49 protein-coding genes and 2 pseudogenes (1 of these 51 running past the window's edge) are annotated in these 57,671 nt (G+C 66.5%); 16 read left to right on the forward strand and 35 right to left on the reverse strand.

What is annotated here, in order from left to right; translation table 11 throughout:
• The coding region (locus N536_RS37855) for an AAA family ATPase (protein ID WP_036435914.1) at positions 1-3,033 on the forward strand (3,033 nt) is incomplete at its 5' end.
• Positions 3,030-6,206 (forward strand): adenylate/guanylate cyclase domain-containing protein, encoded by a 3,177-nt coding sequence (locus tag N536_RS0109290; protein ID WP_029113366.1) that lies wholly within the window; start codon positions 3,030-3,032, stop codon positions 6,204-6,206. The genes N536_RS37855 and N536_RS0109290, both read left to right, overlap by 4 nt.
• 94 nt (positions 6,207-6,300) lie before the next feature.
• Here N536_RS0109290 and N536_RS0109295 read toward each other — a convergent pair whose 3' ends face one another.
• The 3 genes from N536_RS0109295 to N536_RS0109305 form a co-directional block, all read right to left on the reverse strand.
• Positions 6,301-7,437, reverse strand: coding sequence for a hypothetical protein (locus N536_RS0109295; protein ID WP_029113367.1), 1,137 nt, complete (start codon positions 7,435-7,437; stop codon positions 6,301-6,303).
• A 336-nt stretch (positions 7,438-7,773) separates the two neighbouring features.
• Positions 7,774-9,015, reverse strand: coding sequence for an acyltransferase domain-containing protein (locus tag N536_RS0109300; RefSeq protein ID WP_197040098.1), 1,242 nt, complete (start codon positions 9,013-9,015; stop codon positions 7,774-7,776).
• 52 nt (positions 9,016-9,067) lie between these two features.
• Complete coding sequence (locus N536_RS0109305) at positions 9,068-9,316, reverse strand: hypothetical protein (protein ID WP_155948522.1); 249 nt, start codon at positions 9,314-9,316, stop codon at positions 9,068-9,070.
• Positions 9,317-9,889: 573 nt separating this feature from the next.
• Here N536_RS0109305 and N536_RS40675 point away from each other — a divergent pair.
• From N536_RS40675 to N536_RS0109330, 5 genes are all read left to right on the forward strand, one after another.
• On the forward strand, positions 9,890-10,657 hold the full coding sequence (locus tag N536_RS40675) for a hypothetical protein (RefSeq protein WP_029113370.1): 768 nt from the start codon (positions 9,890-9,892) through the stop codon (positions 10,655-10,657).
• Positions 10,658-10,682: 25 nt separating this feature from the next.
• Positions 10,683-11,306, forward strand: a complete 624-nt coding sequence (locus N536_RS37865; RefSeq protein WP_051574363.1) for an isoprenylcysteine carboxylmethyltransferase family protein — start codon at positions 10,683-10,685, stop codon at positions 11,304-11,306.
• Entirely contained in the window at positions 11,306-13,966 is a 2,661-nt protein-coding gene (locus N536_RS0109320) for a PEP/pyruvate-binding domain-containing protein (protein ID WP_197040099.1), read from the forward strand. The genes N536_RS37865 and N536_RS0109320 overlap by 1 nt, the downstream gene beginning before the upstream one ends.
• Positions 13,967-13,970: 4 nt before the next feature.
• Positions 13,971-15,164 (forward strand): cytochrome P450, encoded by a 1,194-nt coding sequence (locus N536_RS37870; protein ID WP_081809128.1) that lies wholly within the window; start codon positions 13,971-13,973, stop codon positions 15,162-15,164.
• A gap of 161 nt (positions 15,165-15,325) precedes the next feature.
• A complete protein-coding gene (locus N536_RS0109330) occupies positions 15,326-16,048 on the forward strand; it encodes a hypothetical protein (RefSeq protein ID WP_197040100.1) in 723 nt (240 codons plus the stop codon).
• On the opposite strand, the gene N536_RS37875 is transcribed toward N536_RS0109330, so the two are convergent.
• From N536_RS37875 to N536_RS37885, 3 genes are read right to left on the reverse strand one after another with little or no spacing between them, the layout of a single operon-like run.
• Positions 16,045-16,500: a nuclear transport factor 2 family protein gene (locus tag N536_RS37875; protein WP_051574365.1), complete on the reverse strand. Its 456-nt coding sequence runs from the start codon at positions 16,498-16,500 to the stop codon at positions 16,045-16,047. The two genes, N536_RS0109330 and N536_RS37875, sit on opposite strands and share 4 nt — an antisense overlap.
• The gene (locus tag N536_RS37880) at positions 16,497-17,492 is read right to left on the reverse strand and encodes a polyprenyl synthetase family protein (RefSeq protein ID WP_197040101.1); all 996 of its coding nucleotides are present in this window, start codon (positions 17,490-17,492) and stop codon (positions 16,497-16,499) included. The genes N536_RS37875 and N536_RS37880 overlap by 4 nt, the downstream gene beginning before the upstream one ends.
• A gap of 31 nt (positions 17,493-17,523) precedes the next feature.
• A complete protein-coding gene (locus N536_RS37885; protein WP_051574367.1) occupies positions 17,524-19,767 on the reverse strand; it encodes an MMPL family transporter in 2,244 nt (747 codons plus the stop codon).
• 364 nt (positions 19,768-20,131) lie between these two features.
• Between N536_RS37885 and N536_RS0109350 the strand changes: the two genes are divergently transcribed.
• Positions 20,132-21,154, forward strand: a complete 1,023-nt coding sequence (locus N536_RS0109350; RefSeq protein WP_029113373.1) for a polyprenyl synthetase family protein — start codon at positions 20,132-20,134, stop codon at positions 21,152-21,154.
• 44 nt (positions 21,155-21,198) lie between these two features.
• Here N536_RS0109350 and N536_RS41380 read toward each other — a convergent pair whose 3' ends face one another.
• The 5 genes and pseudogenes from N536_RS41380 to N536_RS0109370 all read right to left on the reverse strand — a co-directional run bounded on the left by N536_RS41380 (position 21,199) and on the right by N536_RS0109370 (position 27,857).
• Positions 21,199-21,441, reverse strand: a complete 243-nt coding sequence (locus N536_RS41380; RefSeq protein ID WP_155948524.1) for a hypothetical protein — start codon at positions 21,439-21,441, stop codon at positions 21,199-21,201.
• 825 nt (positions 21,442-22,266) lie between these two features.
• A pseudogene (gene dxs / locus N536_RS41385) lies at positions 22,267-24,144 on the reverse strand (1-deoxy-D-xylulose-5-phosphate synthase); the annotation flags it as partial.
• A 157-nt stretch (positions 24,145-24,301) separates the two neighbouring features.
• Positions 24,302-24,598: a hypothetical protein gene (locus tag N536_RS42105; protein ID WP_155948526.1), complete on the reverse strand. Its 297-nt coding sequence runs from the start codon at positions 24,596-24,598 to the stop codon at positions 24,302-24,304.
• 166 nt (positions 24,599-24,764) lie between these two features.
• On the reverse strand, positions 24,765-27,347 hold the full coding sequence (locus N536_RS0109365) for a helix-turn-helix transcriptional regulator (RefSeq protein ID WP_197040109.1): 2,583 nt from the start codon (positions 27,345-27,347) through the stop codon (positions 24,765-24,767).
• A 177-nt stretch (positions 27,348-27,524) separates the two neighbouring features.
• A complete protein-coding gene (locus N536_RS0109370; protein ID WP_029113375.1) occupies positions 27,525-27,857 on the reverse strand; it encodes a helix-turn-helix transcriptional regulator in 333 nt (110 codons plus the stop codon).
• A 134-nt stretch (positions 27,858-27,991) separates the two neighbouring features.
• On the opposite strand from N536_RS0109370, the gene N536_RS0109375 reads away from it, so the two are divergent.
• On the forward strand, positions 27,992-29,203 hold the full coding sequence (locus tag N536_RS0109375; protein ID WP_029113376.1) for an MFS transporter: 1,212 nt from the start codon (positions 27,992-27,994) through the stop codon (positions 29,201-29,203).
• Positions 29,204-29,207: 4 nt separating this feature from the next.
• On the opposite strand, the gene N536_RS0109380 is transcribed toward N536_RS0109375, so the two are convergent.
• From N536_RS0109380 to yajC, 6 genes are all read right to left on the reverse strand, one after another.
• Positions 29,208-31,514, reverse strand: coding sequence for a bifunctional (p)ppGpp synthetase/guanosine-3',5'-bis(diphosphate) 3'-pyrophosphohydrolase (locus N536_RS0109380; protein ID WP_369798413.1), 2,307 nt, complete (start codon positions 31,512-31,514; stop codon positions 29,208-29,210).
• 76 nt (positions 31,515-31,590) lie between these two features.
• Positions 31,591-32,172, reverse strand: coding sequence for an adenine phosphoribosyltransferase (locus N536_RS0109385; protein ID WP_051574369.1), 582 nt, complete (start codon positions 32,170-32,172; stop codon positions 31,591-31,593).
• Positions 32,157-33,800, reverse strand: coding sequence for an ABC transporter substrate-binding protein (locus N536_RS0109390; protein WP_029113379.1), 1,644 nt, complete (start codon positions 33,798-33,800; stop codon positions 32,157-32,159). Before N536_RS0109390 ends, N536_RS0109385 begins: the two co-directional genes overlap by 16 nt.
• 5 nt (positions 33,801-33,805) lie before the next feature.
• Positions 33,806-35,050 (reverse strand): protein translocase subunit SecF, encoded by a 1,245-nt coding sequence (secF, locus tag N536_RS0109395; protein ID WP_029113380.1) that lies wholly within the window; start codon positions 35,048-35,050, stop codon positions 33,806-33,808.
• 4 nt (positions 35,051-35,054) lie between these two features.
• Positions 35,055-36,887 (reverse strand): protein translocase subunit SecD, encoded by a 1,833-nt coding sequence (gene secD / locus N536_RS0109400; RefSeq protein ID WP_036435918.1) that lies wholly within the window; start codon positions 36,885-36,887, stop codon positions 35,055-35,057.
• A gap of 83 nt (positions 36,888-36,970) precedes the next feature.
• Positions 36,971-37,339: a preprotein translocase subunit YajC gene (gene yajC / locus N536_RS0109405; protein ID WP_029113382.1), complete on the reverse strand. Its 369-nt coding sequence runs from the start codon at positions 37,337-37,339 to the stop codon at positions 36,971-36,973.
• A gap of 146 nt (positions 37,340-37,485) precedes the next feature.
• On the opposite strand from yajC, the gene N536_RS0109410 reads away from it, so the two are divergent.
• From N536_RS0109410 to N536_RS0109420, 3 genes are all read left to right on the forward strand, one after another.
• The gene (locus N536_RS0109410; RefSeq protein ID WP_029113383.1) at positions 37,486-37,896 is read left to right on the forward strand and encodes a VOC family protein; all 411 of its coding nucleotides are present in this window, start codon (positions 37,486-37,488) and stop codon (positions 37,894-37,896) included.
• Positions 37,897-38,069: 173 nt separating this feature from the next.
• The gene (gene gabT / locus N536_RS0109415; RefSeq protein ID WP_029113384.1) at positions 38,070-39,410 is read left to right on the forward strand and encodes a 4-aminobutyrate--2-oxoglutarate transaminase; all 1,341 of its coding nucleotides are present in this window, start codon (positions 38,070-38,072) and stop codon (positions 39,408-39,410) included.
• Between the two features lie 19 nt (positions 39,411-39,429).
• A complete protein-coding gene (locus N536_RS0109420) occupies positions 39,430-40,863 on the forward strand; it encodes a gamma-aminobutyraldehyde dehydrogenase (RefSeq protein ID WP_029113385.1) in 1,434 nt (477 codons plus the stop codon).
• 1 nt (position 40,864) lies between these two features.
• On the opposite strand, the gene N536_RS0109425 is transcribed toward N536_RS0109420, so the two are convergent.
• From N536_RS0109425 to N536_RS0109435, 3 genes are all read right to left on the reverse strand, one after another.
• Positions 40,865-41,302 (reverse strand): type II toxin-antitoxin system VapC family toxin, encoded by a 438-nt coding sequence (locus tag N536_RS0109425; protein WP_029113386.1) that lies wholly within the window; start codon positions 41,300-41,302, stop codon positions 40,865-40,867.
• Entirely contained in the window at positions 41,299-41,553 is a 255-nt protein-coding gene (locus N536_RS0109430; protein ID WP_029113387.1) for a hypothetical protein, read from the reverse strand. Before N536_RS0109430 ends, N536_RS0109425 begins: the two co-directional genes overlap by 4 nt.
• A gap of 80 nt (positions 41,554-41,633) precedes the next feature.
• Positions 41,634-42,293: a hypothetical protein gene (locus N536_RS0109435; protein WP_029113388.1), complete on the reverse strand. Its 660-nt coding sequence runs from the start codon at positions 42,291-42,293 to the stop codon at positions 41,634-41,636.
• 672 nt (positions 42,294-42,965) lie between these two features.
• On the opposite strand from N536_RS0109435, the pseudogene N536_RS42910 reads away from it, so the two are divergent.
• Positions 42,966-43,589 (forward strand): annotated as a pseudogene (locus tag N536_RS42910) (GGDEF domain-containing protein); the annotation flags it as partial.
• A 32-nt stretch (positions 43,590-43,621) separates the two neighbouring features.
• Here the strand turns inward: N536_RS42910 and N536_RS41390 are convergent.
• From N536_RS41390 to N536_RS0109475, 7 genes are all read right to left on the reverse strand, one after another.
• Positions 43,622-44,008, reverse strand: a complete 387-nt coding sequence (locus N536_RS41390; protein WP_081809131.1) for a DUF1304 domain-containing protein — start codon at positions 44,006-44,008, stop codon at positions 43,622-43,624.
• A gap of 92 nt (positions 44,009-44,100) precedes the next feature.
• On the reverse strand, positions 44,101-44,253 hold the full coding sequence (locus N536_RS42110; RefSeq protein WP_155948528.1) for a hypothetical protein: 153 nt from the start codon (positions 44,251-44,253) through the stop codon (positions 44,101-44,103).
• Positions 44,254-44,340: 87 nt separating this feature from the next.
• On the reverse strand, positions 44,341-45,411 hold the full coding sequence (gene ruvB, locus N536_RS0109455; protein ID WP_029113389.1) for a Holliday junction branch migration DNA helicase RuvB: 1,071 nt from the start codon (positions 45,409-45,411) through the stop codon (positions 44,341-44,343).
• Positions 45,408-45,998, reverse strand: a complete 591-nt coding sequence (ruvA, locus tag N536_RS0109460; RefSeq protein ID WP_029113390.1) for a Holliday junction branch migration protein RuvA — start codon at positions 45,996-45,998, stop codon at positions 45,408-45,410. Before ruvA ends, ruvB begins: the two co-directional genes overlap by 4 nt.
• Entirely contained in the window at positions 45,995-46,549 is a 555-nt protein-coding gene (gene ruvC / locus N536_RS0109465) for a crossover junction endodeoxyribonuclease RuvC (RefSeq protein ID WP_029113391.1), read from the reverse strand. Before ruvC ends, ruvA begins: the two co-directional genes overlap by 4 nt.
• Before the next feature lie 79 nt (positions 46,550-46,628).
• Positions 46,629-46,946 carry a hypothetical protein gene (locus tag N536_RS37900; RefSeq protein WP_064751529.1) on the reverse strand — a complete coding sequence of 106 codons (318 nt, stop codon included), beginning with the start codon at positions 46,944-46,946 and terminating at the stop codon, positions 46,629-46,631.
• Entirely contained in the window at positions 46,937-47,545 is a 609-nt protein-coding gene (locus N536_RS0109475) for a TetR/AcrR family transcriptional regulator (RefSeq protein WP_029113392.1), read from the reverse strand. The genes N536_RS37900 and N536_RS0109475 overlap by 10 nt, the downstream gene beginning before the upstream one ends.
• Positions 47,546-47,611: 66 nt before the next feature.
• Here N536_RS0109475 and N536_RS0109480 point away from each other — a divergent pair, with 66 nt between their 5' ends.
• Together N536_RS0109480 and N536_RS41395 are read left to right on the forward strand one after the other, a co-directional pair.
• Positions 47,612-48,442, forward strand: a complete 831-nt coding sequence (locus N536_RS0109480; RefSeq protein WP_051574414.1) for an alpha/beta fold hydrolase — start codon at positions 47,612-47,614, stop codon at positions 48,440-48,442.
• A 120-nt stretch (positions 48,443-48,562) separates the two neighbouring features.
• Positions 48,563-48,841: a hypothetical protein gene (locus N536_RS41395; protein ID WP_081809154.1), complete on the forward strand. Its 279-nt coding sequence runs from the start codon at positions 48,563-48,565 to the stop codon at positions 48,839-48,841.
• Between the two features lie 10 nt (positions 48,842-48,851).
• On the opposite strand, the gene N536_RS0109490 is transcribed toward N536_RS41395, so the two are convergent.
• Complete coding sequence (locus N536_RS0109490; RefSeq protein ID WP_029113394.1) at positions 48,852-49,607, reverse strand: YebC/PmpR family DNA-binding transcriptional regulator; 756 nt, start codon at positions 49,605-49,607, stop codon at positions 48,852-48,854.
• Between the two features lie 161 nt (positions 49,608-49,768).
• Here N536_RS0109490 and N536_RS37905 point away from each other — a divergent pair, with 161 nt between their 5' ends.
• Entirely contained in the window at positions 49,769-51,325 is a 1,557-nt protein-coding gene (locus N536_RS37905; RefSeq protein ID WP_051574372.1) for an FAD-dependent monooxygenase, read from the forward strand.
• Positions 51,326-51,373: 48 nt separating this feature from the next.
• Here N536_RS37905 and pdxT read toward each other — a convergent pair whose 3' ends face one another.
• The 7 genes from pdxT to pgsA all read right to left on the reverse strand — a co-directional run.
• Positions 51,374-51,958, reverse strand: a complete 585-nt coding sequence (gene pdxT, locus N536_RS0109500) for a pyridoxal 5'-phosphate synthase glutaminase subunit PdxT (RefSeq protein WP_029113395.1) — start codon at positions 51,956-51,958, stop codon at positions 51,374-51,376.
• Complete coding sequence (gene tesB / locus N536_RS0109505; RefSeq protein WP_029113396.1) at positions 51,955-52,800, reverse strand: acyl-CoA thioesterase II; 846 nt, start codon at positions 52,798-52,800, stop codon at positions 51,955-51,957. The genes pdxT and tesB overlap by 4 nt, the downstream gene beginning before the upstream one ends.
• A 42-nt stretch (positions 52,801-52,842) precedes the next feature.
• Positions 52,843-53,778 (reverse strand): pyridoxal 5'-phosphate synthase lyase subunit PdxS, encoded by a 936-nt coding sequence (gene pdxS / locus N536_RS0109510; protein WP_155948542.1) that lies wholly within the window; start codon positions 53,776-53,778, stop codon positions 52,843-52,845.
• Between the two features lie 72 nt (positions 53,779-53,850).
• Positions 53,851-54,873 (reverse strand): NUDIX hydrolase, encoded by a 1,023-nt coding sequence (locus tag N536_RS0109515; RefSeq protein ID WP_029113398.1) that lies wholly within the window; start codon positions 54,871-54,873, stop codon positions 53,851-53,853.
• Positions 54,870-56,090, reverse strand: coding sequence for a glycosyltransferase family 4 protein (locus tag N536_RS37910; protein ID WP_051574374.1), 1,221 nt, complete (start codon positions 56,088-56,090; stop codon positions 54,870-54,872). Before N536_RS37910 ends, N536_RS0109515 begins: the two co-directional genes overlap by 4 nt.
• A complete protein-coding gene (locus N536_RS0109525) occupies positions 56,090-57,037 on the reverse strand; it encodes a phosphatidylinositol mannoside acyltransferase (RefSeq protein ID WP_231514487.1) in 948 nt (315 codons plus the stop codon). Before N536_RS0109525 ends, N536_RS37910 begins: the two co-directional genes overlap by 1 nt.
• 26 nt (positions 57,038-57,063) lie before the next feature.
• Positions 57,064-57,671 carry the 3' portion of a phosphatidylinositol phosphate synthase gene (gene pgsA, locus N536_RS0109530; protein ID WP_029113400.1) on the reverse strand. 79 nt of this gene lie beyond the right edge of the window, so the window shows 608 of its 687 coding nt (coding positions 80-687); its start codon lies beyond the right edge, outside the window; the stop codon is at positions 57,064-57,066.

The raw sequence follows: 57,671 nt of genomic DNA on the forward strand, positions 1-57,671 counted from the left end.
TCGATGGACGTCGCGGCTGCCTTGGACATCGAGCGGTTGCGCGAGGTCATGACCGAAGTCGTGGAGCGTTCGGCCGCGGTGATAACCCGCTACGGCGGGACCGTGGAGTACACCGGCGATGGGGTGATGGCTCTGTTCGGCGCCCCAACGGCGTTGGAGGATCACGCCTTTCGGGGATGTCTGGCCGCCCTGGCGATCCAGCAGGAGGCGAACCGGTTGGCGGCCGAGGTGGCGCGCCGCGATGGCATCGACCTCCAAGTGCGGGTGGGCCTGAATTCGGGCCGGGTGATCGCCGGTGACATGGGCTCTGGGTCGCTGGGGTACGCCGCGACCGGCGAGCCGGTCGGGTTCGCCCAGCGGATGGAATCCGTGGCGCCCCCTGGCGGGGTGATGCTGTCCGAGTCGACCGCACGGCTGGTCGAACACCTCGCCGTGCTGGCTGAACCGGAGTGGGTCCGCATCAAGGGGGCCGACGAACCGGTGCGCGCCCGCCGGCTGGTGGGGATCGATCCGCGGGATGGCGTAGTCGGGCGCGCGGAAGCGAGCCTGGTGGGTAGGCACTGGGAGATGGCCGTGCTCGACGCCATCGTCGATCGGGCGATCGGGGGCCGCGGTGGCGTCGTGAACGTAGTGGGACCCGCCGGCATCGGCAAGAGCCGGGCGGCCCGCGAGGCCGCCGCGCTGGCGGTCAGCCGGGGGGTCGAGGTGTTTTGGACCTTCTGCGAATCGCATGCGAGCGACGTCCCCTTCTATGCCGTGAGGCAGCTGTTGCGCGCGGTCACGGGCATAGCCGACCACGACGCCGACGCCGCCCGCGCCGAGGTACGCCAGCTGATTCCCGGTGCCGAGACAGAGGATCTGTTGCTACTCGATGATCTCTTCGGCATCTCCGACCCCGACGTCGCGCTGCCCGCCATCGACCCCGATGCGCGACGGCGGCGGTTGACCGCATTGATCAACACCGTGTGGCTGGCACGCACCGAACCGGCGTTGTTCGTCGTCGAGGACGCCCACTGGGTCGATTCGGTCAGCGAGTCGATGCTTGCCGAGTTCCTCACGGTGATTCCGCGCACGCCGTCGATGGTGTTGATCACGTCGCGCCCCGAGTACGACGGAGAGTTGACGCGGGTGAACGGCGCGCAAACGATTGCGCTTGCGCCACTGGTTGATTCGGACACCAGCGCGATGCTGGACGAGCTGCTCGGGTCGGACCCCTCGGTGTCCGAACTGGCAGCGATCATCGCCCAGCGTGCGGCCGGGAACCCGTTCTTCGCCGAGGAGATGGTGCGGGAGTTGGCGCATCGTGGGGTGCTGGTAGGTGAGCACGGCGACTACCTGTCTGCGGCCGATCCCACCGACGTCGACGTGCCAGCCACGGTGCAGGCAGCCATCGAGGCGCGCATCGACCTCCTGTCCGCCCCAGCCAGGCGGACGTTGAACGCGGCGTCGGTAATCGGCGTCCGCTTCGGCGCGGACCTCCTCGCGGCCTTGGGATTTGATGGCGTGTTCGACGAACTGCTACATGCAGAGCTGATCGATCACGTGCGGTTCACGCCAAGCGCCGAGTACGCCTTCCGGCATCCGCTGATTCGCGCGGTGACCTACGAAGCGCAGCTGAAAGCCGACCGCGCCGAATTGCACCGTCGGCTGGCCGCCGCCATTCAAGAGCGGGACCCGGGGTCAGTGGAGGAGAACGCGGCGCTCATCGCCGAACACCTCGAATCAGCGGGCGAGCTGCGCGCGGCATTTGGCTGGCACATGCGCGCCGGCGCGAGGTCAACGAACCGCGACACCGGCGCGGCGCGGGTCAGCTGGGAGCGGGCGAGCCGGATCGCCGACCGGCTACCCGACGACGATCCCGACCAATTGTCGTTGCGCATAGCCCCCCGCACCATGCTGTGTACCACCGACTGGCAAGCCCGAACGGTCCAGGACAGCCAGCGCCGCTTCGCCGAGCTGCGCGAGTTGTGCAGCGCCGCCGGCGACAAGGTCTCGCTGGCCGTCGGCATGACCGGGGTGATAGCCGAGCTCATGTTCGCCGGGCGTTCGCGTGAGGGGTCGCGGCTGGCGTCCGAACAGATGGCGTTGCTCGAGTCGATCGGTGATCCCAGCTTGACCGTGGGATTGGCGATGATGGCGTTCATCACTTGGGGGGATGCCGGCGAATTCGGCGAGCTCCTGCGATGGTCGCAGACCGTCATCGACCTTGCCGAGGGCGATCCGGCCATGGGCGCGGGCTTCGGTGTGGGATCACCGCTCGCGATTGCGTTGGCATTTCGAGGCGTTGCCCGGTGGTGGCAGGGCCGTCCCGGGTGGCGCCTTGATCTCGACGACGCCGTCGCGATGGCACGGAACAGCACCCCGGCAACCCTCGGCGCCGTCGTCTGCTGGACCTACGGTTTCGCGACGCAGTTCGGGGTTCTTCGAGCAGATGACTCCGCGACGCGCATGGTCGAGGAGGCGTTGCAGCTGGCTGAGGCAACCAGTAACGACGTCGCACTGTCTGTGGCCGAATACGGGTTGGGGGGAACACTTCTGAGTCGGGAATCCGACGCCGACCGCCACCGCGGGCTGGAGATCATGGTGGAGCGCCGCCAGTTTCGACGCGAGCGCATGCCCAACCTGGTCTCGGTCACCGAGGTGTGGACTGCCCGAGAGAAGGCCAGGCGCGGCGAACGCGCCGCGTCCATCGAAGTGATGCGCCGGGGCGTCGACGAGCTGCACCAGGAAGGCCGGCTCTTCTTCGGGGTATGGGGCACCGGCGTCCTGGTGGAGACGCTGTTGGAACGTGGCGCCGAAGGGGACCTCGCAGAAGCCGAAGGGCTGATCGGCCGGTTGGCCGATGTGCCAAGCGATCCCGGTTCGGCGATGCTCGAGATCACGTTGCTTAGGCTGCGCTGCCTGTTGGCGCGGGCCAGCGGCGACGACCGCGGCTACGGGGACTTGGTGAATCGATATCGCACGATGGCCGAGTCGCTTGGCTTCGAAGGACACCTGGCCTGGGCCGAAGAGATGAGGGAGCTAGGCCGATGACGACGGCCGTGGTGTGCGCTTCCTGCGGGACGGGGCTACGAGAGAACGCCAACTTCTGCGACGAATGTGGTGCCGCTACTGGGCTTTCCGGTGAGGCGCCCGAGTACAAGCAGGTGACGTTGCTGTTCGCCGATGTGGTGCAGTCGATGAACATGGCGGCAGCCCTCGACGTGGAGCGGTTGCGCGAGATCATGACCGAGCTGGTGAAGCGTTCGGCAGCAGTGGTGCAGCGCTACGGCGGAAGGGCCGAGTACAACGGCGACGGAGTGATGGCCATCTTCGGAGCGCCAGCCGCGTTGGAGGACCACGCTTTTCGAGCCTGCCTGGCCGCGCTGGCCATCCAACAGGAGACGGACCGGCTGGCGGCCCAAGTAGCAAACCGAGACGGTGTCGATCTTCGAGTGCGGGTGGGCCTGAATTCGGGCCGGGTGATCGCAGGCGACATCGGCTCGGGGTCCCTGGGGTACGCCGCGACCGGCGAGCACGTCGGTTTTGCCCAGCGGATGGAATCGGCGGCGCCGCCGGGCGGGGTGATGCTGTCCGAGTCGACCGCGCGGCTGGTCGAACACCGCGCAGTGCTGGCGGAGCCGGAGTGGGTGCACGTCAAGGGATCCGAGAAACCGGTACGTGCCCAGCGGCTGATCGACATCAGGCCGCGAGATGGTCAGGTTGTGCGCGCCGAGGCGGGCCTGATCGGTCGGCGGTGGGAGATGGCCGCCCTCGACGCACTGGTGGACCGCACCACGCATGGCCGCGGCGGCGTCGTGAACGTGGTTGGACCGCCTGGCATTGGCAAGAGCCGGGCGGCCCGAGAGACGGCGACACTGGCGGCAGATCGCGGAGTCGAGGTGTTCTGGACGTTCTGCGAGTCGCACACACGTGAAATCGCCTTCCTCGTCGTGGCCCAGCTGCTCCGCGCGGAAACCGGCGTCGCGGACCTCGACGACCAAGCTGCTCGCGCGCACGTGCGGGTTCGAGTGCCCGACGCCGACCCACAGGACGTGCTGCTGCTGGACGATCTGCTCGGCATCGCCGACCCCGACGTGCCGCTCCCCCAGATCGACCCGGATGCCCGCCGCCGCCGGTTGACCGCGCTGATCAACACCACCTCGTTGATGCGTACCAAACCGGCGCTGTTCATTGTCGAGGATGCGCACTGGATCGATGCGGTCAGCGAGTCGCTGCTGGCCGACTTGCTCACCGTCATTCCGCGCAGCCCGACGATGGTGCTGATTAGCTCCCGCCCGGAATACGAAGGACCGCTGACGCGAGCGCCCGGCGCGCAGACGATAGCGCTTGCCCCGCTGGGAGATTCGGACACCACGGCATTGCTGGGCGAGCTGCTGGGGTGGGATCCCTCGGTCGGCGAGCTGGCGGCGATCATCGCAGAACGCGCCGCGGGGAATCCGTTCTTCGCCGAGGAGATGGTGCGCGAGCTGGCCCAGCGCGGCGTGCTAATCGGTGAACACGGCGACTACGTCTGTCGCACGGAGATTGCCGACGTCGCCGTGCCGGCCACGGCGGAGGCGGCCATCGCGGCGCGCATCGACCGGCTGACCACCCCAGCCAGGCAGACGTTCAACGCGGCGTCGGTGATCGGCGCCCGCTTCGAGGCGGAGCTGCTCTCAGCGCTTGGCATCGATCCGGTGGTCGACGAGCTGCTCACCGCGGACCTCATCGATCAGGTGCGATTCACCCCGGCTGCCGAATACGCCTTCCGACACCCCTTGATCCGCGCGGTGGCATACGGATCACAGCTGAAAGCCGATCGGGCCCAATGGCATCGGCGTCTGGCCACCGCGATCCAAGAGTGCAAGGCCAGCGCGCTGGAGGAGAACGCAGCACTGATCGCGGAACATCTCGAGTCTGCCGGCGAGCTGCATGCCGCCTATGGCTGGCACATGCGTGCCGCTGCATGGTCGAGCAACCGCGATCTCGGCGCCGCCCGACTCAGCTGGGAACGGGCACAACGTATCGCCGACCAACTTCCCGACGACAGCCCCGACCAGCTGTCGATGCGCATCGCCCCCCGAACCATGCTGTGCGCCACCGACTTCTACTCCCGAGCAGTTCAGGAAAGCGGTCGCCGCTTCGCCGAGTTGCGGGAGCTGACCAGCGCTGCCGGGGACAAGATCTCGCTGGCCATCGGCATGACCGGACTGGTCACCGAGCTCGTGTACACAGGCCGTTCGCCTGAGGGTTCACGGCTGGCATCTGAACAGATGGCGCTGCTCGAGTCGATCGACGATCCCACCCCGACCATGGCGTTGTCGGTGATGGCGTTCGTCAATTGGGCGGATACCGGTGAGTTCGGCGAGATGTTGCGGTGGTCGCAGACCGTCGTCGACCTCGCGGACGGTGATCCCGTCAAAGGGGCTGGCTTCGGTGTGGGGTCTCCCCTGGCGTTCGCGTTGACATGTCGCGGCACTGCGCGGTGGTCACTGGGGCGTCCCGGATGGCGCGAAGACCTCCACGGCGCCGTCGCGATGGCCCAAAACGGTGACCCGACAACCGTCGCCTTCGTCGTCGCCTGGGCCTACGGTGCGGCGATACAGAATGGCGTGCTCCGAGCCGATGAGTCGGCGGTGCGCGCGAGCGAGGAGGCCGTGCTGATCGCCCAACGGGCCGGCAATGATCACGCCCTGTCATTGGCGGAGCAGGCGTTGGCGGCCGCGCTGTTGTGTCGGGACGACGCTTCTGACCGTCACCGCGGCCTCGAGGTCATGGTGCATGTCCGCGACACCTTGCGCGAGCACGGTCCCTTCTTGGTCCCGGTCGCCGACTTGTGGGTCGCCCGGGAGCAAGCGTGGCGAGGTGACAGAGACGCTGCGATTGCGGTGATGCGGGAGGCCGTCGACTTGCTGTGCGACGCAGGGCGGCTCGGTTTCGCCGGTTGGGGCACGGGCGTTCTCGTGGAGACGCTGCTGGGACGTGGCGCCGAGGGCGACGTGGCCGAAGCCCAACGGGCGGTGGACTGGTTGGCGAATGTACCAGCCGATGGTTCGGCGATCCGCGAGGTAACACTGCTCCGACTGCGTGCACTACTTGCGCGGAGCCGCGGCGACGACATCGCCTACCGGGACTTGGTGAGTCGCTATCGTGCGCGGGCCGAATCGCTCGGCTTCGAGGGCCACATTGCCTTGTCCGAGGCGATGATCGAGGCTGTTGAATAGTCTCCTCGCCCTGCGAAGGCGAATCATCGCGCGGCGGAAACGATTCAACGCCAGCCTCCCCCTCCAAGGCTGACGTTGAATCGGGCTCGGTTATTCAGGAATCGTCGGAGTCTCCGCGGGGTGATTGAGTGCCCGAGGTCTTGCCGGCTGGCGCGGCGTCTCCGGCCGTCGCCGCTCCGGCATCGGCTGTTCCGCTGGTCGGATGGCCACCCTTGGCATGGTGCGGAAGGTCACGAGGATGCTCCCCCACTTCGAGCGAATCGTGCACCACCGCGCGAGGAGTCAGCCGCCGTGGGGTCGGCTTCGTCGGCTCCGGTGCGGAGTCGTTGGCCGAAGACTCGGGTGCACTCCCAGCTGTCGGTCCCGTCGACTGTTCGTCAGGCTTGGCGGTTTCGGTGAGGTCCTTCGTCGGCGTCACCGTATCCGTCGACGACTCGTCGTTTTCGGATGCGGGTTCCGCTGACATCGTCGGCGCGGGAGCATCTGCCTTCCCGATCTTGCGGGTCCGTGACGCGGGCCCTGCTGCGGGATCGCTGCCTGGTTCGGAATTGCTCAGATCTGGGTCGCTGGGCAACGTAGCGGCGGTGGCGTCTGCTTCGACGGACGCGGCAGATACCTCAGCAACCGCGGACAGCGGTGCGAACGGAATGAAGAGACTCGGGATCGTGAAGCTGAGGAAATTGAAGAGCGCACATGGCGGGCACGCGAGGATGACGAGCACGATTATCGGACCGAACAAGAGGGCAATCCCGACGATGGCCAATATCGGCTGTGGTATCAGAGCCAGCAGCGGCGCTGGTATCGCGAGGGCAGCGGTGGTCGGGGCCACAGCGGCGGCATCCACTCTTCGAGGATTTGGCGCCGGGTCCGTCGCCGCGTCGAATGTGGACGCAGTCGTCACGTCCGCGGTTGGGGTCTTCACGACCGGCGCAGGGATGTCCGCGCCGCCGGCGACCGCTTGGGCAGCTGGTACGACGGCGTGGACACGACTGTCAATGAATCTCTCGAGCGCACCCAAGAGTGCCGGCGGCGATAGCGTCAACGCGCTGAGTTGTACCTGACGAACTTCGGTTCGCGCGCCACGAACGTCGGGCGGTGCCACCACGAGGCCAAGCGCGAGAATGGCGGCACTGGCGACGGCGCCACCCGCGGCCAGTTGACGGCGAACAGTCGGCCACGACGCCGCCCTTGCGCAGCGCTCCGATGCGACCGAATAGTTTGCGATATCCATTGTGTCGTTCCCTCCCCGATGTCCTGGCGAAACGATCGTCACCGATTGAGGTGTCACGTTCCGCAGGGGCAATCGTCACTCCTCTGCGTCGCGACGAGCGCAGTAGCGCGCCACTGCAATCTGGCTCGCTACTCTGTTCGAGAACCGCGGAGTCAAGAACTAGCTTGGCCCAAGTATCTGATGGTCAAGACACGAAACCCTTGATGCGCGTCAACAAGCAATTCCCGGACGCTGCCCGGGACAGGCTGGCGCTAGATCATGTGCGTTCGGAACCGCTGACGTCGCGGTCAGACGAGTCGCCGACAGCCGAAGGGATCGGCGCTGCCGTCGGTACGGTCAATTCTTCGTTTGCCTCGGCGGCCGACAGCAGGAATCGGTGCCAGCCACCTTCGTTGCGTTCAACGTGCCAATCACGCTGTGATCGTCCCCGTAGTACTCCAACGATTCCTGGATGCCGACGGTCAGCACCGGATGTGGACTGGATTCGACGAACGTCCGATAACCATGATCGTAGGACCATCGGACACTGTGCTCGAATAACACCGGTTGCCGCACGTTGGCGAACCAGTAGTCGCCGTCGAGGACCGACGTGTCCAGACCGGCGCCGGTGACCGCCGAGATGAATGCGATGTCGCCGGTTCGCGGCCGCAGCCCAGACAACGACTCGCGCAACGTCTCCCGCAATTCCTCGACGTCCGCAGAATGTGAGGCGTAGTCGACGGGAATCCGCGTGGCAGGAACGTCACCCCGCTCACACGCCGCCATCAGATCGTCCAATGCCGCTGCGTTCCCGGTGACGACGGTCGACGACGGACCGTTGTGCGCGGCAACGGAAATCGATCTACCCCATGGTTCGATGAGAGCGTGAACCCGTTCAACGGGCCACGCGATCGAAGCCATGCCACCCGTTCCTGCGATCGCGCTGATCGCCTTGCTGCGCAGCGTGACGACCTTCGCGGCATCTCGCAACGAGAGGGCGCCTGCGAAGTACGCTGCGGCGATCTCGCCGTACGAATGGCCGAGGACGGCATCCGGCTCGATCCCCAGAGCCCGCCACTGGATGGCCAGCGACACCATCACCGCGAACAGCACGGGCTGCACCACGTCGGCCCCGTCGAGGCCGGGAGAACCCGCGCCACCACGCACGACCTCGAGCAGTGACCACTCGACGAACTCGGCCAACGCGGCGTCGCAGAGTCGCATCTGAGAGGCGAACGCCGGCGCGGTGTCCAACAGTTCTGCCGCCATGCCCGTCAACTGCGTTCCCTCGCCAGGGAACACGAAGACAGTTCGGCCTGTGGCAGCGGCCCTTCCAGTCACGACATTGGGTGCGGACGTGCCGGAGGCGATCGCTGCCAACCCGCTCAACAGCTCGTCACGGTCGGTCCCGACCGCCGCGGCGTGGTGTTCGAAAGACGCCCGGGTGGCGAGCAACGAGTAGCCGACATCCGTCGGATCCACCTCGGTGCGCTGCTCGACGAACCGCTGCAACCGGGCCGCCTGCTCAGCGAATGCAGACGCCGACTTCGCGGACAACACCCACGGCATGGCCGAGTGACGCTTGGGAGCCGGGTTCACGGTCGCAAACTCCGGGTGACTCCGCACCACACGTGAAACGTCACGGCTCTCCTTAGCGCAATTCCCACCGCGCCGCCGCGCGGTGCACTTCGTCATCGGAACCTCTGACCTGCTGAATGACGCGCAAATCCAGGTCGTAGTGTCTGGCGACCCAGCCGATGCCGCGCTCGCAGTCGACGCGGAGCAGGGTGCCGTCCTTGGCCCGGGCGTGGCCGGTCGTATGTGGAGCGATCATCGTCATCACCCTGCCCCGAGTCCGTCGAATCTTGCGGTACTCATCGTCGTTCCCTTTCTCTGTCATGGCGGAAGGATGGCCACGGTGTCGGCTTCAGTTCCCGCGGGACTCCGTGGCGCCGGCAGCACACAGGTTCACGGTCGGCGACGCCATCGAAACCCGCACTGCCGCAACAAGGCAATCACCACGAGCGTTGTGTCGCGAATCGCTAGACCCATCTGCGTGGCGGCATACCGAAACTCCCCGAGCGCGGCAGCCGATGCCCCAACGCCATCGATGGGCTTTGCGTTGACCATCGTCGTACCTCCATGTCATCGCGAATCAGATGGCAGCCCTCGGTCGAGGTTCCACGACTGGAATCGTCACTCGCCTCCGGTGTGGCGAGCGCAGTAGCGCGCCACTGCAATCCGCCGGGCCTCAACGGAGCAGGCAGTCCATGAGTAGCGCCTCGCGAAACCCTCGCAATTGCAGTAGGGCACTACTGCGCTCGTCCAACCGAGTGCGCGTGAAGATTCTCATCGTTAGAGACAACACCGGCAACGAGCGAAGGAGCCAACGATGCATCTAGTCCCCCCGATTGCGCCTCGGGTGGTTCCTGGACGCACGATTGACATCGCGGACGGTGAGCCGGACCTAGGTATGTCGCGCGGATTTGCGCGTGTTGACCTCGGCGACCCCATCTTCTTCGATCATCCGCTCGACCACGTGCCCGGCATGCTGCTCGTGGCAGCCATCCTTGAACTGGCAGAGCATGATTCGATGCTCGAGCCCGAAAACGTAACCTTCCGCCTCACCTTCGCCAAGTTCTGTGAGCTCGGGGCCCCGGTCGAGGTGACTGCCACCCGGGAGGTCGGCGGAACCAGCCGGATCGAAGTCATCCAGACCGGCCGCAGTATCGCGACGGGACTGCTGGGCCGACGCGAGACCGCGTTGCCAGCGGAGCTTGCCCAGGTGCCAGCATTTGGGAACGGCTCGATCCCGAGTGAACTGGTGCACCGGGCCGACCCCGGAAATATCGCAGTCGGCCCGCTCACAGTCGACGCCGGACGCGTATGGGTCCGCGTACACGAGCAGGCCGCCATCGCCGGAATACCGCCGCGGGCTAGCGCGGTCGCCTCGATCATCGAAGCCGCCCGCCAGTTCGTCATCGCGATTCTTCACTTATGGGGTCAGCAACCGATGGGGGCGAAGATGATATTCGTCGGGCTCACCGCAGACGTGCCCACTGCGGTGCCGCAGGGCCACATGACGCGGGCGTTGTCGTGGCAGCCGACTCCGCCAGAACAGACGCGCAAACTCCACATCGACGTGCACGCAGTAGGCGATCGAGCGATCAAAGTCGGCTCGATCGTCATCGCGAGTCGGTGCGTCGACGAAGTCGAGTATGCGCAATTGCGCGCGGGCTAGACCCTCGACTCGATGGAGGCTGGTAATGACCGATCGAGTCGCCATGTACGTTCTTCGTACTCTGTTGGCACTGACCGCTATCGGCCTGACCTTTGCGGTCGCGGTACACCTTGGCGGCGGGCGCCCCGCTGCGGCGGCTTTCGTCGCCGCATATCTGGTGTGGGTGCTTTCCGAAGCGCGAATCACTGTCGGGACACCAACACAGTCGGCCGCGGAGACTCGCACCCTCGTTCCATACGCGGTAGCGCGAGTCACGACGGCTCTTACGGCCGCGTACTCCGCGCCCGTGATGCCCGACAAGTTCGGTATCGTGCTGGCGGGGATCTTCGTTGCTGGTGTGACGTTACGTGCCTGGGCGATTCGCGAATTCGGCGTCCAATATTCGCACCGAGTGGTGCGGATCGCCGAGGGTGGCGTCATTTCATCCGGGCCGTATAGGGTGCTGCGCCACCCGGCGTACGCCGGGATGTTGCTCGCCAACATCGGTTTTGTCGGCTATTTTCCGAGTCCTGCGAGTATCGCGGCACTGACTTTCCTTGTCGCCGCGGTTCTCTGGCGCATCAAAGTCGAAGAAGACATCCTCACTGAGTCACCCCACTATCGCGCCTTCGCCAACACACGATGCCGGATTGTGCCGGGGGTGTGGTGATGATCAAGATCATCGACGCGTCTGCAGAACTGGCTGACGCCAGCGTGGTTGGGCACAAGTTCGCCCGTCAACAACAGTTACGTGCTGCCGGAGTTCCCGTTCCGCCATTCTTCTGCGTCGTCAGAGAAACTCCGTGGACAGCCATCGCCGATGTGGTTGGCATCTTTCCTGGTGTGGGGGCCAGTGTCGAGAAATTGACGGCCTGGGCTGAGGCGGCTCACAGCGCTACCGAACGCATGCGCCTAATGCCGGAGACGGAAATCGAGATCCGGAACAGATACGCCGCCCTTGGCTCACCCGACGTCGCAGTCCGAGCATGTGTGGTCGGCCGGCACGCACAGCCGGGCGAAGATGACGCCGCCGACCCGTTCGCGGGCCTCACAGATAGTTACCTGTACGTTGGTGCGGACGCGCTCATCGATGCCGTTTCGTCCTGCACCGCATCGCTTTTCAACGTCAGATCGGTACTCTACCGCGCGCGGCGAGGAATCGACCCACGAGCCCTCAGCATCTGCGTCGGAATTCAGCAGATGATGGATGGCGAGCGGTCGTTTGTCGCGTTCACCCACGATCCTGTCACCGGCGCCAGAGAAACCGTGGTCGCTGCGGTCTACGGCATCGGAGAAGGTGCGGTAGCCGAACGTGCGGACATCGACCACTTTTTCGTACGCGCGGGCGGGATCGGGCGGCTCATCTCTCACAAGAAGAGAATGCTCCGCCGAGCACCGGGCGGTGGCGTTGCCGAATATCACGTACCGGATGAACTCGCCGACCTACCGGTGCTCTCCGATGGGCAGATCAGTCAGATCGCAGCGCTGGCGGAGACCACCGAGCGGCTGTTGTCCGGACCCCAGGACGTAGAGGGCGTCGTCACCGCCGACTCAGCGATTCACCTGGTGCAGGCACGGCCCGCCACGTCGCCCCAAACGGCGGCGACCACGATCGAATGGACCAATCACAATCTGACCGAGAGTTTTCCGGGCGTGACGACCGCGATGACGTACTCGCACGCACGAGTCTTCTACCGCGCGAGTTTCCGCGACTTCTATCGCATCGTCGGAGTCCCAGAGAGCCAGCTGCGGAGCGGGGAGCACCAACTTCGTCGCATGATCGGATACCTCGACGGCCGGGCCTACTACCGCCTTGACGCGTGGTACGCACTGCACAGCCAGCTCCCCGGATGGGACTTGCTTCGTCCGATGTGGGAGCGGTCGTTGGGGCTCGCGGAACGAAATACCAACCCGCGCCATGCGCTCGACCGCCATTCCGTCACACGTATCATCGGGCGTTCACCGCGACTGATATCGGCGGCCATAGGTTTTCCCCGCAAATTGCGGAAATTCTTGTCCTGGTGGGATGCCCAGCACATCCTCGGGACAGAACTGGCCCAAAAGCCGGTTGAAGAAGTAATCGAGACGTACCGACGAGTGTGGTCAGAAGTCGAATCACGCTGGGGCATACCGATTCTAGCTGGCTATCTCGCCCTGGTCGGCTATGTCGCAGCGAGCGTCCTGGTGCAGCGGTGGGCCGACTCCCCCGAGGTGGACCTCACTGTCCTGTTGCCTGGAGGGCCGCCGAACCGAACGTTGCAGTCGGTGCACTCAACGGTGGCGCTCGCCGAGCAGATAAATGCGAACCCCGCGTTGTCGGCGCGAGTGCTGACTGCCGACGCACGCGATACCTGGGACCGTATCGCAAGAGGGGCCTACGGCGGCAAACTGGAGTCGGATGCCCTCACGCACATCACGAAATTCGGCGATCGCGCCATGCACGACCTCAAGATCGAGGAGCCGACGCCACGGCAGAGACCTGAGATGGTCATCGACGCCGTGCGGCCGTTCGTTGCGGCGGGAGCGACAATGCAGCAGACGCGGCTCCAGGAATCGGCCGCGGCCGCAGCCGCACTCGACGAATTACACCGCATCTGCCCGTCACGATGGAGATGCGCTGTTCTTCGCGCCGCGCTGCGGGTGGGTAGGTTCCTGGTCAAAGCTCGCGAGGACACCCGGTTCTGCCGCACCCAGCTATACGGATTCTCGCGGGAGGTCATGCGTCGACTTGGGTCTGACCTGGCCGCTGCCGGGTGCCTGGACTCGCCAGAGGACTACGTTCATCTTGAGGCTGAGGAATTATTGGGGGCCTTCGACGGCACCTCCACACATTCCGATCTTCGCGTCCTGGCACGGACCCGAAGGGATGCCTACCTACGATCGTGTGATCGGCCCGACCTCGCAGCCAATCTCACAACTGGCCCGCCGCCGATTGCTGCCGCCGACCTTCGTCGCAGTGCTGCCACATCGGCGACCGCAGACTCCAACACCGAGCTGACCGGCCTTCCATCCAGCGCCGGTATCGCCCGTGGTCGCGCGAAATTGGTGCTGCGACCGGATGTTCCGCCGACTGACTGCGCTGGGCGGATCCTGATCGCCCGCGAAACCGATCCTGGATGGCTACCACTGATGCTCAACGCAAGGGGAATCGTCGTCGAGCGCGGCAGCATGGTCTCCCACACCGCAATAACAGGACGGATGCTCGGTATCCCGACCGTAGTAGCGGTTGCTGGCGCGACCTCTAAGATATCCGACGGCGACGAGGTCGAGATCGACGGTAGGTCGGGAACCGTCCGCATCCTCCGCCCGCACTCGCAGAGACCGCGGTGACATCATGCAATTGCCGCTGGAGAGCTGTCCGCGTACTTCGCTCCCGCAACATCATGTCGATCTGTTTCGCACTGAACCGACCCTCGACATCACGTTGGCTGACGGCACGGCGGCGATTGCGGTAACTCGGCAGTGCGACGTACGAACAGTGTTGAGTGACGACCGGTTCAGTAGGGCACACTTTCACGTGCCTTCCGTTGGCGCGGGCGCCGATCTGCCTCTGGCACTGGTCACTTCGGATCCGCCAATCCACACACGTCGACGCCAGGCCGTTCAAGGATGGTTTACGAAGCGACGGGCGCAGATGGCTCGGCCGCTCATCGGCCGCGTCGCCGACCAACTTCTCGACGACCTGCTCGCGGCGGGGCCACCGGCCGACATCTTCACGCATTTCTGCCAGCCTCTTCCGAACCTCGTGCACATGAGCCTCCTTGGTCTGGACACCGCCGATCTGCCATTTCTGGTGCCGCGAATGACGGTCGCTTGGTCAGCTGGCCACTACCAACGCGACGAGGTCACCAAGGCAAACCGCGACTTGCACGACTACTTCGAAAGTCGAGTCAGTCGATCGCGTAGCCAGACGGCAACGGGTGGGCTGATCGATGCCCTCGTACAGGACGAATCCTCAAACAGATTGACCCACGCAGAGATCGTCACGCTCGCCATGGGGCTGCTCATGTCGGGCGCAGAGACGACCGCCAGTCACCTCGCATTGAGTCTCATTGAGGTACTTCAGCGGCCCGGACTGGCGGATTCGCTGCGCCAATGTCCCGAGCAGATTCCTTGCGTGGTCGAAGAGCTGCTGCGGTGGGTTTGGTTCGGCGGCACGATCGGTGGTACGGCGGGGCGTCCGCACATCGCAACCGCTGACGTGAAGCTGCGCGACCGTCTGATTTCGAAGGGCGAAATCGTCGTGCCCATACTCGATGTCGCCAACCGCGATCGCGATGTGTTCCCCGACGCTGATGAGTTCTGCCCTCACCGCAGTCCGAACCCGCATCTCGCATTCGGCCACGGTCGACACCAGTGCATCGGAATGGCTTTCGCTCGTCTTGAACTGCAAGTTGGGCTGGAAACCGTGCTGTCCCGACTGAGCGGGCTAACTCTTGGGATTGCGTCCGAGATCGACTGGCGCACGGGGATGTTCACCCGGGGAGTATCGAGCCTGCCGGTGATGTGGCAAGGAGGCGGACCATGACTGCTGCGGTTGGCATCGCGAACTTTGTACTCAACCGGTACCCACCCGTTCTATCGAGCGTGTACGTCTTGACGTTCGGCGTCGGAGGCATCGGTCTATTCGCCGCGCTCGCTGGGGAACGGATTCCTGCTCGCGCGATACCGATGTTGGGGATAGTCGCCGTGACCTTGTTCGCCGATTTGCTGATCATGCGTGTCGTCGACGACATCCGTGACAGCGACTACGACCGGATTGCCAACCCACAGCGCCCGCTGGCGTCCGGCGCAGTTGCGCAACGTGATCTGTCCACTTTGTGCGCCCTATGCGTGACGGTCATCGTCGTTGCGAATCTGTCCTTCCCCAGCGGACTCTTCATCATCGTCGTGCAGCTTCTCTACACCGGGGCGCTGACGGCTGTCGGGCAGCGATTCCCGGCCACCCGCGGCGACAACCTCGTTCTGAATTTGCTTGTCAGCTTTCCGGTTCAACTTCTGCTGTATGTGTACCTGCTCGCAACGTTCGCCAACATCCGCGCCGATGCGCCGACCGCAGTCGTTGGCGGGCTGGGAATTCTGATCCTCACACTGTGCGCCGGCCAGGTCGAGTTCGGAAAGAAGCTTGTCCGCCGGCCCGCACCAGGCGAACGAAGCTACGTCAATTCGATTGGCTACCATGCGACTTTGCTGCTGACGATCGGCACCGGGCCGCTCGCCGTCGCGCTGTTCGCGATCGCTGCGCCTGTTTCGCCGCTCGCCAAGGCATTCGTTGCGTTGCCTGCGATCGGTGTCACCGGAATCGGCATCAAGTACCTCAGCCATAAGGACAACCGATGGCCGGCAGCGGTATCAACTCTCGGCCTACTCGGCACGCTGGTCGCCTTCGCCGTCGTCGGAGCGTTCGGTTAGCTTCGGTATCCCGCGCGAACAGTGCCCCGCCCCTCGGCGCGCGGCGAGAACCAATCCTCTGCCGGATCGATTCCCACGTTCAACTCAGCGTGCCAATACTCGTGCAGGACCGAGCAGCGTCCGTCCGGTCCGAACCGGAGCGTGAGGCAGCCGGATGCGGTCCGCGGTTCGCGCGTCGCGGGATCATGAAGAACGCACCAGAATTCCACCGCGGCGCAGTCCGCGGACTCGATCGCACCGCCGAACCAGATTCGCGGCTCGACTTGTCTGGACAAGGTCTCGACCCAATGTGCGCGAATCGCGTCCCGTCCGCGGTGCGGTTCACCGAACGGGCCGCGATGGTAGTACGCATCGTCGGTAAAGAGGCCGGCGATCGCATTTGGATCCCTATCTCGCCACCCCGCCTCGAGAGCGCTGATCCATTCGTCGGTACTCGTGGGTCCTCGTGTCACCGGAGTTCAAACTGCGGAAAGTAGGAAATCGTCTCGTCGATGATCCCGGCCAGCTCAGTGACACACTGCGGGTCACCGCCGAGCGATGCGAGCGTGTCGCGAGCGGCACGGACGATGGGCTGGATCGTCTCCGCGTAGCTGGAAACGATGTCCGCCGCCAACATCGCTCGCTTCAGTTCGGCCCGCGCCTCCTCCGAAGTGCGCGCTTGCCGGTGAAGGCCGATCAATTCCGCACGCCGGGCAGTTGACACAGTGCCTAGAAGATGAACGAGCAGATAGGTCGCAGTGCCGTTTCGCAGGTCCTCGTCGCGCTCGGTAACCAGGTCGCGCTGGTCGTTGACCAGTTGACGAAGCACTCCGAGCGCCCTGCCGAACGAGCGCCAGGCATCGACCCGGTCGGTATCGCACTCCGCGAGCTGCGCGGCGAGCGCGGTGGACATCCCGTAGGGCGCGCCCGTCTTGTTCTCGTAGTTGCGCAGCACGTCGTCGAGAGTTGCGGTCTCCGCGTGGAGAACCAGGTCGGTCAGCTGTCCGCTTAGTGCGTCGATACATCCGTTGCCGTACTCGGTGACCATCCGAAAGCGAGCGGCATCGGATACAGAGAGGTCGCCAAAGATTCTGAGCGGCAGATAATTTCCCACCGCAATTGCGGTCATCACCCCGCGGTTGAATTCCGCTGGATCGGACTGCGCGAGTCGCGGAGAGTCGATCATGTCGTCCAGGTACCGCGCCGCCGCCCACCACAGTGTGTGAATCAGCGCTATGGGTGTGGCGCGCATCGGTGCAGCGGTCTCGGCGCCGAACACGAGCACGGGCAGCATGACGATGCCGTTGATGCTGGGCGCGGAGCCGTCCAACGGAATCATGGCGAAGAATGTGTCGACAAAGGTCCCCATTGCGTGATCGCCGGTTGAATCGCTGGCCAACAGCCGTTCGGTTATCGCCGACGCTTGCGTTGCCACCTCCGCCAGCGCGCGCTGCTGCGCGGTCATTTCGAACGCATCCCGTCGTAGCGCGCGCATGTCAATTCGCTGCCAATTGCGCAGTCAATTGGCGCACGGTCAATTGATCCCGATGACGAGCCCCATTCACGAGCAGATGCGCGGGACGCCGTCGCCAGTGAGGCGCCCACCAGTTCGCCCGACCCATCAGTCTCATCGCGGCGGGCATGAGGATCGCGCGAATGAGTGTGGCGTCGAACAGGATTGCTAGCGTCAACCCGACGCCAAGCAACTTGACGAACGACACCGCAGATGTGGCCATGGCGATGAACACGACTGACATGATCAGTGCCGCCGCAGTGACGACGGGGCCAACGCGTTGCAGCCCGCACATCACCGCCAGGTTCGTGTCGCCGTGCGCGCGATACTCCTCAGCGATGCGCGACAACAGGAACACTTCGTAGTCCATGGACAGCCCGAACGCGAGGCAAATGATGAGGATCGGGACCGGTGCCGGCAGTGTCCCGGTGACAGCGAAATCTCCGACCAGCCACTTGAGGTGACCCTCCTGAAAGATGAACACCATCGCGCCGAGAGTCGCAGACAGGCTGACTACGTTGAGCAGCAACGCCTTAATCGGCAGTACCACGCTTCGGGTGAACACGAACAGCACGCTGAACATCGCCAGCACCATCAGCGCCACGGCCAACGGAACTCGGTCGAACAACGCATCTTTGGTATCGGCGTTCTCTGCAGTGAGTCCGCCGACATGCGCGGTACCTGGAGCTGGTGTTCCGCGTACCTGATCAAGCAGCAGGTTGGCCGCATCGCTGTAGGGATCGACGTCTGGGATCAGCCGTAGATAGGCGCCATTCACGTCGGGCACCGGCCCTTCGCCTATCCGTTGTCCGTCGACATAGCTTGTCATTCCGAGCTTTACGGCCACGACATGCGGCAACCGTGATAGCGCCCCGGCGTACCCGTCCAGCTGATCCGCACTCGCGGAACTGTCGAGGAGCACATCCATCGCAGCGGTCGCTTGTGCCGGGAATTCGGAGCGGATCACGTCGCCGACACTTCGGCTTTCAATCGTCGCCGGCAGCGACCGGTCATCCGGAAAGTTCAAGCGGATGGCACCGAAAGGTGCCGCAAGCACCAGAGCCAAAACCAGAACCGCGCCCCCCATCACGACCGGCCTCCGCATGACCAGCCGTGAACTGCGGAACCAGAACCCGTCTTCCTTAGCCCGCGCTTCAGCCGGCGCGTGACGCCCAAACAGCTGCGGAATCACCCGGCGCACGTTGAGCGAATCGATTCGGGAACCCAGAAGGCGCAACAGGGCGGGCATGACGACAAGCGCGCACACCGTCGCGAGAAGTATCACACCGACACACGCATAGGCGATCGACCGCAGGAACATCATCGGGAAGGCAAGCAGAGCCAGCACCGACAGCGTCACCGTGGTGGCAGAGAATACGACCGTGCGGCCGGCGGTTCGAACCGACTCGATGATCGCATCATCGAGGGACTGGGCTCGAGTCCGTTCTTCACGGAACCTGGTCAGCACGAGAAGGCTGTAGTCGATGGCCAGAGCCAGACCGACGATCGTCGTCACGTTGAGCGCATAGTTGGACACCGGGGTGACATCCGATAACAACGCGAGAAGGCCGAGTGAACCCACGATCGAAAGCACACCGATTAGGAGCGGCAAGCCGGCTGCCACGAGACTGCCGAACACCAGTGTCATCAGCACCAGGATTATCGGCATCGCGATTGCTTCGCTGATCCCCAAGTCGTGGTTGAGCTGATCCGTCACATCGTTGTAGCTGACCGCCTCACCGCCGAGTTCCAGCTTCAGCGGACCGCGTTCGGTGTCACGGTAAGTAGCGATGAGATGTTTGGCCGCCGCCGCAAACTCGCGCTCATCGCCTTCGACGTGCGCCACGATCAGAGCCTTCGTCCCGTCATCGCTACGCAGCAATTCGGACCGGTCTGGACCCCAGAACGAGCTGACCGTCGTGATACCAGGAGTGGCGGCAAGCTCTTGAGTAAGACCCTCGCCGGCCGCAACCGCGCCAGGATCGTCGACAGACCCGCCGCCGGTGTCGGTCGCGAGAATCACCAGGTTCGGTTTGCCGACGTGAAACCGCTGTTCGAGCATGGCAGCGGCCCGCTGCGATTCGGAAGAAACGCTATAGAAGCCGCCGCCTGACAGCCGCTCGCCGATGCCCGACCCATACCCAAGTGCGGCGACCACGAGCACCAAAGTGGCGGCGAGAACCGTCTTCGGTCTTGCCACGGCAAGTCGTGCCAGCCGGTCTAGCATCGTGGTCTCTCCTGCGTCAGCGGTCGGAGTGGTTGACGGCGACCGCACGTCGGGAAGTCTTCCCCGTAACACCGTCGCTCTCCGTGGGCGTGACGGCAGCAGTAGTGCACCACTGCAATTCAGCCGGTTCCGGCGCGGCGCCGACCATCTGTTCCGCGAGGGGCGGCCGCTGTGATGGGCGCCTGCTGCGACGGGTGTGCCAGCTCAAGACCATGACCAAAGTGGTAACGCCTGATACCAGCCGAGATTGCAGTGGCGCGCTACTGCACTCGTCGCAACACGGGGCAGCCAGGATTTCCGTTGTGGAGCGAAATACCGGATCCGGTGGCAGTCGTTTCGCCGAGACACCGCGGAAGGGACGATGATGGGTGAGGCAAGCACATCCGTCGCCTCCGACGCCCTCAGCGTCGACCCACCTTTGCTGACCCGTCCATCCGATCAATTGCCCCTGGTCGCCGATCGGCTGTACGAAGTCCTTGTCAGCGGTGGCAGTTTCGACGCCATCTACCGCCACATCTTGGCCGTGCCCGGTAAACGGATCCGGGCCGGGATGGCGCTGGCCTGCGCCCGTCTGTTGCCCTCGGCCGCCGCGGTGCCGCTACGCGACGCCGTCGACGTGGCCTGTGCGATGGAGATGTTCCACGAGGCGTCGCTCGTGCACGACGACATCTGTGACGGATCGCTCTTGCGGCGCGATGCGCCGTCCGTAGCCGCTGCGTTCGGCGTTCGCAGCGCCGCCCGGGCGGGATTTCACTTGGTCAGCAAGGCTTTACAGCTGCTCGCGCGAGTGTTGGCCGACAACCCGGCGGCGTTCGCGCGGCTCGGTGAGATCTCGGGTGTCACATTTCTCGATCGGATCTCCGACCTCTCCGCCGGCCAGATCATCGAGAGTCTGCCGCCCGCGCTCGATGACGCCGTCCTGCGCCGGCATTATGAACTCGTTGCCGGCGCGAAGACCGGCACTTTGCTCCGGCTGGCCTGCTCGTACGGCGGCACTGCGGGTGGACTCGACCACGAACGGCTGTCCGCCCTGATGCGGTACGCAGACCAACTCACCCTCGCCTTTCAGATCATGGATGACGTCCGCGACGTCGAGGGCGGCCCGTCACTGGGCAAGGAGGCCGGCGGCGACCTTGACCGCCGGGTACCGACCTGGCCGGTGATCGAATGGCTGGCCATGCGACCTGGTTCTCGTGAAATGTGGCTCTCCGGGCTGACTTCCAGTGCCGACTTGCAGGCCGAGCTGGTGCACAGCGGGGCCACCCGCGCTGCCCGGTCCGTCGCCGTCCGCGCCGCCGAGAAGGCCTGCTGGGCCATGGACGTGTTCCCGCCCTCCCCAGCGCGTGAGCACTTGCGCGAACTGTTGGCGCGGGTGGTCTCCCGATGAACGCGGGGCGGCTCGGCATCTTGGCCTGTTTCCTTCCTGCGGACCTACGGGCCGAAGTCACCGCCGCCCTGCTGGCGTGCCGGATGCTCAGCGCCTACGAAGACTTGAGTGACCGTTGGCGGGCTCGCTGCGCCGTCGTGGCTGCCGTGGACTACCTGACAGGCGACACCGAAACGCCGCCACCGCCGCTGCAGGCGATCGCCGTTCGCGATGTGCGGGCGCTGCTGTTGGCGCTGCCCATCGAGGGCCGCAAGCGGATCGGCCGAATGCTGGTCGATGTCGGACACGTGATGGCCCACAACCTCGATTCGCCGCTGTCGCGGACCGCATACGGCGAGGGCGTGCTGGGGCGGGTGGTGCTCTACGCCTGCTCACTGGTCACCGAAGATGCCTGTGCGGAGGCCGATCTTACTGAGCTGGCCGGATGCGTCGGCGTCACGGCCCAATTGGCCAACGACTTACGCAACGGCGAACTGGCAGTGTATGGCACCCGCGACCGCCAAGAACTGACCCGGGCGGTGATGCTCCGCCTGCTGGCTCCCGCCTTCGGCAGCTTCGCCCTGCTGGACCGGCTCGGCCCGAGCACCCCGAGTCGCGCCGTCCGGGCGGCGATGGCCTATCTGACGATCACCACCACCGCGTACTTTTGCATGGCCGTCGGGGCGCCGACGCCCTACCGGCGAAGTCTGGGGCTGGTGGAAGCGGTGCGGGCCGCCCAATCGCCGGTTCGCTGGGCCACGATGCTGAAGCGGGTGCGGCGTTCCGCCGACGGCGCGATCCACCAGCTTTTAGCTGCGTCGCCCAAGCCCGCCGCCGAGGCTGGACTCACCAACAGTTCGGGCCCGGCCGCCGACGTCCTCGGCCTCGGTGATCTGCGCTCGATGTCGCCCTCAACGGGACCGCTTCTCGTCGCCGCCACCTTCGCCCTCATCGAAGCCCTGCCGGAAGCACCGCTGACCGGCGAACTGCCGCAGATCCAAGTGCGCCGCATGATGATCGCCGACCATCTGGCCTTCGGCGCCCTGGAACGGCTGCCACTCCGCGACGCCGACGCTATGCGCTCCCTCGCAACGCAATTCCAGCTCAGCGCCCTCGACACCGCCGGCCAAGGGGGATGCCAGCGCCTGAACCCAGAAACAAATGTTGGTGACCAGGTCCGCGGCCGTCAGTCCGAGGTCGGCGTGAATTGCGCTGCGCGAGGCGTGAGCGAGGAACCGTTGCGGCACACCGACACTGCGCACCGGTGTGTCGATCCGCGCCTCGCGCATCCGGGCCGCCACGGCCGCGCCAACCCCGCCGTGTAGCCCCGACTCTTCGAGCGTCACGACCAGGCGAACATCGCCGGCAAGTTTCACCACTTGCGCGGGCACTGGAAGCACCCACCGAGGATCGACCACCAGACCGGCCACACCACGCTTCGCCAGTGTCGCCGTCGCCCTCAGGGCGACCGACGCCATCGGCCCGACCGCGACCAACAGAACATCTGGATCCTTTGGGCGGCAAAGTACATCGACGCCATCGACTCGTTCCAGGGCTTCGATATCCGCACCCACCGATCCCTTCGGGAACCGGACCGCGGTCGGGCCGTCATCGACACCGAGCGCCTCGCCGAACAGTTCGCGGAGCGAAGCGGCATCGCGTGGGGCTGCGACTCGCATGCCGGGCACCATGCCCAACAGCGACAAATCCCACACGCCGTTGTGGCTGGCCCCATCGGGCCCTGTTATGCCTGCCCGGTCCAAAACGAATGTCACGGGCAATTTCAGCAGTGCGACATCCATCATCACTTGGTCGAAGGCGCGGTTCAGAAAGGTCGAGTAAATGGCGACCACCGGATGCATGCCGCCGAGCGCCAGCCCCGCTGCGGATGTGACCGCGTGTTGCTCCGCGATCCCCACATCGAACATCCGGTTGGGGAACCGCTTTCCAAACGCCGCCAAACCGGTCGGCCCCGGCATCGCGGCGGTGATCGCAACGATGTCGTCGCGGCGCGTACCCCATTGGAGCAGCTCACTGGCAAAGACGTCCGTCCATTGCGGAGCATCGGTGGCTGGCTTCGGTTTGCCAGTTCGAGGATCGATCGGTCCGCACGCATGCATGCGGTCAGCCGTATCTTCCTCCGCCGGGCGGTATCCCATTCCTTTCTGGGTCACCGTGTGGACGATGACTGGGCCACCCACGTCCGTTGCCTCACGTAGGGCCGTCTCTAGCGCAAAAATATCGTGTCCGTCGATCGGGCCGAGATACCCGATGCCCAAATCTCCGAACAACGTTCGCGGACTCAACGCATCCTTCAATCCTTCCCCTACCGCGTGCAGTAGCGAATGGATGGGACGTCCGAGCAGCGGCAGCTTGGCAATATCCCTTTTCACCGAGGCCAGGGGCCGCTCGTAACCGGGGCGCGTCCGGAGGCTCGTCAGACGGTCGGCAATTCCGCCGATCGTTGGTGCATAAGACCTGCCGTTATCGTTGAGCACGACAATGACGCGACGGGCTTTGCCGGCAGCGATGTTGTTCATTGCCTCCCAACACATTCCACCGGTGAGGGCGCCGTCACCAACGATCGCGACCACGCGGCGATCTTTACTGCCGGTCAGTTCGAATGCCTTTGCCAACCCGTCCGCGTAGGAAAGCGCCGCCGACGCATGCGAAGACTCGACCCAGTCGTGGTCGCTTTCTGCCCGCGACGGATACCCCGACAGGCCGCCTGAGGCCCGCAACCGGTCGAAGTCGTCTTGGCGGCCCGTCAGAAGCTTATGCGGGTAGGCCTGATGGCCGGTGTCGAAGATCAATGCATCACGCGGCGACTCGAATACCCGATGAAGGGCGATGGTCAACTCGACGACACCAAGGTTCGGACCGAGATGTCCCCCTGAAGCCGACACCTTTTCAATGAGGAATGCCCTGATCTCATCTGCGAGTCTCGTCAACTCATCGCGCGACAATCCCTGCAAGTCATGCGGATCCCGGATATGGCCAAGGACGGCCAGGGGATCGGATTGGCTGGGGGGCGAAGGCCGGTCAACGCTGATGCCGTCGGATGCGACCGATGTGCTTGCCTCACCCATAATCCTGCCTTCCGCGATGTCCTGGCGAAACGACGGCAAGAGATCCAAGACCTCAGTCGAAGAACGGGTCGGTTCGCCGTCACAGCCTGTGCATTTCTCGCGCCATTGCGGCATGCTCGAGGTAGGCAGGGCGGCGCGGTGGATAATGCCGCGGTACTGGCTGCGCATCCCCAGCCGAACTCGAAAACATCGCGCGCACGGCGGCAATCAGCCCATGGCTTGGCTTCGACCGCGGCAACGCCGCGGCTGCCGCAGTGCTAAAGGCCACTTCCTGTTCGGTGATGAGGACCAGCGGCCGGCTCGCCGCTACAGTGACGTTCTCAGGATCTTCGGCGGCATACCGTGAATCATTCTGTGCCGCGATTAAGTCGGACACTTTGCGCCTCCCTTCGGAGTTGTGACCAGACAATCGTCGCTCGCGTTAGTTGCGACGTGCGCAGTAGTGCGCCACTGCAATCTGACCTCCGCACGGAGGCTGCTTGACTGTGGTTTCGCGACAACCATGGCGACGGCGCCCCGGTGCAGGCGTCAGGGCGCGCTGTTCACGCCGTTCGGGGCTTGCGGCGGGACAGGAGCGCGGCGAGTTCTTCGCGGGTACTGGTACCGGTCTTCGCCATGGCCCGATAGATGTAACTTTCGACGGTGCGATGGGAAAGCGACAACCGTTCGGCGATTTCGCGGTTGGCCAACCCCTGAGCGATCAGGTTTGCGACTTCTCGTTCGCGATCCGTCAGCGGCAAGGGTTCCGCGGCTTGACGAAGCGCCGGGGTGCTGACGCCGCATCGTTCAGCGATGGCCGACGCCCGTTCGGAGCAGCGCAATGCCGATCCCCGCCGACCTTCGCGACGGTACACGAGGGCGGCGTGCGCCGCCGCATCGACGGCCGCGACGACATCGCCCATACGCTCGAATTCTTCAGAGACAGCCTCTAATTCGGCGGCATTGCCGTCACGCAGGGCCTCGGCAAACCGGGCAGCAAGCCCGACGCGCGGCCCCTCGACGAGCGCTTCGAGCTCGCGCAGCCGCTCGGCGACCGATCGCGCCCCGAACTGAACCGCGGTCTGCAGGCACATCACTTCGGCGGCGAATCGGCCCGTTCCTGCGGCCCTTTCCGCCGCCGATGACAAGACGGTGATCGCCTCGCTGACCGCACCCTGGCCGGCTACCACCCAAGCCCGGGCAAGGCTGCGCTCATAATCGAGCGATCGAAACGGACGCCGAACCGTGTCGAGCGCGGCAAGTCCTGCGGCGGCCTCCTCCTCCGAGCCGCACATCGCGAGCGCGGTGGTGCCCGGAACCTGATACCGGAACCCCCAGCCCATGGCGTAGCCCGAAGCGGACAGCGCAATCGTCGCCTGTTCCAACGACGTACACGCCGAAACCAGTTGGCCGGCACCCAGTGCGGCCCGGCCCGCAATGGCGGGACCCAGTAGCTGAGCTGCCCCGGGCAGATCGGCCGCCTGGCGGCGCGTGCGCTCGGCCACATCGACGGCTTCCTCGATCCGTCCGGCCAACAGCAGCGCGCTGACGTGCGCGTCGGCGATGTTGAATCGCATGTGCGGCGCATCGAGCGAGCGAGTCGCGGCGGTATAGCCGGCGTCTGCGATCGCCACAGCTTCGGTGGTGCGCCCCGCGTCCCCGGCTATGACGGCGAGCACCCCGGCAATCTCAGCGCCCACGACCTCGGGCAACGTGTCCAGTGCGAGATCTCGTGACGCCTGGATCGCCAAATCGGGTCGGTCCATCGCGAACCAATACACCGTGAGAAAGGCATCGATGTAACTGCGGGACTGCGGTGACGTGGTGCGGGACGCGTCGTCGATGATGTCCTTCGCGCGCGCCGGATCGCCAAGAGCCCACAGCGCATTGCTCGCGCGCAAGAACGCAAATCTGCCGTGGTCGCCGTTCGTCAATCGACTGGCGTCGATCTTCGCGAGAATTTCATCAGCCTCCTCGCCACGGCCCAGCCACGAAAGTGCATGCACGCGAACGAAGTTCGGTTCCAGGCCCGCTCCGGCACGGATTGCCGCTTGGGCGAGCCGATCCGCAAGGGGCAGATCCGCCAGCCACACGGCTCCGGTAGCAGCCCGAACGAGCAGGTCGGGTTCCGGGGTGAGGTCGGAGTCGATGCTCAGCGTCGCACGGTGCACGACGACCCGAATGTCGTCGCGGTCGTCGGACGCCGCGAGTTCGGCGGCGACCAGCCCGCGCAGCCGCCGCAGCCGGGTCGCCGGCGCGCGCCTACGCCGCACCTCACCGTAGAGCGGATGGCCCACCCGCACCTGCGGACCGCCCGCAGCAGGTTCGAGGGTGATGAGGCCACGACTCTCAGCGTCCTCGACCGCCGCTGGATCGGTGATGCGGTGCAGCGACGCCAGCTCGATCGGCTCCCCCACGGCCAGCGCGTCGATCACGTCGCCGACCGGCATGGGCAGCGCTCCGATGCGCGATTCGATCAACTCCACGAGGCTCGGCGGCATGATCGGCTCGCCGGTCCACCGCCACAGGCCGTGCTGCAGTGCAATTCGCCCGTCGGCGAGTTCCTGCTCCACGATGTTGCGCAGGTACAAGACGTTGCCGCGGGTCAGGCGCCAGAGCCGTTGGGCGGCGTCTGGATCCACCGCTCCGCCCAAGGCCGCCGACAGCAGCGTGGTGGCTTCGTCGGGCAACAGCGGCTGCACCTCGAGGTAGTTGAACCGGCCACCTGTCCAAATCTCTTGGATTGCAGGGGGAATCGGTTCACCGTCGCGGACGGTGAGCACGAGCTTGGCCGTGCCGCGCTGCACGATCTGCTGGACGACGAAGATCGACAGGTCGTCCAGCAGGTGTACGTCATCGACACCCACGACCACCGTGGTGCCGACGGAGGCGGCGGTCAACGATTCGATCACCCCGTGCAACAACTGGACGGTGTCGATGACGCCCGACTCGGCCCACGCGGTGAACGCACCCAGTGGAACCGCCCGCGCCGAGGATGTGCCGACGGCCCACCGGACCTCGCCTCCCCGCGCCGCGGCAGCCGACAACCCCTCGCGGGCGATCGCGCTCTTTCCGACACCCGTCGCTCCACGAACGACGATCCCGGAGACATCGGGAGCGGAGATGGCGGCATCGATAGCTGCCATCTCCCCCGAGCGACCGGTTAACGGCCACGTCAACTGCACCCCAAGAGCCTAAGAGCGCCGGCCATGCAGCAGGTCACTTTGGCGACGAGCGGTTGAGACTTCCGCGACACCGCCCGCCTGCGATTTCGGCGTGATCGGTTATCCCCAGCGCGACCGATCACGCCGAAAACGCCTGGACTAGGCCGATCCGACCTCGCGGTTGGCGCTTCCGACAACCGAATTCAGCAGTCCCGGCACGGCGGCATCGACCTGTTCGGTCCGCAGCCGCTGGTAGGTGTGACCGTCGATGACCAGGCGCTCGGTGAGACCTGCCTCGCGCAGAATCTTGAAGTGGTGCGTGGCCGTCGACTTGTTGATCCCGTCGTAGAGCAAGGCGCACGGCACCGCCGCGCCGGCGTTGCGCAGCCGACGGACCATCTCGAGGCGGACCGGATCGGCCAGCGCCGCCAGTACTTGCTGCACGGTGCCGACGGGATTCGCGGCGAGGTCGCCAACCTGCGATGGCGTCATGCTGTGGCCTCCAATCCCCCGTCGCTTCGCTCGCCCCAGATCATCACCGCAGGTTTGACGATCATCAAACCAAGCGTACCCTCGATTCGGTTCGACCTTCGTCAAACCTACCTCGGCTAGGAGGGATCGTGGCAGTGGTCGCGGCCGACCGAGTCACTACGCAGACACAGCGCGGGGCCTACTCCCTGTTGCTCGTCCTCAGCGGCGTAGCCCTGGGCGTATCCGGCCTCCCTGCGCCGCTCTACGGCATGTACGAGGAGGTCTGGCACCTCTCCCCGCTGGCCACCACCGTGGTGTTCGCCGTCTACGCGGTCGCGGCTCTCGGCGCGGTGCTGGTGTCGGGTCGCATCTCCGACGTGATCGGCCGCAAGCCGGTCCTGCTCGGCGCGCTGGTGGCGATGATCGTCGGACTCGGTGTGTTCCTCGTCGCCGACAACATGGCACTGCTGCTGGTGGCGCGCACCATCCACGGCGCCGCCGTCGGGTCCATCGTGGTGGCAGGCGCGGCAGCGTTGCTCGACCTACGTCCCGACCACGGCGCGCGGTCCGGTCAACTCAGCGGCGTCAGCTTCAACATCGGGATGACGGTGGCCATCCTCGGCTCGGCGGTGCTGGCCCAGTACGCCCCACATCCGATGCGCACCCCCTACGCCGTGGTCGCGGTGATCTGCGCCGTCGTGGGCGTCGGTGTCATCGCCCTGCGCGAACCGCATTCCGAGCGCACACGTGGGCCCATCCGGATCGCCAAACCCGCAGTGCCGCATGAGATCCGCGGCGACTTCTGGTTCGCGGCCCTCGGCGCCATGGCGTCCTGGTCGGTGCTCGGCGTGCTGCTTTCGCTGTACCCATCGCTGGCCGCCCAACAGGCCAACATGCACAACCTGGTGTTCGGCGGCGCCGTGGCCGGCACGACGGCATTCGCGGCTGCGCTGTGCCAGCTCTGCGCGTCGCGGGTGCCGGCCCGGCGTGCGGCAATCCTCGGGGACGTCGGCATGGGAGCGGTGCTGCTCGCGATGATTCCGGTATTGGCCACGCACAATTGGATCTGGGTGCTCGCCGCCGCAGCGCTGCTCGGCGCGACGTTCGGCCTCGGCTTCGGTGGCTCACTTCGGCACTTGGCGGACGTGGTGCCCGCAGACCGGCGCGGCGAGACGATGTCGGCGTTCTATCTACTGGCCTACACGGCCATGGCAGTCCCGACCATCGTGGCAGGCTGGGCGGCGACCCGGTGGCCGCTGAGTGCGGTGTTCCCCTGGTTCGCCGGGGCCACGGCCATCGCATGCATCGTCGCAGCCGTGGTCGGTGCCGTCAGCACTCGGGTACGAAAGACACCGGAAACGGCCTAACCGGTTACGCCGCGGACGTCACGCGGTAGACGTCGTACACGCCCTCGACGTTGCGGACGACGTTGAGCACGTGCCCGAGGTGCTTGGGATCGCCCATCTCGAACGTGAAGCGGCTGATCGCAACCCGATCATTGGACGTGGTCACCGACGCCGAGAGGATGTTGACCTTCTCGTCGGCCAGCACCCGGGTGACGTCGGAGAGCAGCCGGTGCCGGTCGAGCGCTTCGACCTGGATCGCCACCAGGAAGACCGACGACGGCGACGGGGCCCACTCGACTTCGATGATGCGTTCCGACTGTTGTTGCAGCGACGTGGCATTGGTGCAGTCGGTGCGGTGCACGCTGACGCCGCCACCGCGGGTGACGAAGCCCATGATGTTGTCACCGGGCACCGGGGTGCAGCACTTCGCCAACTTGGTCAACACGCCGGGCGCCCCGGGGACGGCGACACCGACGTCGTCGTTGGTGCGCTGCCGCACCGGCATGGTGGCCGGCGTCGACCGCTCGGCGATCTCGTTCTCGGCCTCTTCGTCACCACCGAGTTGGGCCAGCAGGCGCTGCACGACGTGCCGCGCGGAGACGTGGCCCTCCCCGACCGCGGTGTACAACGCCGACACGTCGACGTAGCGCAACTCCCGCGCGAGCGCGGCCATCGATTCGCCGTTCATCAAGCGCTGCAACGGAAGTCCGCCACGACGGACTTCGCGCGCGATGGAGTCCTTGCCGGACTCCAGCGCCTCCTCGCGCCGCTCCTTCGCGAACCACTGCCGGATCTTGGCCTTCGCGCGCGGCGACACCACGAAGGTCTGCCAGTCCCGCGACGGGCCTGCGTTCATCGCCTTCGACGTGAACACCTCGACCACTTCGCCGTTCTCGAGCTTGCGTTCCAGCGCCACCAGGCGGCCGTTCACCCTGGCGCCGATGCAGCGGTGCCCGACCTCGGTGTGCACGGCGTACGCGAAGTCGACGGGCGTCGACCCCGTGGGAAGCGTGATCACGTCACCCTTCGGGGTGAACACGAAGATCTCCTGGACGGCGAGGTCGTAGCGCAGCGACTCCAGGAACTCACCGGGGTCGGCGGCCTCCCGCTGCCAGTCCAGTAGTTGCCGCATCCAGGCCATGTCGTCGATCTCGGCGGCGGAGTGTCCCGTCGGAACGCCGTTGCGGCCCTTGACTTCCTTGTACCGCCAGTGCGCCGCAATGCCGTACTCGGCCGTGCGGTGCATGTCGCGGGTGCGGATCTGCACCTCCAGCGGCTTGCCCTCGGGCCCGACCACCGTGGTGTGCAGCGACTGGTACACGCCGTAGCGCGGTTGGGCGATGTAGTCCTTGAACCGGCCGGCCATCGGCTGCCACAGCGAGTGCACGACGCCGACGGCCGCATAGCAGTCACGGATCTCGTCACACAGGATCCGCACGCCCACCAGGTCGTGGATGTCGTCGAAGTCGCGACCCTTGACGATCATCTTCTGATAGATCGACCAGTAGTGCTTGGGCCTGCCCTCCACCACGGCGTTGATCTTCGACGCGGAGAGTGTGGCGTTGATCTCGGCACGTACCTTGGCGAGGTAGGTGTCACGCGACGGCGCCCGGTCGGCGACCAGCCGGACGATCTCCTCGTACTTCTTCGGGTGCAGGATCGCGAACGACAGGTCTTCCAGCTCCCACTTGACCGTGGCCATGCCCAGCCGATGTGCCAGCGGCGCAATCACTTCCAGCGTCTCGCGGGCCTTCCGGGCCTGCTTCTCGGGCGGCAGGAATCGGATGGTCCGCATGTTGTGCAACCGGTCGGCGACCTTGATCACCAGCACCCGCGCATCGCGGGCCATCGCGATGATCATCTTGCGGATGGTCTCGCCCTCGGCGGCGCTGCCCAGCACCACCTTGTCGAGCTTGGTGACCCCGTCGACCAGATGGCCGACCCCCTCACCGAATTCGGCGGTCAGCGCGTCCAGCGTGTAGCCGGTGTCCTCGACGGTGTCGTGCAGCAGCGCAGCGACCAGCGTGGTGGTGTCCATGCCGAGCTCGGCCAGGATGTTGGCCACGGCCAACGGATGCGTGATGTAGGGATCACCGGAGCTGCGCAACTGCCCGGCGTGCCGCTGCTCGGCGACCTCGTAGGCACGCTGCAGCAACGCCAGATCGGCCTTCGGGTAGATCTCGCGGTGCACCGCAACCAACGGTTCGAGCACCGGATTGATCGTGCTGCGCTGTGCGGTCATCCGGCGGGCCAGCCGGGCTCGTACCCGCCGCGACGCGCTGGTGGTCGTCTTGGGGGTATCGGCAGGGGCGTCGGGCACGACGACCGGCATCGGCTGGGTCTGCGTCAGAGCATCATCGGCCATCGCAACACCTCCTGCTCGGTCGTACCCTCCTCGAGGATATCCCTCACACCACGTACAGGCTGGTGACGGGCAACGGATGCAGCTTTTCCCTGCCGCCGAGAGCCGCCAACTCGAGCACCACGGCGGCACCGGTGACGATCGCACCGGCCGCGCCGAGCAGCTGTGCCGTGGCGGCAATCGTGCCTCCGGTGGCCAGCACGTCGTCGATGATCACGATCCTGCGTCCCGCGAGCTCGATGCCGTCGGCCGGAACCTCGAGCGTGGCCGTCCCGTATTCGAGCTTGTAGGACTCCGAGTGCACCGGCGGCGGCAGCTTGCCGCCCTTCCGGACGGCAAGCACGCCGACGCCCAGGCGCAGCGCGACCGCGCCGCCGAGCAGGAACCCGCGGGCGTCGACACCCGCCACCAGATCCGCGCCGGAGGCGGTCTCGGCCAGCGCATCGGTCACCGTCGCGAAGCCCCGCGCATCGGCCAACAAGGGCGTGAGGTCCTTGAACTGGATCCCGGGTTCCGGGAAGTCGGCGACCTCGCGGGTGAGCGAGGCGATCACCGTCGACACGTCGGTGACGTCACCGTCGCCACTCGCGGCGTGCTTACCGGAACTGCCGCTCACTTCAGCATCCATCGGTCCATGTTCCAGCCTGCGCCCCAGCGCGTCGGGTTACTGCTCACGGCGTACATCTTCGTCGACGTCACCAGGGTTCGCTGCTGGCGGTACAGCGGCAATGTCGGCATGTCGGCCCACAGCACCGGGCTGCTTTCTCCCAGCAGCCGCGCCAGCTCCTTGGGATCCGATGTCACGGCGAGCGCGTTGATGACACCATCGACCCGCTCGTTGACGTATCCCGACAGGTTGTTGCCGTTGCCGCTGTGCAGGCCGTAGGCGTCCATCGACGACGACCCGGTAGAGCCGCTACCCGCCGCTCCCCCCGTGCTGGCGAGCAGGACGTCGATCTGGTTGTGGAGCAACGCCTGCGGGCCGACGGTGTCGGAAGCGGCGTCTTGCACCGTGATGCCGGCGGCCGCGCACGATCTGGCGATGGTGCCCACCGTTGCCGCGAGTCGCGCATTCGGAGTCTGGTATCCGATGCGCACGGTCAGGGGTTGCCCGTTGATCGCGGCTCGCGCCGCGTCCGGGTTCGCCACGTTGAACTGGTCGGCTTCCGGCGACGTCTCGGCGGCCGTGACCGCATCCTCGGCTGCGGGGTTGAGTCGACTGTTGGCGATCGGTACCTCGGCGTTGCGGGCGATCACGTCGCGGGGCGTGCAGAGGGCGACGGCGCGGCGGGCCGCCGGATCGGCCAGGCGTCCCCCGGCCGCGAAGATGAGCTGCTCGATGCCCGCCGACGGGGCATCGGTGCGGACGTAGTCATCGGGGAGGTTGAGCGTGCCGGACGACCCGGTGGCGACGTCGACGACGTCGAAGGAGCCCTTGTTGACGCGCTCCTGGATGTCGGCGCCCCGTGGCCACACGACGATCTTGCCCGTGACGGGCTTCGCCCCCCACCACTTGTCGTTCGCGACGAGCACCACCGCGCCGTCCGCCGTGACGGAGTCCAGCTTGTAGGGGCCGGAGGACGGGAACCGCTTGAGATCCAGATCCGGTGTGAGGTTCCACGTGGTGTTCCACATCGACGCGATGCGGTCGATGGTCGGGGCGTCACCCGTCTGCAGTGCCGTGGTGACGTCGACGCCGAGCTCGTCCGCGATCACGTGCGACGGCATCATCGTGGTCGCCGCGAAGAGCTGTCCGAAGTCGACGAAGGCCCGGTCCTGGGCGAACGTGACCCGTGCCTTCTTCTGCCCGGACGCACAGTCGACGGTCGCGACGTCGCCGTAGCCCGCGCGGCTGGCCGCGTCGAAACCCGGGAAGCGACCCGACTGCGCCGCCCAGGCCAGCACCATGTCGTCGCACGTGACCGGTTTTCCGTCGGAGTACACGGCGCTGTCGCTGATCTGGTAGTCCAGCACCAGCGGTGCGCGGCCGACCACCGCGATGGTCCCGAAGTCCCTGTCACCGATCACCTGGCCTTCGGGGCCGTGGTAGTTGAAGCCGGTCAGTACGCGCGCGAACGCCTGCGGTCCGCCCGACGCCGCACCCGCCACCGTGTTGGTGTTGTAGGTGATGAGGGTTCCGTCGACGGCGTAGTCGATCTCGTCGGCGGTGCCCACCGAACACGCTGACAGCGCGAGCGCACCGACGAGCAGCAGCGCGGTCGCCACGATCGCGGCGCGCCGGGACCGGGCAGTCATCGGGCTTACCGCCTGGGACTCCGCTTGCCCGACGGCTTCCCGCTCGGACGGATCGGCTTCGCTCCGGGCACGGGCTTGTCGGGCGCCGGCGCGGCGGCCGCGGAGACGCCGATCGCCTCGGGCTCGGCCGCGTCGGTGACGTCGTTGGGACCGCTCTTGGCTGCCGCGCCCTTCCGCCGGTTCATCACCCGGCGCGTGTGGGCCCGCACGATCTCCGTCCGCTCGCGAAGCGTGACCAGCAGCGGCGTGGCGAAGAAGATGGACGAGTAGGTGCCGACCACGACGCCGACCAGCTGCACCACCGCCAGGTCCTTGAGCGTGCCGACACCGAGCATCCAGACCGCGACGATGATGAGCGCCACGATCGGCAGCACGGAGATGAGGCTGGTGTTGATCGACCGCATGAAGGTCTGGTTGATCGCGAGGTTCGCCTGTTCGGCGAAGGTCCTTCGAGTGGTGTGCTCGAAGCCGTGCACGTTCTCCTCCACCTTGTCGAACACGATGACGGTGTCGTAGAGCGAGAAGCCGAGAATCGTCAACAGGCCGATGACCGTGGCAGGCGTGACCTCGAATCCGACGAGTGAGTAGACACCCGCCGTGGTGAGCAGGTCGAACACCAGCGCGGCCAGCGCGGACAGGGCCATGTAGCGCTCGTAGCGCACCGCGATGTAGACCGAGACCAGCACCAGGAACACCACGAGCGCGATGAGCGCCTTCTTGGTGATCTGACCACCCCAGGTCTCCGACACCGCGGAGTCGCTGATGACCTGCTTGCTGGGCTGTCCGTCGGCGCCCTTCGGCTGGAAGGCGTCGAACAGCGCGTTGCGCAGCTTCTCGGTCTCGGCGTTGTCCAGCGTTTCCGACCGGATCTGCACCGTGGCCGACGCGCCGTTGCCGACGACCACGACCGAGTCGGGGCCCGCGCCCAGTGTCCGGGCGAACACGTCCTCGACCTGTTGGGTCGACGCGTCACCGCGCGGGAAGGACACCTTGGTGCCGCCCTCGAAGTCGATGCCGAACGTGAAGCCGCGAACCAGAATGCTGATGAGCGCGATACCCACGATCACACCGCTGATCGCGAACCACAGCTTGCGCTTGCCGACGACGTCGAACGCGCCCGTCCCGGTGTAGAGCCGGACGAAGAAGCCGTGCCGTGGTGCGGCGGAACCGGATGCGGTCAGTTCCTCACCGGTGAGATCGGCGTCGACGACGACGTCGTCGTCGGTGTCCTTACCGTGCTTGGCGGCCATGTCGCTACCTCCCTCCAGACACAGTTGCTGCGGCGCGACGTTCCCGGGCGATCTGTTGCACCGCTCCGAGACCGTTGAACGCCGGCTTGGTCAGCGTGGTCGTCTTGGACGCCAGGTACACCAGCGGCCAGGTGACCAGGAACACCACCACGACGTCGAGGATGGTGGTCAGGCCGAGCGTGAACGCGAAGCCCTTCACCTGTCCGACGGCCAGGAAGTACAGCACCGCGGCGGCCAGGAAGCTCACGGCGTTGCCCGACAGGATGGTCTTGCGGGCCCTGGCCCAACCGCGAGGCACGGCCGACCGGAACGAACGTCCCTCACGAATCTCGTCCTTGATGCGTTCGAAGAACACCACGAACGAGTCGGCGGTGGTGCCGATGCCGATGATCAAACCGGCGATGCCGGCAAGGTCGAGCGTGTACCCGATGTACCGACCCAGCAATACCAGGATCGCGAAAACCATTGCGCCGGAGGCGACCAGCGAGAGCGCGGTCAACAGTCCGAGCACCCGGTAGTAGAGCAGGGAGTAGACCAGGACCAGCGCCAGACCGATGGCGCCCGCGATGAGGCCGGCTCGAAGCGACGTCAATCCCAGTGTCGCCGAGACCGTTTCGGCTTCGGACGACTCGAATGACAGTGGCAGCGAACCGTACTTCAGCACGTTGGCCAGTTCGCGTGCCGAGTCGGCGGTGAACTGACCGGTGACCTGCGTACGTCCACCGGGGATGGCCTCGTTGATCACCGGCGCACTGACCACCTGCGAGTCGAGGACGAACGCAGTCTGCGTGCCGACGTTGGCCGCGGTGAAGTCGGCCCAGACGTTAGCCGCGTCGCTCTTGAACTCCACATCCACGACGTACTCGCCGCGCTGCTGATCGAGCCCGGACGTCGCGTTCTGGATGCCCTCGCCGCTGATGATCGACTTGTCCAGCAGGTACACCTGAGTGTGGTCCTGCGAGCAGGTCACCAGCGGCAGGTTGGGATCGTCGTTGCCGGCCAGCACGTCCTCGTCACCGCAGCGGGTGGCTTGGAACTGCAACGCCAGCACCTGGATCTGCTGGTCGGTGCTCTGGCGGAGCGCCTTCTCGTCGGCGATCCGCTGGGCCAGGTCGGCCTTCGGGTTGGGCTTCCCCGGCGCAGGACTCGGCGGGGCAGGGCTCGGCGCGGGACCTGGTGCCGGGGTAGGCGCAGGCGTGGGCGACGGCGGCGCCTCCGGATAGGGCCGCGGCTGGGGCGCGGGAGCCGGCGGTGCTGGCTCCGCAGGCGGCGCCTCCCCCGCCGGCACTCCGGGCGGCGCGATCGGTGCGCCCGGCTCGGCAGGCGCGATGAGTGGCGGCATGCCCGGTGCGCCGGGCAGTCCAGGCGCGCCGGGCAGTCCGGGTGCGCCAGGGGCGCCCGGTGCGCCGGGGACCGATCCCGGCGGGGCCTGGCCTGGTGCTGGCGCCTTGCCTTGGGCCGGCATCACGTGGATCACGGGTCGGATGTAGAGGCGCGCGGTCTGGCCGAGGTTGCGGGCCTCGTTGCCATCATTTCCCGGCACCGTGATGACGAGGTTGTCGCCGTCGACCACGACCTCGGACCCGGAGACGCCCAGCCCGTTGACGCGGGCACTGATGATGTCCTGTGCCTGCGCCAGTGCTTCGCGGGTGGGGGCCGAGCCGTCCGGGGTACGTGCGGTCAACGTGACGCGCGTCCCGCCCTGCAGATCGATGCCGAGTTTCGGCTTGGCTTGCTTGTCCCCGGTGAGGAACACCAGGAGGTAAGCACCGATCAGTAGAACCAGAAAGAGCGTCAGGTAGCGGTACGGGTGCACCGGCGCAGAAGACGATGCCACGTTGCTTGGATCTCCTCAGGTCTGTAAGTCAGCACCGCAAAGGGTACGGGGTCGGGCTGAGACCCGAATTGGTGGTGGAGCGGTCAGTCTTTCTTGACCTGGTTGGGATCGGCGGGCGCATCGGTGACCACCGGGTTCTCTTCGACGTCGTTCTCGTCGATGTCGGTGTCGTCCTCGTCGATGTCGTCGTCCTCGTCGGTCTCGATGCGGTCGCGGACGGCCAACTTCATCCACGTGGTGACGACGCCCGGCGCGATCTCGAGGTCGACGGTGTCGTCGCCGATGCCGGTGATGGTGCCCTGCAGACCCGACGTGGTGTGGATGCGGTCACCGATGATCAAGGACTCGTGCAGGTTGATGGTGGCCTGCATGGCCTTCTTCTGGCGGCGGGACGCGAAGAACATGAACGCGCCGAGGATGATCAGTAGGGGCAGGAAGACGACGAGGTCCATCGCGGCAACAGTCTTTCATGTCGGTCATGCGGTTGACGGTCCCCGGACGGACGGATCACCGGGCGGCCACTTGGTCATCCAGTGTGCCATCACGGCCGCGGCCGGCCGAGCGCCCCGTCACCCGTCCTGGCTGTTAGCGTCACGAAATGCTCGGCCACATGGGCGTGAACGTGCCTGATCTGCCCGCCGCAAAGCGTTATTACGGCGAACTGATGCCGCTGCTGGGATTTCAGTTGTTCCTGTCGAACGACGACGAGTTCGCCTACCGTCCCGCCGGCGGAAAACCCGGTACCTACCTGTTCTTCTATCCGTCGGCCGAGGAGTCCGAGTACTCCCCGCACCGAACCGGACTGCAGCACCTGGCGTTCATCGTGCGCACGCGCGCAGTCGTCGACGACGTTCATCGGGTGGTTTCCGAACTCGCTCTCACTACCGGCGGCGAAGTGCTGCACGAGCCGCAGCACTTCGCGCAGTATCCGCCGCCCTACTACGCCACGTTCTGGCTGGACCCGTGGGGCTTCAAACTCGAGGCGGTCTGTCACTACGACAGGCCCTGAACGACCGAATACGCACCATTTGTGCTTGACGCGTACGCATTCCATGCTGGAACGCGCTCCGTGCCGACGTTTTCGGTCGCGCGTCGACATTCGCCGACTAGGCTCTGACACGACGCCGTGACGCCGCCCTGGCGCCAATCGACCACATCGCCGCCACCCTGCAGGAGTCTTCCGTGAGCACCCTCGAACAGACCCGCCATTTGGCCACACCCATTCCGGGACCCAAGTCCGCGGCCCTCATCGAACGCAAGGTCGCGGCCGTGTCGGCCGGCATTGGCACCACGATGGCCGTGTACGCCGCGAGGGCGGGGGGCGGCATCGTCGAGGACGTTGACGGCAACCGGCTGATCGACCTGGGCTCGGGCATCGCGGTGACCACCGTCGGCAACGCGTCGCCGCGGGTCGTCGAGGCCGTCGCCGCACAGGCTGCCGACTTCACCCACACCTGCTTCATGGTGACGCCGTACGAGGAGTACGTCGCCGTCTGCGAGCAGCTCAACCGGCTCACGCCGATCAACGGTGAGACCCGTTCGGCTCTGTTCAATTCCGGGTCCGAAGCGGTCGAGAACGCGATCAAGATTGCGCGCACCTACACGCGCAAGCAGGCGGTGGTGTCGTTCGACCACGCCTATCACGGCCGCACGAACCTGACGATGGCGCTGACCGCGAAGTCGATGCCCTACAAGCACGGCTTCGGCCCCTTCGCGCCGGAGATCTACCGGGCTCCCCTGTCGTACCCGTTCCGCGACGCCGAGTTCGGCAAGGAACTGGCCACCGACGGTGAGGCGGCCGCGCTGCGGGCGATCAACGTGATCGACAAACAGGTCGGCGCCGCGAATCTCGCCGCCGTCATCATCGAGCCGATCCAAGGCGAGGGCGGCTTCATCGTTCCCGCGGAGGGATTCCTGCCTGCGCTGCTGGCCTGGTGCCGAGACAACGACGTCGTGTTCATCGCCGACGAGGTGCAGACCGGATTCGCCCGCACCGGCGCCATGTTCGCCTGCGAGCACGAGGGCATCGACCCCGACCTGATCGTCACGGCCAAGGGCATCGCCGGCGGAATGCCCCTCTCGGCGGTCACCGGCCGCGCCGAGATCATGGACGCACCACACGCCAGTGGGCTCGGCGGTACCTACGGCGGCAATCCGGTGGCGTGCGCCGCCGCCCTGGCCACCATCGAGACCATCGAAGCCGACGGCCTCGTCGCGCGCGCCAAGGAGATCGAGACTCTGATGAAGGGGCGCCTGCACCGCATGCAGGCCGACGACGACCGGATCGGCGACGTCCGCGGTCGTGGCGCGATGATCGCCGTCGAACTCGTGAAGCCCGGCACCACCGAACCCGACGGCGACCTCACCAAGGCGTTGTGCGCTGGCGCCCATGCGGCAGGCGTCATCGTGTTGTCCTGCGGGACGTACGGCAACGTGCTGCGTTTCCTCCCACCCCTGGCCATCAGCGACGAGCTCCTCGAAGAAGGGCTCGACGTGCTCGCCCAAGTCCTCGCGGACCTCTAACCGATAGGAGTCGATCTTCGTGACCACCGTGCAGAACTTCATCGGCGGAGAGCTGGTCGACTCGGTCAGCGGTGCAACGATGCCGCTGGTCGATCCAGCCACGGGCGAGCAGTACGGCACCGCGCCGATTTCCAACGACGAGGACGTCGACAACGCCTACGCCGCTGCCGCAAGGGCTTTCAAGGACTGGAAGCGCACCACGCCGTCGCAGCGGCAGAAGGCGCTACTGGCCTTCGCCGACGAGGTCGAGAAGGCGGCCGAGGACCTCGTCGCCGCCGAGGGCCGCAACACCGGCAAGCCCAACCACGTCACCGCGGCAGAAGAGATTCCGCCGATGCTTGACCAGATCCGCTTCTTCGCCGGTGCCGCAAGGGTTTTGGAGGGCAAGTCGGCCGGCGAGTACATGGAGGGTCACACGTCGTGGATCCGGCGCGAGCCAGTCGGCGTGATCGGCCAGGTGGCGCCGTGGAATTACCCGATGATGATGGCCATCTGGAAGTTCTGCCCCGCCGTCGCCGCGGGCAACACGGTGGTGATCAAGCCCAGCGACACCACCCCCGTCACCACGGTGATGCTGGCCGAACTGGCCGCCAAACACCTGCCTCCGGGTGTGCTCAACGTCGTCACCGGCGACCGGGTAACCGGTGCCGCCGTCGTCGCCCATCCGACACCGGAGATGGTGTCCATCACGGGGTCGGTCGCCGCGGGCCGTGCTGTCGCGGTCAGTGCGGGCGGCAACCTCAAGCGCACCCATCTGGAACTGGGCGGCAAGGCGCCGGTGATCGTGTTCGACGACGCCGACATCGGCGCTGCCGCTGAGGGAATCGCCATGGCGGGCTACTTCAACGCCGGGCAGGATTGCACTGCCGCCACCCGGGTCCTCGCGCCCGCCTCCATCGCAGGCGACCTGACTGACGCGCTGGCCGAGCAGGCCAAGGCGGCGACCACGACGTTCGGACGGGGTTCCGACGACGAGGACGCGTGGGTCCCCCCGGTGAACAACGTCAATCAGATGGAACGCGTCCTGAGCTTCTTCTCCGACGTGCCGACTCACGCCAAGGTAGCCGTCGGCGGAAACCGCCAGGGCGACAAGGGTTTCTACGTAGAGCCGACGGTCGTCGGCGGCCTGCTACAGGATGACCGGATGATCCAGAACGAGATCTTCGGACCCGTCATCACCGTGCAGTCGTTCACCGACGAGGACGAAGCACTCGCCTGGGCCAACGGCGTCGAATACGGCCTGGCGTCATCGGTGTGGACCAAGGACGTGTCGCGGGCGATCCGGATGTCCAATGCGCTGGACTTCGGCTGCGTGTGGATCAACACCCACATCCCGTTGGTCGCCGAGATGCCGCACGGTGGCTACAAGTCCTCCGGCCACGGCAAGGATCTGTCGATGTATGGGCTCGAGGACTACACGCGCATCAAGCACGTGATGGTCTACACCGGCTGACTCAAGACAGAAGGGCGTCGGGGGTATCCCAACGGACACCCTCGAAGCGGCTGAAATCGCTGTCGTAGCTGACGATTCCGGCGCGATGCTCCACCGCGAGGGCAGCCAGGTGCGCGTCGTTGACGAGGTTTCCTCCGGTGCCGACCCGCGCAAGCAAGCCCGCGAGGACATCGGCGTGGCGCGGGGTGGGACCGACCACGACTGCGCCTGGGGCGGTGCACCAGTCCGCGACCTGCTGCATCGCGTCGCCAATGGTCAACGGCGTCGGGAACAATCCCTGCTTGGTGGTAAGTCTGACGAAGGCGAGCAGCGGTACCCAAGACAGACCGACCGTATCGGCACCGGACAAGGCGCCGTCGAGCCACCGTTTGCTAGCCGCGTGGTGCTCGCTGACCGAGTTGACCGCATACAACAAAACGTTTGCGTCGACGATTCTCATGCGCCTCGCCGCTGACGGCGAATCAGTTCTTCGTCCTCCAACTCAGCCGCAACTTGCAGGGCCCGGTCGAGGTTGACCGTGGGGACGCCCAGGTCCGCGGTACTGGTCTCAAACCGTGCGGTCGCCGGTCGGTGCTGTGCGCCTTCGCGGATCGCATCGTTGAGGGCTTTCTTGAACGAGACTCCGCGCTCCTTCATGAGGCGATGGACCAAGGAGAGCGTGTCATCGTCGAGAGTCACGGTTGTGCGCACAATTGACAGCATAGCATCACACTTCGTGATGCTATGCTGTCAATGGTCGCGCGTCGTCAATGAACGACCAGGTCCAGCGATCAGTGGTGGACTAGCCTGCGGCCGCCACCGCCACGGAACACGTCGCGCCAACCGCGGCGCCGCGGCTGCGACTCGTCTGCTGGCGGCAGCACCTCGGTCCTCGATTCACTGACCGGCACCGGCTCCCGCACCTGTGCCGGCTCCGCCGCGGCGGCGATCGGTCGTCGCGCGTACTCGACGTCACGCACGCTGCGGACGGACAAGCGTCCCAGCGCCAGGGCACCGAGGAACACGATCAACGAACCAAGTCCGTAGAAGTACGTGAGCTCGAGCCACACGCGCTTGGTGTCGCTCGCTGCAACGGGCGTGCCGACGTCGCCGAGCGCCAACGGCCCGGCGAAGGCCCGGCCGACCACGAACCAGGCCCCGGCGATGACGGTCAGCCAGCCACCGAGCATCGCGGTGGCACGGTTGCTCGACACCAGCAGGAACAACCCGCCCAAGACGGTGACCGCACCCGGCAGGACTTCGAGCCAGCCTCGGCCCGCCGTCCAGGCCTGTCCTTGGCTGTAGGCGAAGTCGAAGTTGGAGCCGATGAACGGAATCACCGCACCCCAGATGCCCAGCAGAATCAGCAGGAAGCCACTTGCCGCACCTCGGCTGCGCGGCATGCGCAGTCGTCCGCCGCGGGTGCTGTGGCGCGTATCGATATCGTTCATTTGTCCTCCTCAGTCGCCGGAAGACATACCCCTCGGACGGACCACCTAACCGCTGCCGGCGACGTCGCTGCACGCCGTGTTGCCCGTCATCCGCTGAAAGTCGCCCAACTCTCCAGCAAAGTGCAATTTTGTCGGTAGCATGCGTTGGTCGGGGGATGCCGCGACGGAGTTTCGATAGATCGGACCACCCGCCCACACCGTCTCCACGGCTAGGGCCGACGACCTCGAAGAGTTGGGCATAGAGCAGTGGACTGGATTCGCCGGTGGTGGCGACAGCCCGACCATTACGAGTGGCTGTCGACTTATCTGGCGGCACGCAACCTGCAGCGCTTCACTCGCTTCATGATGGCGGGCATCGTGCTCGTGCTCGCGCTGGTTCCGTTGCTGATTCTGCTGAGCGACGTCGGGCCCGACGACCTGCTGTTTCGCGTCATCGGCGTGGCGGTGATCGCATGTTGCGCGGTGATGGCCACGCTGTGGCTGACCCGGTGGCCGACGCGTACCCAATCCCTGGTGTTCGCGACCGCTGCCAGTGCGTGCATCGCGGCGTCGTGCCTGGCTCAATCCAGAGCCGATTCGGGCCTTCAGATCGCCACCGTGTTCGCGGCGCTCGCCGGATACGTGGCGTTCTTCCACACCAGCCGTTATCTCGCCCTGACGCTGTTGGTGGCGATGGGTACCACCACCGTCCTCGCAATCCAGATCAGCGAATACGTCGGACCTGCGCTCGCCGTGAGCAAACTTCTGGTGATCTTCGTGAGCATCCTCGCCGTGCCGTTCTCGGCCCAAGTGCTGGTCCACGTGCTCGGCACCGACGCCCTCAAGTCGGACACCGATCCGTTGACCGACCTGCCCAACCGGCGCGCCTTCGACCGGTCGGCGCGTGCCCTGGCCGCCGAGTCGATGGGCAGCCGGTCGGCCGTTCTTGCGATCGTGATGGTCGACCTGGATGCGTTCAAACGCGTCAACGACACCGCTGGGCACGCCGCAGGCGACCAGACGCTGATCGCGATCGCCAACATCCTGCGGCGCACCCGGCGGAGCGATTCGATCACCGCGCGCATCGGCGGTGAGGAGTTCGTGGTGGCCGTGGTGGGAGCCGAGCACGCCGCCATCGGCATGGCCGAACGGCTTCGTCACCAGATCGCGAAGACGCCGTGGAACGTCACGGCCAGTGTCGGAGTGGCGACCGCATCATTGGCACGCGCTCCGGAGAACGGCGTTCGTGCCTTCGTTCAGGATCTGGTGGAGTCGGCCGACCGTGCCATGTACAAGGCCAAGCGCGCGGGCGGTGACCAGGTGTACGTCGCCGGCCGCACCGAGGAGATCTACGTCGCCAAGCCGACGGCGAGTAGGACGACGGCCACCAATGGGAACGCCCCCTGGATCACTGCCGAACGCGCCTTGTCCCGCGACGACGCCACCAGGACGATCGCGGCGGCCAGCATCGAGCCGACGCCCGCGAAGACCAAGGCCGCACCCACCAGAGTGCCGCCCGAGCTCGTGACACCGACGCCCACGCCGGTCACGATGGCGAGGAAGAGATTGTAGAAGCCCTGGTTGAGCGCCAGGAGCTTGGTGGCCTCGGCTTCTTCGAGCGTGGTGCCGAACGTGGCTCGGGTTCGCGGCGCGGTCCACAACAGCGACTCCAACACGAAGATGTAGACGTGCAGTACCGCAGCGAGCGCGGCGAAGATCAAACCCGCGGTGACCATTGCGTCCTCCGTGACTACGCGGGATGCCCGCTCGTGTCAGGAAAGGCTCGCACACCTCCCCCGCCGGCGTGCGCTCTTCGCCGGCCAGCGCTCTACATCGCCACCATCGGACGGCAGTAGGCGCACAGGCTCGGTTCGAGCGTGGGATAGCCACACGCCGGACAGATGGCGGCCGCGGCCGCCGGCTCCGCTGGTGCGCTCGGCGGCTTCGAGAGCGGCATCACCGCTGTCACGTCGTTGTTCATGGGCAATCCTTCCGTAGTCGACGGATTACCCCGATCCGGAACTATTAACCCGTTCGTCACGGTGAGTTTGCTCGATTGGCTCCGTGCCTACTCGAACAGGTCCGGTTGCCCCAACGCGGTCACACCGCTGGGCGGCGTCAGACCAAGATGCGTCCACGCCAGCCGGGTGGCGACCCGGCCGCGGGGGGTGCGTGCGAGCATGCCCGCGCGCACCAGGAAGGGCTCGCACACCTCCTCGACGGTCGTCGACTCTTCGCCGACGGCCACCGCGAGCGTGGAGACTCCTACGGGGCCCCCGCCGAAGCTGCGGGTGAGGGCCCAGAGGACGGCACGGTCGAGCCGGTCGAGGCCCAATTCGTCGACGTCGTAGACCGCAAGCGCGGCCTTGGCGACGTCGCGCGTGATGACGCCGTCGGCGCGCACCTCGGCGTAATCGCGGACGCGGCGTAGCAGCCTGTTGGCGATGCGTGGCGTCCCTCGGGATCGTCGGGCGATCTCGGTGCTCGCTTCCGAGCCGAGTTCGATGCCGAGGATGCCCGCCGAGCGAAACAGCACCCGTTCCAGTTCGGGCGGTTCGTAGAAGTCCATGTGGGCGGTGAAGCCGAACCGATCGCGCAGTGGACCGGTCAGTGCGCCGGATCGCGTGGTGGCGCCGACGAGGGTGAACGGTGCCACGTCGAGCGGAATCGACGTGGCCCCAGGCCCTTTGCCGACGACGACGTCGACGCGGAAGTCCTCCATCGCGAGATAGAGCATCTCCTCGGCAGGCCGTGCGATGCGGTGGATCTCGTCGATGAACAACACGTCGTGCTCGACGAGGTTGGACAGCATCGCGGCCAGGTCACCGGCGCGCAGCAGCGCCGGGCCGGACGTCACGCGCAGCGACGTGCCAAGTTCTGCGGCGATGATCATCGCCAGCGACGTCTTGCCGAGACCGGGCGGACCCGCCAGCAGGATGTGATCCGGTGTGCCGCCGCGGTTCTTCGCCCCCTCCAGGACCAGCTGCAGCTGTTCGCGCACCCTCGCCTGGCCGATGAACTCACCCAGTGTGCGCGGCCGCAGGCTCGCCTCGATGTCGCCCTCACCGACGGTCAGCGCCGCGGACACCTCCCGTTCGGTGGTGTCCTCGAATTCCTGATCGTCGTTGAAGCGGCTCATGCCGTCTTCCCCAGCATCGACAGCGCCGCGCGCAATGCGCTCTGCGTCGTGGCCTCGGGATCGTTGGCCAGCACCTTGTCGGTGGCCTCCTCGGCTTGCTTCGCCGCAAACCCAAGGCCCACAAGCGCTTCCACGACGGGCCCGCGGATGGCGTGGCCGATGGCGTTGACCCCGGCGCCGGGCGTCACGGGTCCGATCTTGTCGCGCAGTTCGAGCACCATGCGCTCGGCGCCGCGCTTGCCGATGCCAGGCACGCGGGTCAGCGCGGTCACGTCGCCGTCGGCGAGCGCCTGGCGCAAGGACTGCGCGTCGTACACCGCAAGAGTCGCGAGCGCGATCTTCGGCCCGACTCCGGAGACCCCCAGCATCGTGGTGAAGAGGTCGCGTGACTCGGCGTCGGCGAAGCCGTACAAGGTCATCGAGTCCTCGCGGACGATCATCGCAGTGATCAGCCGGGTTTCAGCTCCGCGCCGCAGCGTCGCCAGCGTCGTCGGGGTGGTCATCACCTTGTAGCCGACGCCGGCGGCCTCGATGACGGCGTGATCGAGTGCGATGTCGAGCACCTCGCCGCGAACCGACGCGATCATCTTGCCGCCTTCAACTTGGCCCGATACGTCTTCCGCTGTTCGGCGGCCATGGCCTCGGCAGCGGCCATCCGCGCGATCATCGGTGCACGCCAGCAGTGGCAGATTGCGAGCGCGAGTGCGTCCGCCGCGTCGGCTGGTGTCGGCTTGGTTTGCAGCCCAAGGATTCTGGTGACCATCTCGGTGACCTGAGCCTTGTCGGCACGACCGTTGCCGGTGACGGCCGCCTTCACTTCACTGGGTGTGTGGAAGTGCACGTCGATGTTGCGTCTGGCGGCAGCGAGGGCGATGACGCCACCGGCCTGCGCGGTGCCCATCGCCGTGTTCGCGTTCTGGTTGGCGAACACCCGCTCGATCGCCAGTACGTCCGGGACGTGGGTGTCCAGCCAGTGCTCGACGACGTCGCTGATGGTCAGTAGTCGCATCTGCAGGGCTTGATCGGAGGGCGTGCGCACCACGTCGACGTCCAGTGCGATCACCTTGCGACCTTGGCCGCTCTCGATGACCGACAACCCGCAGCGCGTCAACCCAGGGTCGACACCCATTACCCGCACGCCAGCCCCTTCCCGAACAGCTGTTCGATACCTTAACCGGCGGCTCGGACGGCTCGGGGGAGGACACGCCCGCTGCGTCTCAGATCAGGAACTGCGCAGACCCCGCGCCATGAACCTTGCCCTGGCCGATCTCGAGGAGCAGGTCGTTGACACGCCGCTTCGCCGGTCCCGACCAACGCACCAGCTCCCGCCCCACTCGGTGGCCGTCACGCTCGATCACGATGACCCAGCGCGCGCCGAGGAATTTCGTCAGCAGCCAGAACGGCCACAACAGGACGGACAGCAGCCCGATCACGATCTCGAACAGGTCGGTGAAATCGAGCAGATCACCGGGAAACGGCCACCACACACGGTGTACCGACCAGGCCGTGCCGTGCGGGTCGAGGACTATTGCCACGCGGTCATTGTCGCCGACGCGCGCGGGGAGAGGGCGATTCCGCGGTACGGCGGCGCAAGTACGCGTCCCGCGACCACCAACGGCTCGGTGTCCCGCAACGTCCGCGCCAGCACGAACGCACCCTCCAGCGCGCCGACCAGCGCGACCACCAGGTCGCGGGCGGTGCTCGGCGGCAGACCACGCGCGACGAAGTACGCGGTGCCGCCGTCGAGCCAGCCCGCGAAGACGGAAGCGGAGGTTTCGCGCAGTTCCTCGACGGTGTCGGCGATCTCCGCCGCGACGCTGGCGACCGGGCACATGTTGGCGAAACCGGTGGCGGCCATGTCGGCCGCGGCCTGGTTGAAGACCGACTCGATGGCCTCGCCGAGATCGTCGTGCGGATCCACCAAGGTCGGGATGAGCAGTCCGTAAGCCGCACCGGCGTTGAGCAGTGCTTCGCGGGCGATCTGCGCCTTGCCGCCCGGGAAGTGGTGGTACAGCGAGCCGATCGGCGCACCGGACGCTGCGACGACGTCTTTCATACCCACGGCGGCGTAGCCCTTGTGCCGCATCAGCTCTGACGCGGCGGTGAGGATCGACTCCCGCGTGGACCTTGCCATTTGTTCCTCCTGGCTACAGACTAGAGCACACGTTCTAGAATCAGCGTTCTAATGTCGGGAGGCGCCATGCAGTCCGTCGACGTCATTGCCGGCACCATCCAGTACCGCGAAGAGGGCGACCCGAGCGGTCCCCCGGTCGTCCTGCTGCACGGTCTGCTCATGAACGACGCCCAATGGGATTTGACGCTGCCCCTATTGCCGCCGGGCTTCCGCTATCTGCTGCCGGTGTTGCCGATGGGCGGGCACCGGATCCCGATGCGCGAAGATGCGGACCTGACCATGCCCGGCATGGTCGGCATCGTCGCCGACTTCCTCGACGCCCTGGACCTGAGCGACGTGACGTTGGTGGTCACCGACTGGGGCGGCGCGCTCTTCCTGACCGCCGCGGGCCGCGACAAGCGGGTGGGCAGTCTGGTGATCTGCCCGTCGGAGGCGTTCGAGAACTTTCCACCCGGCGTTCCGGGCAAGGTCGCCTGGCTGGCCAGCCGCAGTCCGCTGACCGTGTCGCTGGCGATGCGCCAGCTTCGCGTCGGCTGGCTACGCCGGCAGTGGCTGATCTTCGGGATGATGGCGAAGAAGCCCATCCCCCAACGGATCGTCGACGCGTGGTTCGACGCCGGCCTCGAGGACGCACGCATCCGGCGCGATCTGGTGAAGTACTGCCGCACCAAGTTCGTCAAACCCGATCTGCTGCGCAGCACCATGAGGCTCGCCGACTTCGACGGCGACGTGCTCGTGCTGTGGAGCCACAACCCCGTCATGCCCGACGACCACGCTGCCCGCCTGGCTGGCCTGACGAATGGAACCCTGCGCTACGTCGAGGATGCGAACGTGCTGATCATGCTCGACCAGCCCGCGCAGACCGCCCGCGAGATCGGCGCGTTCCTGGCCCGGTGAACGCCGGGTGCACCGTGTGACCGATCCCACCGCAGGGGTGGGCATCGACTCGGGTCACACCGACGCTGGATTTGAGTGGGAAACGAATGTTCGGTTCCCGTCAGGAGATTCATCGTGAACATGAAAATGCGCCTCGCCACGCCGGCCTTGCTAGCAGCCGCAGCGGCAGGATCCATCGCCTTAGCCCCCGTGGCTCTCGCAGCCGAAAGCGGTCAACCGCCTACCTGCACGACGCTGAGCAGTTCGAGCACGCAATGCCAGACACCGGGCAACGTTCAGCTCACCGCCACCCCGCCAGATGTGCAGTATCAGCAGCAATATCCGTACTTCGGCGGCCTCGTGATCCTCGACCACGGCGGCCTCGATCATGGCGGCCACGGCATGGGCGGCCACCGCTGATCCTCGAAGGTCAGTCCTCGTCGAGGGCAGCGGCGACGTCGTCGGGAATGTCGACGTTCGAGTAGACGTCCTGCACGTCGTCGCTCTCCTCGAGCGCGTCGATCAGCTTGAGTACCTTGCGGGCACCGTCGAGGTCGACCGGCACCGTGACCGACGGCTGGAAGCTGGCCTCGGCCGATTCGTAGTCAATTCCCGCTTCCTGCAACGCCGTTCGCACCGCCACCAGGTCGGTGGGCTCGGAGATCACCTCGAAGCTGTCGCCAAGGTCATTGACGTCCTCGGCGCCCGCGTCCAACACAGCGGTCAGGACGTCGTCCTCGGTGAGGCCGTTCTTCTCCAGCGTCACGACGCCCTTGCGGGTGAACAGATAGGACACCGAGCCGGGATCGGCCATGTTGCCGCCGTTGCGCGTCATGGCGACACGGACCTCGCCGGCCGCACGGTTGCGATTGTCGGTCAGGCACTCGATGAGGATCGCGACGCCGTTCGGCCCGTACCCCTCGTACGTGATGGGCTGCCAGTCGGCGCCGCCCGCTTCTTCACCGGCGCCGCGCTTGCGGGCCCGCTCGATGTTGTCGTTCGGTACCGACGTCTTCTTGGCCTTCTGGATGGCGTCGAACAAGGTCGGGTTGCCCGCGGGATCGCCGCCACCAGTGCGCGCGGCCACCTCGATGTTCTTGATCAGCCGGGCGAACTCCTTGCCGCGGCGCGCGTCCTTGACGGCCTTCTGATGCTTCGTGGTGGCCCACTTGGAATGGCCGCTCATCGCCCTACTACCTCTTCTCGCTCGCCACTCATAACCCGACGAGTCTACGTGGACGCTCGAGTGCGCCGCGTTCATCCCTCGGCCTGGCGAAACCGGATTCCCAGCCATGGTTGCACTAGCGTCAAATTCCCGGCGACGGAACACGAGATTGGAAGGTCGACATGACCGCTGCGCAGAACCCCGAGGTCGTGGTCGTCGGCGCGGGCCCGGTCGGCCTGATCGCCGCCTGCGAGCTCGCCCGCCGCGGCGTGCGCATCCAAATCATGGACAAGCTGGACGAGCCGACCAGTGAGTCACGCGCGATCGCCGTACACGCCCGCAGCCTCGACATGCTCGACCGAATGGGAGTCATCGACGATCTCGCCGCGACCGCCGTGAAGTCGACGGGCATGAAGATGTTCAGCAATCGACGCCCGCTGTTCGACGTCGCGTTCGGCGGAGTCGACAGCGCTCACCCCTATTCGTTGCTCACGCCCCAGACCGAAACCGAACGCGTGCTCACGGAGCGGCTGACCGGCCTCGGCGTGACGGTCGGCCGCGGTCTGGAACTCGTCGGACTGACCCAGCACGACAGCGGTGTCCGGCTGACCGTGCGACGTTCCGACGGTTCCGAGACGACGGTGGACACGTCGTGGGTAGTCGGGGCGGACGGCGCGCACAGCGCCGCGCGCCACCTCGTCGGCACTCGACTGCGGGGCTCGTTCAAGGGCGAGCGATTCATCCTCGGCGACTGCGACGCCGAGCACGACCTCGGCGACGAGTTCATGTACACGTTCTTCGCACCCGAGGGTCCAGTGATCGCAATGCCGATGCGCGGCGGCCGCGCCCGCTTGATGGCCGAGATCCATGATGCGGACTCGACACCACTGAACCTGCACCCCAGCCAGACCGACCTGCAGCGGATCCTCGACGACCGCGTCGGGGGTATCACGATCACGAACAGCCACTGGCTGACCTGCTTCGAGATCCACCACGGCCAGGTGCCCAGCTATCGGCACGGCCGGGTGTTCCTGGCGGGCGACGCCGCCCACATCCACAGCCCGGCCGGCGGGCAGGGCATGAACACCGGCATGCAGGACGCGTTCAACCTGGCGTGGAAGCTGGCCGCGGTGATTGACGGCGTCGGCGGCGAAGCGCTGCTCGACAGCTACCACGACGAGCGTCATCCGGTCGCCGAGAAGGTCATCGACTTCAGTACCACCCTGACCAAGGCCGGCACGCTGCGTGGCGGAGCCCGCGTGGTGCGCAACGCCATCCTGCGAGTGATGGGCGCCATCCCGGCCGTCGGCCGACAGATCGCCACCGTCGTCGAGGAAGTCGGCGTCGGCTATCAGGGCAGCCCGGCGGTCCTCGACCGGCACCCTCGCCACGCCGAAGTGGTTGCAGGTCAGCATCTTCCGCACGTCTCCGACGCGATGGTGCAGAAGCAGCTCGGCGCGGCGTGCGGCGCCAACACCGGACACACGATTCTGACCGTCGCAGCGGGCAGACCGGCGCCCGCCGCCGCACCCGAGTCGGTTCAGGTCCTGATCACCGGCGACGACACACCCGTCGATGGTTATGACGCCGTCGTCGCCGATCCCGGCGGGTCGGTCGCCGGGCGATACGGCCTGCGCGACGGCGGCCGCGTGGTGGTGCGCCCCGACGGCTACATCGGCGCGGTCACCGCACTCGACGATCACACCGGCGTCGCCGACTACTTCGCGTCCCTCTGGTGATTTCGGCGTGCGGCGTCACCCGCACCGTTACCGATCACGCCGAAATCCCTACAGGGAGGCGACGAACAGGCGATGCACGCGGCGATCGCCGGTCATCTCTGGGTGAAACGACGTGGCCAGCATGCGGCCCTGCCGGACCGCGACCGGATGCCCTGCCGCCTCGGCGAGGATCTCGACGTCCGGGCCGACGCGCTCGACCCACGGTGCGCGGATGAACACCGCGTGTACGGGTCCGTCCAGTCCTTCGAAGGGGATGTCACCCTCGAAGGAATCCACCTGTCGACCAAAGGCGTTGCGGCGCACTGTCATGTCAATCGCCCCGAGCGGTAGGGCCTCGCGGCCGGGCACGCCGGCGTCGTTGATGGAGGACGCCAGCAAGATCATGCCCGCACAGGATCCGTACGCCGGCATGCCGTCGGCCAACCGGGCCCGCAGCGGCTCGAGCAGCTCGAATTCGCGCAGCAGATGGCTCATCGTCGTGGATTCGCCACCGGGGATCACCAGCGCGTCGACGCCGTCCAACTCGGCCCGACGGCGCACCGTCACCGCATCGGCGCCGGCCTCGGTCAGGGCGGCGAGATGTTCTCGGGTATCACCTTGCAGCGCAAGGACACCGACGCGGGGCGGGCTCACTTGCGGGGCGGCGTGAAGTCACGCTGGTAGCGGGTCAGCCCCTCCTGCATCACCGCCGCGACCATCTCCCCGTACTGGTTGAACAGCTTGCCCTGCGTCAACGATCGTCCCCCGCACGCCGACGGCGACGACTGGTCGTACAGCAGCCATTCGTCGGCGCGGAACGGCCGCATGAACCACATCGCGTGGTCGAGCGAGGCGATGTTCAGGTGCTTGCGCTCGTCGGGGTGGTTGACCTGTGCCGAACCCAGCAGCGTCAGATCGCTCAGGTAGGCGAGCGCGCAGATGTGCAGCACCGGGTCGTCGGGCAGCGGGTCTGCGTGCCGGAACCACACCTGCTGCTGGGAAGCCTTGCCGGGCAACAGCGCCACCTGGTCACGCGGCACGATGCGGACGTCCCACTCGGCGAACTGGGCGAATCCGGCGTCGTCGAACGCGCCACCGGACCGGAAGCTGGGCAGGTCGTCCGGCGGCGGCGCGGCCGGCATCGCATCCTGGTGTTCGATGCCGCTCTGGTCGGTCTGAAACGACGCCGACATCGAGAAGATCGTCTCGCCGTGCTGGATAGCGTTGACCCGTCGGGTGGCGAACGATCCGCCGTCGCGGAGCCGCTCGACCAGGTACACCGTGGGAGCCCTGGCGTCGCCCGGCCGCAGGAAGTATCCGTGCAGCGAATGGACCTGGTAGCGCGGATCGACCGTACGCACCGCCGACACCAGTGACTGGCCGGCCACGTGACCGCCGAAAGTGCGCTGCAGGAACCCCGATTCGGGGCTGAACACACCACCGCGGTAGATGTTGACCTCGAGCTGCTCGAGATCGAGGATCGTTTCGATCGACATGCGGCTACTGTGCCATCCGCGCATCGCGCGAGCGTCGCACCCCTACCAGCCGCGTTCGGCGAGCCGGTGTGGCTGCGCGATGTCCTCGACGTTGATGCCGACCATGGCCTCCCCCAGCCCGCGCGACACCTTGGCCAACACGTCCGGGTCGTCGTAGAACGTGGTGGCCTTGACGATCGCCGCCGCACGCGCGGCGGGGTCGCCGGACTTGAAGATGCCCGAACCGACGAACACGCCCTCGGCGCCCAGCTGCATCATCATCGCCGCGTCGGCGGGCGTGGCGATACCGCCCGCGGTGAACATCGTCACCGGCAGCTTGCCCGCCCGTGCCACCTCGACGACCAGATCGTAGGGTGCCTGCAATTCCTTTGCCGCGACGAACAATTCGTCATCGCTCAGCGAACCGATCCGGCGGATCTCGCCGAGGATGGACCGCATGTGCGTGGTGGCGTTGGACACGTCACCGGTACCCGCCTCGCCCTTCGAGCGGATCATCGCCGCGCCCTCGGTGATGCGGCGCAACGCCTCGCCGAGATTGGTGGCACCGCAGACGAACGGCACGGTGAAACGCCACTTGTCGATGTGGTTGGCGTAGTCGGCGGGAGTGAGCACCTCGGACTCGTCGACGTAGTCGACTCCCAGGCTCTGCAGGATCTGCGCCTCCACGAAGTGGCCGATCCGCGCCTTGGCCATCACCGGGATGGTGACCGCGGAGATGATGCCCTCGATCATGTCGGGGTCGCTCATCCGCGACACGCCGCCCTGCGCGCGGATGTCGGCCGGGACGCGCTCGAGCGCCATCACGGCGACCGCTCCGGCACCCTCGGCGATGCGAGCCTGCTCCGGGGTGACGACGTCCATGATGACGCCGCCCTTGAGCATCTCGGCCATGCCACGCTTCACCCGCGCGGTGCCGGTGACCGACCCGTTCGTCTCAGGCGCGGTGTTGCCCCTGCGCTCCTGCCCCTGCCCGCCGATATCCACTGCCTTCTCCTCCAAATAAGTACGGAACCAGTCTAGTGGCCCGGCCAAATCGAATTAATCCGCAGCTCAGCGGATCGATTGCAACTCTCTGGCCGGTCCACCCGCGGCCATCTCATTGGCCTCCACGAGCAGTTCGGCCAGCTGTAGCGGGTAAACGATCTCACCGCGGTCGTTCAGTTCGGCGATGGTGGCCGCGTCGCACCATCGGTGTCCGTGAATGGTGCGACGCTCCAGGGCGGTGTGGCCGGTGGTCGACGGCTCGAACCGCGTCGTGCGGTAGATGAAGAACATCTCCTCACTGCGGATCACGGTGCCGTTGAACTCGAACACCGCGTCGCGCCGCCACACCGGACCGATGAGGTCCGCCGGACTGACGCGCAGCCCCGTCTCCTCCGCGATCTCACGCACCGCGGCATCGGTGAGCGACTCGTCCGGTTCGACGGCGCCGCCGACCGTGAACCACCACCGCGGCACGACGGCGGACTGTGCCCCGGGATCGGACCCGCAGAACAGCAATACGCAGCCCAGTTCGTCGAGCAGGACGACGCGCGCCGAGATCCGCGGACTCACCGGCCCGATGGAGCGCTGAGCGGATCGTTCGGCGATCTCGAAATAAGTTGGCAATGCGGCGGTTCCACCGAGGTGAAGCCATCGCACCAGCGGCCGCTCGCGCAGTGCCAGGGTGTCGCGGACGGCGTCGTTGTGGAAGCGGCGGGCCAGAATCACGCGCGCCTCGGCGTCGGCCAACTCCGCCACCAAGCCCACCGGCAGCGACGCGGGATCCACCATCGCGAGCGCGGCGGACAGTTCGTTCTCGGCCGCTTCCCGCCCCGAACGCGGCGCCCGCTCGGCGGCGTCGGCCAGCGCGGCCAACCGCCTGCCCTCGGGAGCTCGGCCGTAGGCGTCTGTGGCGACCGCCCTGGCCACCACGGCGCGGCGAGCCAGCAGCCCGTCCAACGCCTGCCAGGACAGGTCATAGCGGACGTGCAGGCGATCCAGCCGGTTGGCGGTCTGGAAGGCCCAGACGCCGCCGACGAGCAGCACCACGGCCACGACGACGAGTGTGATCACGACGATCCACGTGATCATTCGATTCCCCCGGTCACTTCGCTCTTGCGCGCTCGCGCCGCTCCGCTGGAACCGCGCTTGCGTGGACTACCCGCCGCCGCAACCTTCGCACCCGCACCCGCGACCCGAACCTTCGCACCGGCGCCGGCCACCGTCTCGTACACCCGCAGGATCTGGTGGGCGACGACCGACCAGTCGTAGCGCCGCACGGCCTTGGTCGCGGCCCCGACGTAGCGCTCACGCGCCGCATCGTCGGACAGCACCTCGATCAGCGCCGTGGCGAGCGCAGCCGGATCGTCGACGGGCACCAGCCGGCCCGCCGCCCCTTCCTCCAGCACCCGGCGGAACGCGTCGAGGTCGCTGGCGACCACGGCGGTACCGGCCGCCATGGCCTCCACCAGCACGATGCCGAAGCTCTCGCCTCCGGTGTTCGGTGCGCAATACACGTCGGCGCTGCGCATGGCGGACGCCTTGGCCGCGTCGTCGACCAGACCCAGGAAGCGCAGGTGACCGGCGAGCGCGCCGGCCTCCTCCGATAACTCCTCCTCGTCGCCACGCCCGACGATGAGCACCTCGACGTCGGGCAACGCCTCGACGAGCGCGGGCAGCGCCGCGAGTAGCACCGCCATGCCCTTTCTCGGTTCGTCGAAGCGGCCGAGGAACAGCACGGACTTGCCAGGTCGCGGGTAGCCGTCGAGCCGCGGCGCCGACGCGAACGATTCGACGTCCACCCCGTTGGGGATCTCGACCGCGTCGGAGCCCAGCGCTTCCATCTGCCAGCGCCTGGCCAGATCCGACACGGCGATGCGGCCGACGATCTTCTCGTGGAACGGGCGCAAGATGCCCTGAAATACGCTGAGCGTCAACGACTTCGTGGTCGACGTGTGAAACGTTGCGACGATCGGCCCCTCGGCGGCCTGCAGCGCCAGCATCGACAGGCTTGGCGCGTTCGGCTCGTGCAGATGCAGCACGTCGAAGTCACCCTCGGCGAGCCACTTCTTGACCCTGCGGTGGGTCGCCGGGCCGAACCGCAGCCGCGCGACCGACCCGTTGTACGGGATGGGGACGGCCTTGCCGCCGGAGACGACGTAGTCGGGCAGCGTGGCGCCGGGCGACGACGGGGCAAGGACGCTCACCTCATGGCCGTACCCGCGCATCACCTCGGCGAGTTGCAGCACGTGCGCCTGGACGCCGCCGGGTACGTCGAACGAGTACGGGCAGACCATCCCGATGCGCATCAGGGCTCCCCGACTTCTTTCAGTCGAGGCCCGTCCGCGAGCCGGGCCCGGCGTTCCTCCGACAGGTCGGCGATCCACTGCGGTTGCAGCATGTGCCAATCGGCGGGGTGGGCGGCGATGTTGGTGGCGAACTGGTCGGCCAGCTTCTGGGTGATCACGTCGACGCTGCCCGACGACGTGTCCAGCGGCGGATGGATCGTGGTCACCGACACGTCGGGCTCGAAGTGCGAGTGCGCGGGCAGCAGTGCCGCACCGGTGGCGAGCGCGAGCTTGGCCGGCCCGGCGGGCAGTCGGGTGGGCTCGCCGAAGAAGTCGACCTGCACGCCCGACCGGGTCAGGTCGCGATCGGACATCAGGCAGACCAGGCCGTTGTCACGGAGTCGCTCGGTCAGGATCTCGAACGGCGGCCGCTCGCCGCCGGTCAACGGGAGCACTTCGAAGCCGAGGCTCTCGCGGTAGTCGATGAACCGCTTGTACAGCGACTCCGGCTTGAGCCGCTCGGCGACGGTGGCGAACGCACCGTAGGTGTTGGTCAGCCAGACGCCGGACATGTCCCAGTTGCCGCTGTGCGGCAGAGCCAGCACGACGCCACGGCCGGCTTCCAGCCCTGCCGCGACGTTCTCGCTGCCCACCACCGCCGCGTCCAGCCGACGGGCCAGCACCTGATGATTCATCGACGGCAACCGGAACGCCTCCCGCCAGTATCGGGCGTAGGAGGCCAGCGAAGCACGAATCAGCTCGGCCGGCACCTCGGCGGGAGGTACCCCGATCACCCTGGCGAGGTTCTTTCGCAGCTGCTCCGGTCCCCCGCCACGTGCGGCGTACAGCGCGCCGGCATCAAAGGCGTTGCGCGCGGCGAACTCTGGCATGGCGCGCACCATCCGCCAGCCCGCGGCGAACCCCAAGTCGGTCAGTTGTCCACCCAGCGGAAGCTTGATTCCGCGCACCCGCGGCAGACCCGCCGACGGCGTGCTCACGCGTCGCTCGCCTTTTCCGAGGTATCGGCGGGCGGCTGCTGTGCGGGCTCGTTCTTCAGCGGATCCATCGCGCCCTCCGACGTGCGCACGGTGTGCAGCCGCTGGCCCAGCGTGATGAGGCTGGCCGCCGCCAGCGCCCACATCGCGACGTGCACCAGCCACGGCACGTGCAGGAACGGCACGCCCGACAACCCGGCGCCGGCCAGGACGATGATCAGCCGCTCGGGCCGTTCAATCAGGCCGCCGCCACCCTCAAGCCCGTTGGCCTCGGCGCGCGCCTTGATGTAGGACACCACTTGCGACGTGACCAGGCAGATCATCGTCGCCACCACCAACTCGGTGCTGTGCATGCCGAAGGCGGCCCACCACAGCAGGCCGCAGAAGATCGCGCCGTCGGCGATCCGATCGCAGGTGGCGTCGAGCACACCACCGAATCGGGTGCCGAAGCCTCGTTCACGCGCCATCGCGCCGTCGAGCATGTCGGCCAGCACGAAGACGAAGACCGCGAACGACCCCCACCACAGCTGCCCGATGGGAAACAGCGTCAGCGCGGAGATGATCGTGCCTGCAGTGCCGATGATGGTGATGCTGTCCGGGGTGAGGC

This window comes from Mycobacterium sp. URHB0044 (assembly GCF_000620625.1).
GTDB lineage: Bacteria > Actinomycetota > Actinomycetes > Mycobacteriales > Mycobacteriaceae > Mycobacterium.

Excerpts from the sequence above, each read along its gene's own strand:
- N536_RS0109365 (WP_197040109.1), bottom strand. The coding sequence starts at position 27,347 with ATGGCAGCTATCGATGCCGCCATCTCCGCTCCCGATGTCTCCGGGATC.
- N536_RS0109305 (WP_155948522.1), bottom strand. The coding sequence starts at position 9,316 with ATGACAGAGAAAGGGAACGACGATGAGTACCGCAAGATTCGACGGACT.
- N536_RS0109425 (WP_029113386.1), bottom strand. The coding sequence starts at position 41,302 with ATGAGAATCGTCGACGCAAACGTTTTGTTGTATGCGGTCAACTCGGTC.
- N536_RS0109435 (WP_029113388.1), bottom strand. The coding sequence starts at position 42,293 with ATGAACGATATCGATACGCGCCACAGCACCCGCGGCGGACGACTGCGC.
- N536_RS40675 (WP_029113370.1), top strand. The coding sequence starts at position 9,890 with ATGTCGCGCGGATTTGCGCGTGTTGACCTCGGCGACCCCATCTTCTTC.
- N536_RS41395 (WP_081809154.1), top strand. The coding sequence starts at position 48,563 with ATGAAAATGCGCCTCGCCACGCCGGCCTTGCTAGCAGCCGCAGCGGCA.
- yajC (WP_029113382.1), bottom strand. The coding sequence starts at position 37,339 with ATGGACCTCGTCGTCTTCCTGCCCCTACTGATCATCCTCGGCGCGTTC.
- N536_RS37865 (WP_051574363.1), top strand. The coding sequence starts at position 10,683 with ATGACCGATCGAGTCGCCATGTACGTTCTTCGTACTCTGTTGGCACTG.
- N536_RS0109480 (WP_051574414.1), top strand. The coding sequence starts at position 47,612 with ATGCAGTCCGTCGACGTCATTGCCGGCACCATCCAGTACCGCGAAGAG.
- N536_RS0109475 (WP_029113392.1), bottom strand. The coding sequence starts at position 47,545 with ATGGCAAGGTCCACGCGGGAGTCGATCCTCACCGCCGCGTCAGAGCTG.
- N536_RS0109515 (WP_029113398.1), bottom strand. The coding sequence starts at position 54,873 with ATGATCACGTGGATCGTCGTGATCACACTCGTCGTCGTGGCCGTGGTG.
- N536_RS0109410 (WP_029113383.1), top strand. The coding sequence starts at position 37,486 with ATGCTCGGCCACATGGGCGTGAACGTGCCTGATCTGCCCGCCGCAAAG.
- N536_RS0109380 (WP_369798413.1), bottom strand. The coding sequence starts at position 31,514 with ATGCCGGTCGTCGTGCCCGACGCCCCTGCCGATACCCCCAAGACGACC.
- N536_RS37910 (WP_051574374.1), bottom strand. The coding sequence starts at position 56,090 with ATGCGCATCGGGATGGTCTGCCCGTACTCGTTCGACGTACCCGGCGGC.
- N536_RS37885 (WP_051574367.1), bottom strand. The coding sequence starts at position 19,767 with ATGCTAGACCGGCTGGCACGACTTGCCGTGGCAAGACCGAAGACGGTT.
- ruvB (WP_029113389.1), bottom strand. The coding sequence starts at position 45,411 with ATGAGCCGCTTCAACGACGATCAGGAATTCGAGGACACCACCGAACGG.
- N536_RS37870 (WP_081809128.1), top strand. The coding sequence starts at position 13,971 with ATGCAATTGCCGCTGGAGAGCTGTCCGCGTACTTCGCTCCCGCAACAT.
- N536_RS0109350 (WP_029113373.1), top strand. The coding sequence starts at position 20,132 with ATGGGTGAGGCAAGCACATCCGTCGCCTCCGACGCCCTCAGCGTCGAC.
- N536_RS42110 (WP_155948528.1), bottom strand. The coding sequence starts at position 44,253 with ATGAACAACGACGTGACAGCGGTGATGCCGCTCTCGAAGCCGCCGAGC.
- N536_RS0109385 (WP_051574369.1), bottom strand. The coding sequence starts at position 32,172 with ATGGATGCTGAAGTGAGCGGCAGTTCCGGTAAGCACGCCGCGAGTGGC.
- N536_RS0109370 (WP_029113375.1), bottom strand. The coding sequence starts at position 27,857 with ATGACGCCATCGCAGGTTGGCGACCTCGCCGCGAATCCCGTCGGCACC.
- N536_RS0109390 (WP_029113379.1), bottom strand. The coding sequence starts at position 33,800 with ATGACTGCCCGGTCCCGGCGCGCCGCGATCGTGGCGACCGCGCTGCTG.
- secF (WP_029113380.1), bottom strand. The coding sequence starts at position 35,050 with ATGGCCGCCAAGCACGGTAAGGACACCGACGACGACGTCGTCGTCGAC.
- N536_RS41390 (WP_081809131.1), bottom strand. The coding sequence starts at position 44,008 with ATGGTCACCGCGGGTTTGATCTTCGCCGCGCTCGCTGCGGTACTGCAC.
- ruvA (WP_029113390.1), bottom strand. The coding sequence starts at position 45,998 with ATGATCGCGTCGGTTCGCGGCGAGGTGCTCGACATCGCACTCGATCAC.
- N536_RS0109295 (WP_029113367.1), bottom strand. The coding sequence starts at position 7,437 with ATGGATATCGCAAACTATTCGGTCGCATCGGAGCGCTGCGCAAGGGCG.
- tesB (WP_029113396.1), bottom strand. The coding sequence starts at position 52,800 with ATGTCGATCGAAACGATCCTCGATCTCGAGCAGCTCGAGGTCAACATC.
- N536_RS0109320 (WP_197040099.1), top strand. The coding sequence starts at position 11,306 with ATGATCAAGATCATCGACGCGTCTGCAGAACTGGCTGACGCCAGCGTG.
- N536_RS0109290 (WP_029113366.1), top strand. The coding sequence starts at position 3,030 with ATGACGACGGCCGTGGTGTGCGCTTCCTGCGGGACGGGGCTACGAGAG.
- N536_RS37880 (WP_197040101.1), bottom strand. The coding sequence starts at position 17,492 with ATGACCGCGCAGCAGCGCGCGCTGGCGGAGGTGGCAACGCAAGCGTCG.
- N536_RS37905 (WP_051574372.1), top strand. The coding sequence starts at position 49,769 with ATGACCGCTGCGCAGAACCCCGAGGTCGTGGTCGTCGGCGCGGGCCCG.
- N536_RS0109490 (WP_029113394.1), bottom strand. The coding sequence starts at position 49,607 with ATGAGCGGCCATTCCAAGTGGGCCACCACGAAGCATCAGAAGGCCGTC.